The organism is Kitasatospora sp. NPDC059408 (assembly GCF_042751525.1).
Taxonomy (GTDB): domain Bacteria; phylum Actinomycetota; class Actinomycetes; order Streptomycetales; family Streptomycetaceae; genus Kitasatospora.
Genome location: NZ_JBHYWI010000070.1, coordinates 1 through 48,572, shown reverse-complemented (window position 1 = coordinate 48,572; position 48,572 = coordinate 1). Strand labels below are relative to the sequence as shown.

The following is a 48,572-nucleotide window of genomic DNA, read 5'->3' as shown; positions in this document are numbered from 1 at the left end:
GGCTCCCAGTAGACGACTGGGTTGATAGGCCGGATATGGAAGCCCTGTAAGGGGTGGAGTTGACCGGTACTAATAGGCCGAGGGCTTGTCCTCAGTTGCTCGCGTCCACTGTGTTGTTCTGAAACAACGACCGCCTTGCCGGCGGGTCGACAGTTTCATAGTGTTTCGGTGGTCATAGCGTGAGGGAAACGCCCGGTTACATTCCGAACCCGGAAGCTAAGCCTCACAGCGCCGATGGTACTGCAGGGGGGACCCTGTGGGAGAGTAGGACGCCGCCGAACAATCATTCCAAGAAGACCCACTCCCGATCGGGAGTGGGTCTTTTTGCGTTACCCTCTGCGAATGCAGAACCTGACCCTGACCTGGCAGTCCGCCGGGGGCACCGCCGTCGTTCTATACGGCGGCGCGTACGTCGCCGCGAGGGTCCGGAAGCCGTCCTTGTCGGCGCTCCTGCGTGAGGCCGGCACCCTGCTCGCCCTGTTCGCGCTGTGGCAGCTGGTGGGGCACCTGTCGGTGATGAGCGCGGACCACGCGCTGGACCGGGCGGAGTGGATCCACCGGACGGAGCTGGCGGTCGGGCTGCCGGACGAGGCGTCGTGGCAGGCCGCGATCACGCCGTACCCGGTGCTGGTGCGGCTGGCGAACTACTACTACGCGGTCATGCACTTCGGCGTCATGCTGGTGGTGCTGCTCTGGGTGTTCCTGCGGCACCGCGAGCGGTACGCGTGGGTGCGGAACACCGTGGTGATCACGACGGCGGTCTGCCTCCTGGTCCAGTTCATCCCGGTGGCGCCGCCGCGGATGCTGCCGGAGAACGGCTTCGTCGACGTGGCCGCGCAGTACGGGCAGTCCGTGTACGGGGGCGCGGTCGGCGGCGTGGTGGTGGCGGACCAGCTGTCCGCGATGCCGTCGGTGCACGTGGCGTGGTGCGTGCTGGCGGCGGTGGCGGTGATCCGGGTGGCGCGGAGTCCGTTGCGCTGGCTGGTGGTGCTGCACCCCGTCCTGACGGTCGCCGTGGTCGTCGTGACCGCCAACCACTTCTGGGCGGACGGCATCGTCGCCGTGACGATCCTGCTCTTCGCGTACGCCGTCCTGGCGCTGACGGCACGCCGGCGGGGCCGGCCCTCCGTCGACGAGACGGAGGACCGGCCCCGCAGCGGGTCCGGTTCGCGGACCGGGCAGGTCACTTGAGCGGCAGCGCGATCCGACCCCACTTGCCGTTGCTCAGCCTGGCCGTGGCCCCGTACCAGGCGATGAGCCCGGAGAGCGCCGCGACCCAGCCCGCGAGCTTGGTGAGGCTGCCGTGGCCGCCGAACGCGCCGATGGCGGCGACCAGCAGGGACAGCGTCAGCAGGCCGTAGACGGCCCGGCTGTACAGGCCCGCGCCCCAGCTCGCCGCGGTGAGGGTGAGGGCGAGCAGGGCCCACAGCAGCAGGAACAGCCCGGCGGCGTTCTTGCTCGCGCCGCCGGCCACCGACCAGGTCGCCCAGAAGGCGCCGAGGCTGGTGAACGCGGTGCCGGTGAAGCCCTCGCCGCCGCGGAGCTGCCAGAGGCCCGCGACGAACAGGGTGATGCCGCCGACGACGTGGGCGAGGTGGGCCGCGTCCCCGGCGCCGGTGCCCTTGAGGATTCCGGTCGAGAGCAGGCCGTAGGCGAGAAGTGTGAGGCCGAGTGCGAGGTAGCCGAGGTTACCCGCGTCGGCTCCGGTGGGACGGGCGTTCGTTGCCCCGGAGGCGTCGTTGCTCACCGGAGGCTCCTTTCACTCTGGGCGCGCGCAGGGCGCAGTCAACGCAGTGGAGTGGTCCGAAGGAGTGGTTGCGAGAAGGTGCGCGCGACCGCGCCGAGGGCGCACGGCAGGAGCGTGCGCGGGCTGCGGTCAGAGGTGGTGGGCCGAGGGCCGAATGTTCCGGGCCGAGGGGTGGGGGAAGTCCCCGCTGAGGTCGGTGTACCCGGGCCGACCAGGCTTGTACCCTTGTGAATCGCACAATTTGTGGCGCCGTCAGCTGTGGAACGCTCACGATCGGCCGCCGGCCGGGTCCGGCCGTGGCAGTTCTGCTCAGTGGCGGCGGTCCGGCGGGTCCGCTCCGGCGCCGACCCGGTCGGCACGGGTGCGTCGCGCTCAGCTCGTGCGCTGGGCGGGCACCCGCAGCGTCAGGATCGCCATGTCGTCGGACGGCGGCTCCGGGGCGAAGCGCTCGACCGCGCGCTGCACGCGCATGGCGACGGCCCCGGCGGTGAGGCCGGTGCAGCCGGTGAGGACCTCGGCGAGGCCGTCGTCGCCCAGCATCCGGCGGCCCTCGCGGCGTTCGGTGACGCCGTCGGTGACGCAGAGCAGGACCTCGCCCGGGGCGAGCACGAGGTGCTCGGCGGTGAGGTCGAGGTCGTCCATGACGCCGAGCAGGGGCTGCGGGGTGGCGGCGCGGTCGACCTGGCCGTCGGTGCGCAGCCGCAGCGGCAGCGGGTGGCCGGCGCAGACCAGGGACAGTTCGGTGCTGCCGTCCGGTCGGGGCGTCAGTTCGCCGTAGAGCAGGGTGAGGAAGCGGCTGCGCGAACCCTCGTCCAGGATGGCGGCGTTGAGCCGGGTGAGGACCTGCGGGGCGTCCAGGCCCTCGCGGGCGAGCAGGCGCAGCGAGTGGCGGGCCAGGCCGGTGACGGAGGCGGCCTCGGGGCCGGTGCCGCAGACGTCGCCGATGGCGAAGCCGTACGTGCCCTCGCGGATGGTGAACAGGTCGTAGAAGTCGCCGCCGACCTCGTTGCCCTCGCCGGCGGCCTGGTAGTACACGTCCACCTCGACGCCGGGGATCTCGGGCAGGTCGGGCGGCAGGAGGCTGCGCTGGAGGGCCTGGCTGGTCGCGGTGCGCTCGGAGTAGAGGCGGGAGTTGTCGAGGGCGAGGGCGGCCCGGCGGGAGAGGTCCTCGGCGAGTTCGAGGATCTCCTGGCGGAAGCGGACGCCGGCCGGGGTGCCGAGGGCGAGCAGGCCGATGACGCGGTTGCGGGCGGTGAGCGGCAGGACGACGGTCTCGCCGAGCACGCCGGCGAGTTCGGGGCTGTCGGTGAGTCCGCCGGCGGCGGCGGTCTCGGTGGGTGCGGGCCAGAACCGTGCGCTGTGGGCGGGACCGGGGTCGGGCGCGGGGGTCTTGTCGAGCAGGCCGCGCAACGCGTCGATGCGGTCCTCGTCCTCGTGCAGGACGAAGGCGAGGTTGGGCGCGGCGCCGTGGTCGCCCTTGGTGTAGACGGCGCACCAGGAGGCGAGGGTGGGGACGGCCATCTGGGCCATCAGGGCGAGGGTCTGCTCGTGTTCGAGGGTGCCGGCGAGCAGGTCGGAGGCTTCGACGAGGAAGGAGAGCGAGCCGCGGCGCAGTCGTTCGAGCTCGGTGAGGCGGGTGCTCTCGACGGCGAGGGCGACCCGGTCGGCGGCGAACTGCAGGCGCAGCGCGTCCTCGTTGTCGTAGCGGCCGGGGGCGGCGGTGGCGATGCCGAGGGAGCCGATCAGCCGGCCCTCGACCTTGAGCGGGACGGTGACCAGGGAACGCATGCCGCTGCCGTCGAGGAGGGCCGGTCCGGCCGGACGGGCGATCAGGTCGTCGTGGACGGTGGGCAGCCGGGCGGAGTCGTAGCGGTTGCCGTGTCCGACCGGGAAGCGGGTGTGGCGGCGGTGTCCGGTGGTGAGGCCGGTGGCGGCGCGGACCTCGAACTCGGTCTCGTCCTCGGTGGTGAGGAGCAGGTAGGCGGCGTCGGCGTCGAGCAGGTCGCGGGCGCGTTCGACGGTGCGCTGGAGCAGGGTGTCGAGGTCGTCGGTGGCGACCGGGCCGGCCAGCAGGTCGAGCCGGGGGCCGGCCGGGTCGGTGCGGTCGCCGGGCAGGGCGCGGGCGGGGGAGCGCAGGACGGCGCGGTCGGGTTCGAGGACGAGCAGGCAGAGTGTGGAGGGGACGCCCTCGGTGTCGCGGACGCGGACCTGGACGCCGTACACCTCCTCGGTGCGGCCGTCGGCGCGGCGGACGGCGAAGCCGCCCTCCCAGCGCGCGAGGCGCAGGGTCTCGGCGAGGCCGAGGCCGCGGGCGGGGGTGTCGGGCCAGACGGCGAGGTCGGCCCACGGGCGGCCGAGGACGCTGTCGGCGGGGTGCCGGAAGAGGGCTTCGGCGTCCGGGTTCCAGGCGAGGACGCGGCCGTCGTCGTCGAGCTGGACGACGGCGACGTGCACCGGGCCGGGGCCGCTGGGCAGGTCGCTGCCGGGGGTGGCGGGGACGGCGTAGCGGGTGCCGGCGACGGGGACCGGCAGGGCGAGGCGGAACCAGACGGTCTTGCGGCCGGCCGCGTACTCGACGCCCCAGCGTTCGGCGAGGGCGGAGCACATCAGCAGGCCGCGGCCGCCCTCGCCGTCGGGGTCGGCGTAGCGGTCGGAGGAGGTGACGGGGCCGTCGGTGAAGGCGGGCAGGCCGCGTTCCGGGTGGTGGTCGGTGACCTCGATCCGGACGGTGCCCTCCTCGCGCAGGCAGCCGACCTCGGCGGCGGTGCCGGCGTGCACGACGGCGTTGGTGACGAGTTCGCTGACCAGGACGACGGCGTCGTCGACGACCTCCGGCAGCCCCCAGCCGAGCAGCGCGTCCCGGACGAAGCCCCGGGCGGCGGCCGCGGACCTGCCGTCGGGGTCGAAGGTGGCGGCTGCGCGCGCGGTGACCACGTTGCCACTTCTCCTCTGCTGCTCTTGCCCTGGCTGTCCGGGTGCGGCGCCGTCTCCCGGTACGCGCCGGCGGGTGGGCGGCGGCGCTGGGACGGGTCGTGGCCCGGTGCAGCGCTCCACCCTACTTTCCGCTTGGTTCCCCGTGGGGGCGGGGCGTCGAAACGGGCACCAGAGGGTGATTCTGCCCACGCGTTTCGGGAGAGGCGGTAACAACCGTGTGCAACCGGCCGTATACCCGGGGCCGGTGCTGCCAGACTGGGGGGTCCGCGACGGTCGGTCGGGACAGTACGGTCGACGCGGGTGCCGGTGCGTCGTGAGGTGCGGCCGGTGCGCAGCCCAAGCCGGGGCGGTGCCCGGGCCCCGGTCCGCCGGGGCGCGGAGGGCCACCGGACAGTTCACGACGTGGGAGGGGCCCGTTGAGTTCGGCCACCAAGGACGCAACCGGTACGACGCAGGCCGCCCAGCGCGGTGCTCGCCCCGGGGCCGCGCCGCGGAGCGCGGCCGGCCGGCGAGCGAACCACGGCCGGGGCGCGGAACCGGCGGAGCTGCGCAAGCTGCTGTCGGCGCTGACGGCGATGCGCGACGGCAACTTCCGGCGCCGGCTGACGGTGCCGGGGGACGGGCCGCTGGCGGAGATCGCCGCGGTGTTCAACGAGGTGGCCGAGCGCAACCAGCACCTGACCGGTGAACTGGCCCGGGTGCGGCGGGCGGTGGGCCGCGAGGGCCGGCTGAACGAGCGGCTGGAGACCGGTGCGGGCGAGGGCGCCTGGATGGCGGCGGTCGACAACTGCAACGCGCTGATCGACGACCTGGCCCGTCCGATGGCCGAGGTGGGCCGGGTGCTGACCTCGATCGCCGAGGGTGACCTGGACCAGAAGATGGAGCTGCGCTCGCTGCACAGCAACGGGGTGAGCCACCCGCTGCGCGGCGAGTACCTGAAGATCGGGCGGACGGTCAACGGACTGGTGGACCAGCTCTCGGAGTTCACCGACGAGGTGACCCGGGTGGCCCGCGAGGTCGGTACCGAGGGCAAGCTGGGCGGTCAGGCCAAGGTCCGCAGCGTGTCGGGCAGTTGGAAGGACCTGGCGGACTCGGTCAACACGATGGCCGGGCGGCTGACGGCCCAGGTGCGCAACATCGCCCAGGTGACGACGGCGGTGGCCAAGGGCGACCTGTCCCGCAAGGTCACCGTCGAGGTGGCCGGCGAGATGCTGGAGCTGAAGAACACCGTCAACACGATGGTGGACCAGCTCAACGGCTTCGCGGCCCAGGTGACGAGGGTCGCCCGGGACGTCGGGACCGAGGGCCGCCTCGGCGGTCAGGCGCAGGTGCCGGGCGTGGCCGGGGTCTGGCGGGACCTGACCGACTCGGTGAACTTCATGGCCGACAACCTGACCGGCCAGGTGCGGAACATCGCCCAGGTGACGACGGCGGTGGCGCGCGGGGACCTCTCGCAGAAGATCGAGGTGGACGCGCGCGGCGAGATGCTGGAGCTGAAGAACACCATCAACACGATGGTGGACCAGCTGTCCGGGTTCGCCGAGCAGGTGACCAGGGTGGCCCGCCAGGTGGGCACCGAGGGCCGCCTCGGCGGCCAGGCGCAGGTGCCGGGCGCGGCGGGCGTGTGGCGCGACCTGACCGACAACGTCAACTTCATGGCGAACAACCTCACCGATCAGGTGCGCAACATCGCCCAGGTGACGACCGCGGTCGCCAAGGGCGACCTGTCGCAGAAGATCCAGGTGGACGCGCGCGGCGAGATCCTGGAGCTGAAGAACACCATCAACACGATGGTGGACCAGCTGTCGGCGTTCGCGGACGAGGTGACCCGGGTGGCCCGGGACGTCGGCACCGAGGGCATCCTCGGCGGCCAGGCGAGCGTGCCGGGGGTGTCCGGGACCTGGAAGGACCTGACCAACTCCGTCAACCTGATGGCCAACAACCTGACCAGCCAGGTCCGCAACATCGCCGAGGTGACCACGGCGGTCGCGCGCGGCGACGTCTCGAAGAAGATCACCGTCGACGCCCGGGGCGAGATCCTGGAGCTGGTGACGACCGTCAACACGATGGTCGACCAGCTGTCGGCGTTCGCCGACGAGGTGACCCGCGTCGCCCGCGAGGTGGGCACCGAGGGGATCCTGGGCGGCCAGGCCCGGGTGCGGGGGGTGTCGGGCATCTGGAAGGACCTGACCGACAACGTCAACTTCATGGCGTCCAACCTGACCGGGCAGGTCCGCAACATCGCCGAGGTCGCCTCGGCGGTGGCCCGCGGCGACCTCTCGAAGAAGATCACCATCGACGCGCAGGGCGAGATCGCGACGCTCGCCGGGACGCTGAACACGATGGTCGACCAGCTCTCGTCCTTCGCCGTCGAGGTGACCAGGGTCGCCCGCGAGGTCGGCACCGACGGCACCCTGGGCGGCCAGGCGAGCGTGCCCGGCGTGGCCGGCATCTGGAAGGACCTGACCGACAACGTCAACCTGATGGCCAACAACCTCACCGGCCAGGTCCGCAACATCGCGCTGGTGATCACGGCGGTGGCCCGCGGCGACCTGTCGCAGAAGATCGACGTCGACGCGCGCGGCGAGATCCTCCAGCTCAAGACCAGCATCAACACGATGGTCGACCAGCTGTCCGCGTTCGCCGACGAGGTCACCCGCGTCGCCCGCGAGGTGGGCACCGACGGCCGCCTGGGCGGCCAGGCCCGGGTGCCCGGGGTGGACGGGACCTGGCAGGACCTCACCGAGTCGGTGAACGAGCTGGCCAACAACCTGACCCGGCAGGTGCGCGCGATCGCGCAGGTCGCCACCGCCGTGACCAGGGGCGACCTGAGCCTGCGGATCGACGTCGACGCCGCGGGGGAGCTCGACGAGCTCAAGGACAACATCAACCAGATGATCGCCAACCTGCGCGAGACCACCCGCACCAACCAGGAGCAGGACTGGCTCAAGACCAACCTGGCCCGGATCTCCGGCCTGCTCCAGGGTCGCCGGGACCTGGAGGCGGTCGCCTCGCTGATCATGACCGAGCTCACCCCGGTGGTCTCCGCCCAGCACGGCGCGTTCTTCCTCGCCCAGCCGGCCGGCCGCACCGCCGAGCTGATCACCGAGGACGACGACGAGAACGACACCGTGCTGCGCCTGATCGGCAGCTACGGCTACCAGCGGCGCGCGATGCCGACCACCTTCCGCCCCGGCGAGTCGCTGATCGGCCAGGCCGCGGTGGAGAAGCGGGCGATCATCCTCAAGGAGGCGCCGCCCGGGTACCTCAAGATCGCCTCGGGCCTCGGCGAGGCCTCGCCGGCCCACATCGTGGTGCTGCCGGTGCTGTTCGAGGGCCGGCTGCTCGGCGTGATCGAACTCGCCACCTTCAGCTCGTTCACGACCGTCGCCCTCGACTTCCTCAACCAGATCGCCGACCTGATCGGCGTCACCGTCAACACCATCAGCGTCAACACCAAGACCGAGGGCCTGCTGCTGGAGTCCCAGCGGCTCACCGCGGAACTCTCCATGCGTTCAGCCGAGTTGGAGGCCCGCCAGGAGGAACTGGAGCGCACCAACGAGGAGTTGCAGGAGAAGGCCGAGCAACTCGCCCAGCAGAACCGCGACATCGAGATCAAGAACAGCGAGATCGAGGAGGCCCGCCAGGTCCTGGAGGAGCGCGCCGAACAGCTCGCCCTGGCCTCCCGCTACAAGAGCGAGTTCCTCGCCAACATGTCGCACGAGCTGCGCACCCCGCTCAACTCGCTGCTGATCCTGGCCAAGCTGCTCTCCGACAACAACGAGGGCAACCTCTCGCCCAAGCAGGTCGAGTTCGCCGACACCATCCACGGCGCCGGCTCCGACCTGCTCCAGCTGATCAACGACATCCTCGACCTGTCCAAGGTCGAGGCCGGCAAGATGGACGTCCGCCCGAGCCGGATCGCCCTGGTCCAGCTGGTCGACTACGTCGAGGCCACCTTCCAGCCGGTCGCGCTGGACAAGAACCTGGACTTCGCCGTCCGGGTCTCGCCCGCGCTGCCGGTCACCCTGCACACCGACGAGCAGCGGCTCCAACAGGTGCTGCGCAACCTGATCTCCAACGCGGTCAAGTTCACCGACGCGGGCGCCGTCGACTTCTCGATCAGCCCGGCCGGGCCGGACGTGCCCCAGCACGTCCGCGAGCAGCTGCTGGAGTCCGGCTCGATCAAGGACCCGGACGACCCGCTGATCGCCTTCGCCGTCTCCGACACCGGCATCGGCATCCCCGGCAACAAGCTGCGGGAGATCTTCGAGGCCTTCAAGCAGGCCGACGGCGGCATCAGCCGCAAGTACGCCGGAACGGGCCTGGGCCTCTCGATCAGCCGGGAGATCGCCCGGCTGCTCGGCGGTGAGATCCACGTCGAGAGCGAGCTCGGCAGGGGCTCGACCTTCACGCTCTACCTGCCGCTGCGCACCGAGTCCTCGGACACCCCGCCCACCGAGCGCGCCGCCGTGGCGGCCGTGCCCAACACCCCGGTGCTGCGCGCCACCGTCGGCGTGACCCCGGTGGGCGTTCCCGTCCCGGTGGGCGAGAACCCGGCCGACCACTGGGCCCAGGAGGTCCGCGAACTCGCCGAGGAGCGCCGCCGCGGCGCCGTGGAGCGCCGTCGCACCGCCGCCCTGGACCGCCCCGCCGGGGGCCGCCCGGTGGAGCCGGTCCCGCTGCGCCCCGGCCGCACCGACGCGCGCTTCGGCGGCCAGCAGGTGCTGATCGTCGACGACGACGTCCGCAACGTGTTCGCCCTCACCAGCGTCCTGGAACAGCACGGCCTGACCGTCCTGTACGCCGAGAACGGGCGCGAGGGCATCGAGATGCTGGAGCAGCACGAGCACGTCGCGCTGGTCCTGATGGACATCATGATGCCGGAGATGGACGGCTACGCGACCACCGAGGCGATCCGCCGGATGCCCCAGTTCGCCGGCCTGCCGATCATCGCGCTGACCGCCAAGGCGATGAAGGGCGACCGCGAGAAGTCCCTCGCGGCGGGCGCCACCGACCACATCACCAAGCCGGTGGAGACCGACCACCTGCTGGCGGTGATGCACGAGTGGCTGCGGCCCGACCGGCCCTGAGCGCGTACCCCAGGTCCCGTTTCCCAAGCGGGACTTGGGCGACGGGCCGCCGGCGGGGCGCGCACCGGGAGGCGGACTCCGGGGCGTACGCCGGGCCGGAGATCGGTTTGCTGGCGGGGAGGGCCGGGAACCCGGTAGGGTCACCGATCGTTGCGAACAGTGACCGGACGGCGACACACTGCTGAGCGTGCGCCGGAGCACCGGCCGTGCACCGGTCCCGATCGGGTCCGACGCAGCCGGGTCGCGACGGAGCGATGTGCCGGGCGAGGGGGTGCGGCTAGCATGACCGGGGTAGCGGTGGGCAGTACGCGAGTGCCCTCACCGGGCAGGCAGGCGACAGGAGGGCGGGCCCTGATGCAGAAGGCGAAGATCCTCCTGGTCGACGACCGGCCGGAGAACCTGCTGGCACTGGAGGCGATCCTGTCGGCGCTCGACCAGACGCTGGTGCGCGCGGCGTCCGGCGAGGAGGCGCTCAAGGCGCTGCTGACCGACGACTTCGCCGTGATCCTGCTGGACGTCCAGATGCCGGGCATGGACGGCTTCGAGACCGCCGCCCACATCAAGCGCCGCGAGCGCACCCGGGACATCCCGATCATCTTCCTCACCGCGATCAACCACGGCCCGCACCACACCTTCCGCGGCTACGCGGCCGGCGCGGTCGACTACATCTCCAAGCCGTTCGACCCGTGGGTGCTGCGCGCCAAGGTCTCCGTCTTCGTCGACCTGTACGTGAAGAACTGCCAGCTGAAGGAGCAGGCCGCGCTGCTGCGGCTGGAGCTGGAGGCGGGCGGCGGAGAGCCGGCCCTCGGCGGGGCGCTGCTCGGCGAGCTGTCCGCGCGGCTGGCGGCGGTCGAGGAGCAGGCGGAGGCGCTGGGCAAGCAGCTGGACGGCAGCGCCGACGCGGGGGTGGCCGCCACCGCGGCGCACCTGGAGCGGAAGCTGGCCGGGCTGCGCCGGGCCCTGGACGCGCTGCGCCCGGGCAGCTCGTAGGGGTACGCAGGAGCCGCGCCGGCCGGCCCGACCGGGTGGAGCGCGCGGGCGTCCGGGTGAATTCCGGTCAGCGTGACGGAGTGTCTGCGACACGTCGGGGCGCCCCGGCTCGCCACATGTGCACCGGTGGCCCGCACCGGTAGGCTGCTGACCCATGGCCACTCGTACGCCCGGAAACGCAGCACGTAAGACGAGTCCGGGACCGTCCAAGAAGGCCGCGGCGAGGACTCCGGGCAAACCGCCGGCGAAGAAGGCGGCGCCCCGCAAGGCACCCGCGAAGAAGACGGCGGCCAGGTCGGCCCCGCCACCGCCGCCGAACAGGTCGATACTCCTGCGCGCCCTCAACGGGCTCGCGAGCCCGATCGCCGCGATCTTCCGGGGCGTCGGCGACGGTGCCAAGAACCTCCACCCGGCCCACCGCAAGGACGGGCTGGGCCTCGTGCTGTTCGCGCTCGGCCTGGTGACGGCCGCGGGGACCTGGTTCAGCCCGCAGGGCTGGCTCGGCGAGGCGGCCACCGCCGTGGTGTCCGGGCTGTTCGGGCGGCTCGACGTGCTGGTGCCGTTCCTGCTGGTCGGGATCGCGATCCGGCTCTGGCGCCACCCGGAGCTGCCGGAGGCCAACGGGCGGATCGTGATCGGCCTGAGCGCGCTGGTGGTCGGCGTCCTCGGCCTGGTCCACATCGGCTGCGGCGCGCCCACGATGGGCAGCGGCGCGTCCCGGATAAGGGCGGCGGGCGGCATCATCGGCTGGGCCGCGTCGACGCCCATGATGGCCGCCGCGGGCCCGGCGCTCGCCGTGCCGCTGCTCCTGCTGCTGGCCTTCTTCGGCCTGCTGGTGGTCACCGCCACCCCGGTCAACCGCATCCCCGAGCGGTTGCGCTCCGCCGGCGTGCGGCTCGGCGTGGTCGAGCCGGGGCCGGAGGACGAGTACGGCGAGGGGCGTACGCCGGAGCGCGAACTGTCCACGGATCCGCCGGAGGACGCCGACCCGTCGGCGCTGCCGTTCACCGTCGACTCCGAGGGCACGGTCGACGAGGTGGCCGCCCGTCGGCGCCGCCGCCGGCGCAAGCCGCAGTCCGAGGAGCCCGAGGGCGCGGAGGCGGGCCCCGAGCCCGTCTCGTTCGACAAGGACGTCGACGACCCGTTCACCACCCGCAACCTCGCCGCGGGCGCCGCCGCCGACCTGGACGGCGCGCTGGTCTACGGCGTGCCCGCCTCCTCCGCGGTGGCGGACATGATGCACCAGGTGCAGGACCGCACCGCCCCGCCCGAGGAGGCCCTCGTCCCGGCGGCCCGCGGCGCCGGCCCGGGCGCGCCCGAGGAGCACGGCCGCGCCCCGGTACGGATGGAGCAGCTCCAGCTCTCCGGCGACATCACCTACAGCCTGCCCCCGCTCGACCTGCTGGAGCGCGGCGGCCCGGCCAAGCCCCGCAGCGCCCTCAACGACGAGGTGGTGGCCCAGCTCACGAGCACGTTCGCCGAGTTCAAGGTGGACGCCAAGGTCACCGGATTCACCCGGGGGCCGACGGTCACCCGCTACGAGGTCGAGCTCGGCCCGGCCGTCAAGGTGGAGCGGATCACCGCGCTCGCCAAGAACATCGCGTACGCGGTGGCCAGCGCGGACGTGCGGATCATCAGCCCGATCCCGGGCAAGTCCGCGGTCGGCATCGAGATCCCCAACCGGGACCGGGAGATGGTCAACCTCGGCGACCTGCTGCGCTCGCGCACGGCCGCCGAGGACACCCACCCGATGGTCGTCGGCATGGGCAAGGACGTCGAGGGCCACACCGTGATGGCCAACCTCGCGAAGATGCCGCACATCCTGGTGGCCGGGGCGACCGGCGCGGGCAAGTCCTCCTGCATCAACTGCCTGATCACCTCGATCCTCGCCCGGGCCACCCCGGACGAGGTGCGGATGGTGCTGGTCGACCCCAAGCGGGTCGAGCTGACCGCCTACGAGGGCATCCCGCACCTGATCACACCGATCATCACCAACCCCAAGAAGGCCGCCGAGGCCCTCCAGTGGGTGGTGCGCGAGATGGACATGCGCTACGACGACCTCGCGGCGTTCGGCTTCCGGCACGTCGACGACTTCAACGCGGCGGTGCGCGCCGGGAAGGTCACCCCGCCGCTCGGCAGCGAGCGCGAGCTGACGCCGTACCCGTACCTGCTGGTGATCGTCGACGAGCTGGCCGACCTGATGATGGTCGCCCCGCGCGACGTCGAGGACTCGGTGGTCCGGATCACCCAGCTGGCCCGCGCGGCCGGCATCCACCTGGTGCTCGCCACCCAGCGGCCCTCGGTGGACGTCGTGACCGGTCTGATCAAGGCCAACGTGCCGTCCCGGCTGGCCTTCGCGACCTCCGCGATGGCCGACTCCCGGGTCATCCTGGACCAGCCCGGCGCCGAGAAGCTGATCGGCAAGGGCGACGCGCTCTTCCTGCCGATGGGCGCCGGCAAGCCGATCCGCATGCAGGGCGCGTTCGTCACCGAGGCCGAGATCGCCGCGGTGGTGCAGCACTGCAAGGACCAGTTGGCCGCCCGCTACCGGGACGACGTCACGGTCGGCGGCGGGCCGAAGAAGGAGATCGACGAGGAGATCGGCGACGACCTCGACCTGCTGATCCAGGCCGCGGAGCTGGTGGTCTCCACCCAGTTCGGCTCGACCTCGATGCTCCAGCGCAAGCTCCGGGTCGGCTTCGCCAAGGCGGGCCGGCTGATGGACCTGATGGAGTCGCGCGGGATCGTCGGCCCGAGCGAGGGCTCCAAGGCGCGCGACGTGCTGGTGAAGCCGGACGAGCTCGACGGGGTGCTGGTGACCCTGCGCGGCTGACGGACCGGGCGCGGGAGGCGGGTGTCCCGGACGAGGTGTCACTCCTTCGGAGGAGGGTAGGCGCCAGGGCGGGAACCGAACGTCCGCGCACCGCGTCACTGGCCGGAAAGCGATCACCGTGCTCCCCCTGCGTGACCCCGCCGACCGGCCGTCCGCGGGGCCCCGCCCCGATCGGGGCGGGTGCGCGCATTCGGGCCTGTTCCGCTTGAGAATCGATCCGTCCACGCCCCTAGACTGTTCCCCAGCAGGTGGCCATCCGCTCGAAAGGCGTGCCCCGTGACCATCGGCAAGTCCCCCGACCGCGAGAACGCCCCGTCGTCCGCAGAGCCGAGCGACGCGGTCCAGGCGGCCGATGCCCCGAGCATCGGCCGGGTGCTGTCCGCCGCCCGGCTGGAGGCCGGACTCACGGTGGATCAGGTGAGTACGGCGACCCGCGTCCGGGTGCCGATCGTGCATGCCATCGAGGAGGACGATTTCGGCCGCTGCGGCGGCGACTTCTACGCCCGCGGGCACATCCGCGCGATCGCCCGCGAGGTCGGCGTGGACGGCGAGGCCCTGGTGGCCCGCTACGACGCCGCGCACGGCGGCTCGCCGGCCTCCAAGCGGCCCACCCAGCTGATCGAGAGCGGCCCGATCAAGGTGCCCTCCCGCGGCCGGCCGAACTGGACCGCCGCCATGGTCGCCGCGATCGTCGCGGTGGTCGCCCTGATCGGCTTCAACCTGGTGAGCGGCAAGGGCGGCCACACCGGCACCGGCTCGGCCAGCGCGCCGCTGCCCAGCGGCACCGGCACCGGCTCGATCGCCCCCGCGCCCTCGCCCTCCGTGCAGCCCCCGGCCCCCGCGCCGAGCGCCGCGGCGATCGCGGCCGTCCCGGCCGACAAGGTCACCGTGAAGCTGGTCGCCGAGGGCACCAGCTGGGTCTCGGCCATAGACGGGAACGGCAAGTCGCTGTTCCAGAACAACATCAGCGACGGCCAGGACCAGACCTTCACCGACCCCAAGCAGATCAAGCTGGTGCTCGGCAACGGCGGGGCCGTGCACGCGTACGTCAACGGCAAGGACCTCGGTCTGCTCGGAAAGGACGGGCAGGTGGTGCACGTCACGTACACCCCCGGAGACCCGCAGGCGGGCTGACCACCGGCACCGGGCGGGGCCCGCAGAAGATCGTGTTATCGAGGCGCGCGGCCTCCGGGGCGAACGGCACCGGGAGCCGCGCGTTAATCTTGGGCCTATGCCTGAACGCCGTACTGTCGCCCTTGTCACGCTCGGATGCGCCCGCAACGAGGTGGACTCCGAGGAACTCGCCGGGCGACTGGAGGCCGACGGCTGGTCGCTGGTCGACGACGCCGCCGAAGCCGACGTGGCCGTCGTCAACACCTGCGGCTTCGTCGAGGCCGCCAAGAAGGACTCCGTCGACGCCCTGCTGGAGGCCAACGACCTCAAGGGGCACGGCCGCACCCAGGCCGTCGTCGCGGTCGGCTGCATGGCCGAGCGCTACGGCAAGGAGCTCGCCGACGCGCTGCCCGAGGCCGACGGGGTCCTCGGCTTCGACGACTACGCCGACATCTCCGACCGCCTCCAGACCATCCTCTCCGGCGGCCACCACGCCCCGCACCTGCCGCGCGACCGCCGCAAGCTGCTGCCGATCAGCCCGGCGGAGCGGCAGTCCGCCGCCGAGACCGTCGCGCTGCCCGGCCACGGGCCCGCCGAGACCCCGGCCGAGCCGATCGACGACCTGCCCGAGGGCCTCGCGCCCGCCTCCGGCCCGCGCACCCTGCGCAAGCGGCTGGACGACAGTCCGGTCGCCTCGGTCAAGCTCGCCTCCGGCTGCGACCGCCGCTGCTCCTTCTGTGCCATCCCGGCCTTCCGCGGCTCGTTCATCTCCCGCCGCCCCTCCGACGTCCTGAACGAGGCCAAGTGGCTGGCCGAGCAAGGCGTCCGCGAGGTCGTCCTGGTCAGCGAGAACAACACCTCGTACGGCAAGGACCTCGGCGACATCCGCCTGCTGGAGACGCTGCTCGGCGAGATCGCGGAGATCGACGGCGTCGAGCGCGTCCGGGTGTCCTACCTGCAGCCCGCCGAGATGCGCCCCGGCCTGATCGACGCGATGACCGGCACCGCCGACGTCCTGCCCTACTTCGACCTGTCCTTCCAGCACTCGGCGCCGGCGGTCCTGCGCCGGATGCGCCGCTTCGGCTCCACCGACCAGTTCCTGGAGCTGCTGAAGACCATCCGGGACAAGGCCCCGCAGGCCGGCGCCCGCTCCAACTTCATCGTCGGCTTCCCCGGTGAGACCGAGGAGGACTTCGCCGAGCTGGAGCGCTTCGTCACGCACGCCGGGCTCGACGCGATCGGCGTCTTCGGCTACTCGGACGAGGACGGCACCGAGGCCGCGACCTACGACGGCAAGCTCGCCGAGGACGTGATCGCCGACCGGCTGGACCGGCTCAGCCGGCTCGCCGAGGAGATGACCGCGCAGCGCGCCGAGCAGCGGATCGGTACCGAGGTCGAGGTCCTGATCGAGTCGGTCGAGGAGGACGTGGTCGAGGGCCGCGCCGCCCACCAGGCCCCCGAGACGGACGGCCTGACCACCCTCACCGGCGTCGAGGACCCGCGGGTCGGCCAGTTCTGGCGGGCCAGGGTGGTGGCCAGCGAGGGCGTCGACCTGATCGCCGAGGCCCTGGAGCCGGTGCGGGTCCGGCAGGCCCCGGGAGCCGGGGAATGACCAAGGGGCCCGGCGCCCCGGCCGCGGCCCATCCGGACAGACCGGCCGCCGCGCTGCCGCCGGTGCCGGCCGTCTGGAACATCGCCAACATGCTCACGATGCTCCGGCTGCTGCTGGTGCCGGTCTTCGTGGCGCTGCTGTTCGCCGACGGCGGGCACGACCCCAAGTGGCGCTCGGTGGCCTGGGCCTCCTTCGCCATCGCGATGATCACCGACCTGTTCGACGGCGAGATCGCCCGGCGCAAGGGCCTGGTCACCGACTTCGGCAAGATCGCCGACCCGATCGCCGACAAGGCGATCATGGGCTCGGCGCTGATCGGCCTGTCGGTCCTCGGCGACCTGCCCTGGTGGGTCACCGCGGTGATCCTCGCCCGCGAGCTCGGCATCACGCTGATGCGCTTCTGGGTGATCCGCTACGGCGTCATCCCGGCCAGCCGGGGCGGCAAGCTCAAGACCCTGACCCAGGGCATCGCGGTCGGCATGTACGTGCTGGAGCTGACCGGCTGGCTCGCCACCGCGCGGGCCGTGCTGATGGGCCTGGCGGTGCTGCTGACCGTCGGCACCGCACTGGACTACATCGGGCAGGCGCTGCGCCTGCGCCGCGAGGGAATGGCCGCGGAGCGCGCGGACCGGTGAACGAGGGGGGCCTGGTGACGGACCACGGGACTGCGGAGCACACGACCGCGGACTACGCGCTGGCCGAGCGGGTGCACGCGGCGCTGCGCGGCGGGGGCAGCACGGTGGCCGTCGCCGAGTCGCTGACCGGCGGGCTGCTGGCGGCCGCGCTGGTCGACGTCCCCGGGGCGTCCGCGACCTTCCGGGGATCGGTGACGGCGTACGCGACCGAGCTGAAGGCCTCGGTGCTCGGGGTGGACGAGGGCCTGCTCGACGTCCACGGGCCGGTGCACCCGGTGGTGGCCCGGCAGATGGCCGAGGGCGTCCGGCGGCTGCTGGGGGCGACGTACGGGCTCGCGACGACCGGGGTGGCCGGGCCGGAGCCGCAGGACGGGCAGCCGGTGGGCACCGTACACCTGGCGCTCGCCGGTCCGGGGGGAACTCTGGTCAGTTCGCCCCGGCTGTCCGGGGGGCGTGCCACAATCCGTCACGGGGCCGTGACCGCCGCGCTGGAGCTGCTCGCCGGTCGGCTGCCGGCCTGAGCCGAAGGCACGGCCCAGGACCCCGTCCGTCCCGATCCCTGCCGACCGGGATCCGCCCGAAGTCGCGTGCGGGGACGGTGGAGCCGCAGGATCGTGTTACATCCGACAGCCTGGTTGGGCAGAAACCAGGTGGAGAACGAGTTGCGTGACGGTGGCCGGGCGGCCCGCGAGGGGTACCACGAGGGGCCCGCGGACCCGGGTACGACACCGGAACGAGGAGGGGGACAGCCTTGCAGCCCAGAGTGAACACGACCAGGGTCCCCGCACGCGAAGCGGGCAAGGCGGTACGGTGGGGGCGTGACATCTCGATCCGCAGTCCGAGGAGGGAGGCACCGATGATCCTGCTCCGTCGCCTACTGGGCGATGTACTGCGTCGGCAGCGCCAGCGCCAGGGCCGCACACTCCGCGAGGTGTCGGCGGCCGCCAGGGTTTCGCTCGGTTACCTCTCCGAGGTCGAGCGGGGACAGAAGGAGGCCTCGTCCGAGCTGCTCTCCGCCATCTGCGACGCGCTCGACGTCCGGATGTCCGAGGTCATGCGCGAGGTCAGCGACGAACTGTCGCTCGCCGAACTTGCGGCGATGGCCACCCTCTCCGAAGGTGATCTGCTGAGGCCGGTGCTCGAACCGGTACCGCTGCCCGCCCCCGGCGCCGACCGGGCGACCATGTCGCCCAAGGCCGCCGCGATGGACGTGGTCGCCGCCTGATCCGGCCTCGACTCCCGGCACGCCTGCTCGACGCAGGGCAGGGCCCGGGGCGAGTGAAGGAGGGCGGTCGTGCGGAGAGACGCGACGGCGCACGCGGTGGCCCGAATACGGCCGTTGCTGCGGCGCCTGGTGCCGTGGCCGGCCCGCTGGGTCCTGGTGGTCCTGTCGGCCGGGCTGGTCTGGTGGCTCCTGGTGGTCCGGGGCCAGCTGGCCGACGGCGCGGTGCTCGGCCTGCTCGCGGCCGGCGGCTGGGGGCTCGGTCTGATCCCGGTCCACGCCGACCGGAGCGCGACCGGACCGGTCCGCCGCGGGGCCCGCGGGGCCGTGGGCCGAACGGAGGCGCCGACGCCCCCGATCGGGTGAGAAGTGTGCGGGAAGGCCGCGGGGTCGTTGACTCCGCGGCCTTCTGCGTACCCGGGCACCGGTCCTGCGGGGTTCACGGACGCAGGCGCAGCCCGCGCGGAGTGGCGTGGAAGCCCGCCTCCTCCAGGGCCGCGCCGAGCTCCGAGCCGAGGGCGGGCTCGCCGTTGGCCCGTTCGACCGTGACGCTGCCGAGCGCGCCCTCCCGGACGGCACCGGCCAGGGCGGCGGCCGCCGACGCCCGGGTGGCCCCGTCCTCCGGCCAGGCCAGCAGGGACTTGCCGCCGCGCTCGACGTACAGGGCGAGCTCGCCGTCCACCAGCACCACCAGGGCGCCCGCCTTGCGGCCGGGCCGGTGCGCCCCGGCCTCCTTGGCGCCGGGGGCGGCCGGGGGCTCGGGCCAGGGCAGCGCGGCGCCGTAGGCGTTCGCCGGGTCGGCGGCGGCGAGCACCAGGACCTGCGGCGGCTCGGCGGCGGGGCCGGCCGGCCACTCGGCGGCCCGGGTGCGTTCCAGCCGGCCGTTGACCGACCGCAGCCGGTCGGCCGCGCCCTCCATCGCGAACTGGGCGCCGCCGAGGCCCTCGACGAAGTAGCCGCGGCGGGTGCGCCCGCGCTCCTCCATCGCGGCGAGCACCCGGTACACCCCGGCGAAGCCGCCCGGGACCCGCTCGGCCGCCACCGTGCCCCGGGTCAGCAGGCCGTGGCGGTCCAGCAGGGCCTGGGCCTGGGCGGTGGCCCGGACCGTGGGGTCGGCGGCCGGGGCGGGCAGCAGCGACCAGCGGCCGGCCACCGTCGGCGGGCCGCTGCGCAGGGCGCCGCCGGCCCGGCCGAAGGCGCGGCCGGCCCCGCCGTAGCGGCCGCGCGGGGTGGCCCTGGGGGCGCGGTGGGCGGTGGCGCCCGCCGTCCGGCCGGAGCCGAGCAGGGCGCGCAGCGGGGCGAGGGTGTCGTTGCTGACGTAGCCGGCCCAGACGAGGTCCCACAGGGCCTCGACGACCTCTGCTTCGGGGGTCTCGTCGCCGTCGGCGCGGAGCCGCTCGACCAGCTGGCGGAAGAACAGGCCGTAGCCGCCGGTGAGGGCGGTCATCAGGGCGCCGTGCAGCGGGGTGACGGCGGGCGGGACGGGCTCGGGGCGCAGCAGGTGGGCGTTCTCGGCCAGGTGGAGGCTGATCCAGCCGTCCTTGCCGGGCAGGGCGCCGGCGCCGCACCAGCCGAGCTCGCCGGCCGCCATCAGTTCGTCCAGCAGGCCGGGGGAGTAGTCGGCGAGGCGGGCCGGGAGGATCAGCTTCTCCAGGGCGGAGGCGGGCAGGGCGGTGCCCTGGAGCTGTTCGACCACCCGGAGCAGACCGTCCGGCCCGCGCAACCGGTGGCCGGCGAGGTGCTGCCACTGGGGGAGGAAGGCGGCCAGGGCGCGCGGCGGGACGGGCTCGACCTCCTGGCGCAGGGCGGCCAGGGAACGGCGGCGCAGGCGGCGCAGGACCTCGGCGTCGCACCACTCGACGGTGGCGGTGTGGCCCTCGACGGGCCTGAATTCGCCCTGGACGAGGCGGCCGGTGGCGGTGAGGCGGTGCAGGACGCCGGTGACGACGGCGGTGCCGAGGCCGAGGCGGGCGGCGGCCTCGGCGGCGGTGAACGGGCCGTGGGTGCGGGCGTGCCGGGCGAGGAGGTCGCCCAGGGGGTCCTTGACCGGTTCGGTGAAGGCTTCGGGGACGCCGACGGGCAGGGGGGTGCCGAGGGCGTCGCGCAGCCGTCCGGCGTCCTCGACGGCGGCCCAGCGCTGCTCGCCGGCGATCCGGACCTGGATGACCCGGCGGGCGGCCTCCAGCTCCAGGGCCCAGAGCGGCTCGGCGCCGCGGGCGGCGAGCTCCGCCTCGGCGAGCGGGCCGAGCAGGCGCAGCGCGTCGGCGACGCCCTCGGCGTCCTTGATCCGGCGCTCGGGGGTGAGGCGCTGGAGCTCGGCCTCCAGTTCGGCGAGCACCTGCGGGTCGAGCAGTTCGCGCAGTTCGGCCTGGCCGAGGAGTTCGGACAGCAGCCGGGAGTCGAGCGACAGGGCGGCGGCGCGGCGCTCGGCGAGCGGGGAGTCGCCCTCGTAGAGGAACTGGGCGACGTAGCCGAAGAGCAGGGAGCGGGCGAAGGGGGAGGGCTCGGGGGTGGTGACCTCGACCAGGCGGACGGCGCGGGATTCGAGGTCGCCCATCAGCTCGACCAGGCCGGGCACGTCGAAGACGTCCTGGAGGCACTCGCGGACGGCCTCCAGGACGATCGGGAACGAGCCGTACTCGGAGGCGACTTCGAGGAGCTGGGCGGCGCGCTGGCGCTGCTGCCAGAGCGGAGTGCGGCGGCCGGGGTTGCGCCGGGGGAGCAGCAGGGCGCGGCCGGCGCACTCGCGGAAGCGGGAGGCGAACAGGGCGGAGCCGCCGACCTGGTCGGTGACGAGCCGCTCGATCTCACCGGGGTCGAAGAGGGCGGCGTCGGCGCCGACCGGGGCCTCGTCCGGGGCGCTGTCCGGGGCGGACCGCTGCGACGGGCCGGCGAAGTCGAAGTCGGGGGCGAGCAGGTCGGCGTCGGGCAGGCGGAGCACGATGCCGTCGTCGGCGTGCATGACCTGCGGGTCGAGGCCGTGCTTCTCGCGCAGCCGGGCGCCGAGGGCGAGGGCCCAGGGGGCGTGCACCTGGGCGCCGAAGGGGGAGTGGATGACGATCCGCCAGTCGCCGAGTTCGTCGCGGAAGCGCTCGACGACGATCGTGCGGTCGTCCGGGAGGTGGCCGCAGGCGGTGCGCTGTTGGGCGAGGTAGTCGAGCAGGTTCCCGGCGGCCCAGTCGTCGAGGCCGGCCCGCTTGAGGCGCTCGGTGGCGTCGGCGGGGGCGAGTGCGCCCAGCTCGCGGGTGAACGCGCCGAGGGCGCGGCCGAGTTCGAGCGGGCGGCCGAGGGTGTCGCCCTTCCAGAACGGGAGCCGGCCGGGGATTCCGGGGGCGGGAGTGACGAGGACCTTGTCGTGGGTGATGTCCTCGATCCGCCAGGACGTGGTGCCGAGGGTGAAGACGTCGCCCACGCGGGACTCGTAGACCATCTCCTCGTCCAGCTCTCCGACGCGGCCGCCGCCCTTCTTCGGGTCCGTCCCGGCGATGAAGACGCCGAACAGGCCGCGGTCGGGGATGGTGCCGCCGGAGGTGACGGCGAGGCGCTGGGCGCCGGGGCGGCCGGTGACGGTGCCGGCGACGCGGTCCCAGACCAGGCGGGGGCGCAGCTCGGCGAAGGCGTCCGAGGGGTAGCGGCCGGCGAGCATGTCGAGCACCGCGTCGAAGGCGGACTGCGGGAGGGTGGCGAACGGCGCGGCGCGGCGGACCACGGCGAGCAGGTCGTCCACCGGCCAGGTGTCCAGCGCCGTCATGGCGACGAGCTGCTGGGCGAGGACGTCCAGCGGGTTGCGCGGGACGCGCAGGGCCTCGATCCGGCCGGCCCGCATGCGTTCGGTGACCACGGCGGACTGGACGAGGTCCCCGCGGTACTTGGGGAAGAAGACGCCGGTGGAGACGGCGCCGACCTGGTGGCCGGCCCGGCCGACCCGCTGGAGGCCGGAGGCCACCGAGGGCGGGGACTCGACCTGGACGACCAGTTCGACGGCGCCCATGTCGATGCCCAGCTCCAGGCTGGAGGTGGCGACCACGGCGGGCAGCCGGCCGGCCTTCAGCTCCTCCTCGACCAGGGACCGCTGCTCCTTGGAGACCGAGCCGTGGTGGGCCCGGGCGAGGACCGGCGGGACGCCCCTGGCCGCGCCGGAGCCGCCCATCAGCTGGGCGGGGGCGTGCGCCTCGGGGGCGGCGGCGCCGGTGGCGCGCTCGTGGGCGATCTCGTTCAGCCGGTTGCACAGGCGCTCGGCGAGGCGGCGGGAGTTGGCGAAGACGATCGTCGAGCGGTGCGCCTGGACGAGGTCGACGATCCGCTCCTCGACGTGCGGCCAGATCGAGGACTGGCGCTGTGGATCGCTGTCGGAGGAGCCGCCGGTGGCGGGGGCCGCGGGCAGGTCGTCCAGGTCGGGGACGGGCACGACGACCGAGAGGTCGAACTCCTTGGCGGCGGCGGGCTGGACGACGGCGGCGCCGCGCTGCGGGCTGAGGAAGCGGGCCACCTCCTCCACCGGGCGCACGGTGGCGGACAGGCCGATCCGGCGGGCCGGGCGGTCCAGCAGCTCGTCCAGGCGCTCCAGGCTGAGCGCGAGGTGGGCGCCGCGCTTGGTGCCGGCGACCGCGTGGACCTCGTCGAGGATCACGGTGTCGATGCCGCGCAGCGCCTCCCGGGAGGCCGAGGTGAGCAGCAGGAAGAGCGACTCGGGGGTGGTGATCAGGATGTCGGGCGGGTGGGTCGCGAAGCGGCGGCGGTCGGCGGCGGGGGTGTCGCCGGAGCGGATGGCGACCTGGACGTCCGGTTCGGGCACGCCGAGCCGGACGGCGGCCTGGCGGAGCCCGGTCAGCGGGGCGCGGAGGTTGCGCTCGACGTCCACGGCGAGGGCCTTGAGCGGCGAGACGTACAGGACCCGGCAGCGGCGCTTGGTGTCGGCCGGGGGCGGGGTGCTGCTGAGCCGGTCCAGGGCGGAGAGGAACGCGGCGAGCGTCTTGCCGGAGCCGGTGGGGGCGACCACCAGGACGTCCGTCCCCCGTCCGATGGCGCGCCAGGCCTCGGCCTGGGCGGTGGTGGGCGCGGGGAAGGCGCCGGTGAACCAGGCCCGGGTGGCGGGGGCGAACCCGGCGAGCGGGTCGTCCTGCGGTTCGTCCGGCCGGTCGGCCGGCGGGGTCAGCTGCTGGGGCGCCATGCCCCCATGGTGCCGGGTGGGACCGACAACCGGGCGGGTGGCGGGGGAGCGCCGGGTGGGTGGGGCGGTGCGGTGGGGCGGTGCAGCGAAAGGAGGTGTAGTTAAAGGAGCAAAAAAGACAATCCGCTCATATGGTGATGATTCCAGCCCATGATCACCCGCGCGCCCGCGGGACCGACGAGCGGAGACCGTGCGATGGCGCAGGTGAACCCGTCCGGAACAGGTCCCGTCCGCGCCCCCCGCCGCGGGGCCCGCGGGCCCGTCCGGGTCCTGCTGGCGATGCTGCTCACCGCGCTCGTGGTCGGCGGCGCCGTGCCGTACGTGTCCGGCAGCGGCCGGGTCTACCTCAGCTACCTGGTGCTGGCCGGACGGGACGACGCCGCCGGCGCGGCCCTGGCCGGGGCCGAGGCCCGCGCGGCGGGCGGGCAGGTCGTCCAGGAGTACCCGCAGATCGGGGCCGTACTGGCGTACGCCCCCGGCGGCTTCGCGGACGAGGTGCGGGCCAGGCCCGGGATCGCCGCCGTCGGGGCCACCCGCACCGCGCCGGTGGTCGGCCCGCCGCGCCCGCTGGACGGCGCCGGGGACTTCGCGGCCGGCACCGAACGCGCCGGGCGCAGCAGCGCGGACCGGTCGGGCGGGGCGGAGCGCTCCGGCGGGACCGACACCGCGGAACTGTCCGAGCGGCAGGAGGACACCACCCTCACGGTGCCCGACCCCGCCGAGCACGACGGCTGGAACCTCACCATGCTCGGCGCCCCCGGCGCCGGGGGCGGCGACGCGACCGCCGCGCCGGCCGGGCCCGCCGGGCCGGCGCCGGAAGCACTGCACAAGGTGCTCGTCGCGGTGCTCGACTCCGGCGTCGACGACACCCACCCCGACCTCAGGACCGCCGTCGACCCCAAGGCCTCCGCCTCGTGCGCCGACGGGCGCCCCGACCCGCGCACCGGCTCCTGGCGGCCCGACCCCGGGGTCGGCGAGAGCGGGCACGGCACCCACGTCGCCGGGATCGTCGGCGCCGTCCGGGACGGCCGGGGCGTCACCGGGGTCGCGCCGGGCGTGCGGATCGCCGCCGTCCGGCTGCTCGGGCCGCTGGGCCAGTACTACGCGGAGAACATCGTCTGCGGCATGCTGTGGGCCGCCGACCACGGCGCCAGGGCGATCAACAACAGCTACTTCGCCGACCCGTGGAAGTACAACTGCCCGGAGGACCGCGACCAGGCCGCGCTGATCGCCGCCGTCGGCCGGGCCGCGGCCTACGCCCAGCGCAAGGGCGCCGTCGTCGTCGCCTCGGCGGGCAACGACGGGCAGGACCTCGGCGCGGCCAGGACGGACGAGCGCAGTCCGAACGACCGGGTCTCCGGCCCGGCGCAGTCCCGCCACCTGGGCACCGAGTGCATCAGGCTGCCCGGCGAGCTGCCCGGCGTCGTCACCGTCACCGCCGTCAACCGGGACGGCCGCCCCTCCGCGTACTCCAACTACGGGCGCGGCAGGGTCTCGCTGGCCGCGCCCGGCGGGGACCCGGACGGCGGGCCGCAGGGCGCGATCGTCTCCGACTGGCCCGGCGGGCAGTACGCGGCGCTGGCCGGCACCTCGATGGCGGCCGCGCACGTGACGGGCGCGGTCGCGGTGGCCGCCGCGCTCCACCCGGACTACGGCTCGGCCGGACTCGCCGCCCTGCTGGCCACCACGGCCGCGGCCGCCTGCCCGCCGGGGCCGTACGCGTGCGGGGACCGGCAGTACTTCGGCGCGGGGTTGCTGGCGCTGCCGCGGTAGCGCTCCTCCCGCGGACCGGGCGACGCCCGTCGCGGCCCGGAAAAGCGGGTGACGGACGAGCGCAGGCGGGCGAGGATCGGGGCATGACCGCATTCCTCGCCACCGAACGGCTCGTGCTGCGCCGCTTCACCGCCGCGGACACGGACCACCTGGTCGAGCTGGACGGCGATCCCGAGGTGATGCGCCACCTCACCGGAGGCCGGCCGACGCCGCGGGAGGTCGTGGAGGACGAGCTGCTGCCGCTCTACCTCGCGCACTACGAGCGCTACGGGGACCTGGGCTGGTGGGCCGCGGAGGAGCGGGCGGGCGGGGCCTTCCTGGGCTGGTTCGAGTTCCGGCCGACGGTGGCGGGCGAGCGCGGCGAGGTCGAGCTCGGGTACCGGCTGCGCCGGGCCGCTTGGGGGCGCGGGTACGCGACCGAGGGCGCGCGGGCGCTGGTCCGCCGCGGTTTCACCGGACTCGGCGTGGAGCGGGTGGTGGCGTACACGATGACGGTCAACGCGGGCTCCCGGCGGGTGATGGAGAAGAGCGGCCTCTCGTACGTCCGGACCTTCCACGAGGACCACCCGGAGGCCATCCCCGGCAGCGAGCACGGCGAGGTCGAGTACGCCCTGGAGCGGGCGCGGTGGCGGGGCTGACGCGCCCGGGGGCTCCGGCGGCCGGTCCGGGATACTGGACGGCATGAGGCTGACGGAGTTCTGGCGACGGATGTACGAGCACTTCGGGGAGACGTACGCGGAGTCCTTCGCCTCCGACCACGTGATGAGCGAGCTCGGCGGTCGGACGGTCCGGCAGGCGCTGGACGCGGGCTGGGAGGCCAAGGACGTCTGGCGGGCGGTCTGCGAGACCCAGGGGGTCTCCGCGCTGCTCCGCTGAGCGGCTCCGCCGTCCCCCGGACGACGGCCGGATGTCGCCGAACCGGCCTCCGCCGCCGGGCCGATGGGACAGACTGTCCCGGTGACAAGTGACACAGAACACCAGAATTCGGACAGGCCGGCCGAGACGTCGGCCAAGGCGGCGGACGGGGGCGGCGGGCTCTGGGGCGGCGGGATGCCGCGCTGGCTGCCCAGGGCGATGGTGCTCGCGTTCGTCCTGCTCGGCCTGTTCCAGCTCGCGGACTGGGCGTTCCGCCAGCTCATCGACCTCTTCGTGATGCTCCTGGTGGCCTTCTTCCTGTCGCTCGCGCTGGAGCCGGCCGTCGACCGGATGGCCGCCCGCGGGGTGCGTCGGGGCGTCGGGACGTTCCTGGTGTTCGTCGCGGTCGCGGTCGCCGTCCTCGGGTTCCTGGCGGCGCTCGGCACGCTGCTGGTGGACCAGGTCGCGAAGATCGCGGGGGACCTGCCGCACCTGGTCGACAACCTGATCACGTGGTTCAACGGGACGTTCCACCAGGACGTCTCGCTGGGCGAGTTGCAGAAGAAGCTGCTCAAGGACTCCGGCACGATCGAGGGTTACGCCCAGCAGGCCGCCGACAACGTCTGGGGCCTGTCCTCCACCGTGATCGGCGGCCTCTTCCAGGCCTTCACGGTCGGACTGTTCACCTTCTACTTCACCGCCGAGGGCCCGAGGGTCCGGCGGACGGTCTGCTCGCTGCTGCCGCCCGCCAAGCAGGGCGAGGTGCTGCGGGCCTGGGAGATCGCGCTCGCCAAGACCGGCGGGTACCTGTACTCGCGCGCGCTGCTCGCGGTGGTGTCGGCGGCCGGGCACTGGGTGATGTTCGCGCTGCTGGACCTGCCGTACGCGGCCGCGCTGGCGATCTGGGTCGGCGTCATGTCGCAGTTCGTGCCGACCATCGGGACGTACCTCGCGGGCGCGCTGCCGGTGCTGGTGGCGCTCACCGTGGAACCGGTGGACGCGCTGTGGGTGCTGGTGTTCACGGTGGTGTACCAGCAGGTCGAGAACTACCTGCTGCACCCGAGGATCACCGCGAGGACGGTGGACGTGCACCCGGCGGTGGCGTTCGGGGCGGTGATCGCGGGCGCGGCGTTGCTGGGGGCGGTCGGCGCGCTGATCGCCATCCCGGCGGCGGCCACGCTGCAGGGTTTCGTCGGGACGTACGTGCGGCGCTACGAGGTGGCGACCGACCCGCGGATCGACCGCGGCGAGCAGCGGCGGGCCCGGCGCGAGCTGCGCCGGGAGGCGGCGCGCCGGCTGCGGCGGATGGTCGGTGGCGGGTCGGACGAGGCGGGCTGAGCCGGACCGGCCCGCCCGGAGCCCCGTGGAATCGAACGGAATCGAATGGGGTCGAATCCGTTCCGGTCGCGCCGGGAGGGGGCGGGCGGGGTTCGGTGCGCGCCCCCGGTGGCGTGCGACGCTTGAATCGAACAGATGTTCTTTGTACTCTCCGGCGAGGAGTTTTCCACAGGCGGAGCCCGGTCGGGCTCGTTTGTCAGTGGGACGCGCTAGCGTCGAGGACGATGAAGCGCACAGCACAGAACCCGAAGGAAAAGGCCATGGCAGGTACGGACCGCGAGAAGGCCCTAGAGACCGCACTCGCCCAGATCGAGCGACAGTTCGGCAAGGGCTCGGTGATGCGCCTCGGCGAGAAGGCCAACGAGCCGATCGACGTGATCTCCACCGGGTCCACCGCCCTGGACGTCGCCCTCGGGGTCGGTGGCATCCCCCGGGGCCGGGTGGTCGAGATCTACGGCCCCGAGTCCTCCGGAAAGACCACCCTGACGCTGCACCTGGCGGCCAACGCCCAGCGGGCCGGCGGCACGGTCGCGTTCGTCGACGCGGAGCACGCGCTCGACCCGGATTACGCCAAGAAGCTCGGCGTGGACACCGACGCCCTGCTGGTCAGCCAGCCGGACACCGGTGAGCAGGCCCTGGAGATCACCGACATGCTGATCCGCTCCGGCGCGATCGACCTGGTGATCATCGACTCGGTCGCCGCGCTCGTCCCGCGCGCCGAGATCGAGGGCGAGATGGGCGACTCGCACGTCGGTCTGCAGGCCCGTCTGATGAGCCAGGCGCTGCGCAAGATCGCCGGTGCGCTGAACCAGTCGAACACCACCGCCGTGTTCATCAACCAGCTCCGCGAGAAGATCGGCGTCATGTTCGGCTCGCCGGAGACCACGACCGGTGGCCGCGCGCTGAAGTTCTACGCCTCCGTCCGCCTCGACATCCGCCGGATCGAGACCCTGAAGGACGGCACCGAGGCGGTGGGCAACCGCACCCGTGTCAAGGTAGTCAAGAACAAGGTCGCCGCGCCGTTCAAGCAGGCCGAGTTCGACATCCTCTACGGCGTCGGCATCAGCCGCGAGGGCGGCCTGATCGACATGGGCGTCGAGCACGGCTTCATCCGCAAGTCGGGCGCCTGGTACACCTACGAGGGCGACCAGCTCGGCCAGGGCAAGGAGAACGCCCGCAACTTCCTGCGGGACAACCCGCAGCTCGCCGACGAGATCGAGCGGAAGATCAAGGGCAAGCTCGGCATCGGCCCGAAGGTCGAGGAGCCCGCCGAGGGCGCGGCCGACACCGCCGCCGCGGACGGCGCCGCCAAGCCGATCACCGCGACCGCCGCCAAGACGGCCGCGGCGAAGAAGACGGCGGCGGCCGCCAAGGCCTGAGCCGTTGATGCAGCACGACGAGGTGGGCGGCGCTGGCCCGGCGTCGCCGGACGACGACCACGGGCCGCCGGACTGGTTCGCCGCCGTGGCGGAGGAGCCGGGTCCGGAGCCGTCGGCGACCGGCCCGGTCCGGCCGCGGCGCCGTCGGGAGCCGCGTTCGGCGGCGCGAGGGGCATCCGGCGCTGAGCCGGAGTTCGACCGGGCGCCGGTCCGGGCGGTGCGCGGCGCGGCGCCCGGACCGGGTCCGGCGGAGGGGCTGTCCGACGGGCTCGGGCTGGTCTCCGCCTCCGAGCTGCCCACCGGCCGTCGGCGCCGTCGCTCGGCGCTGGCCGAGGACACCGACGGGTACGGGGAGCCCGCAGACCGCGCGGAACCGGCGGACTACCGGGAGGCGGCCGGTCACGGGGGTGCGGCCGCCTCCGCCCCGCGGGGGCGGACGAGCGCACGGTCGGGTGGCCGGTCGGCTGGGCGCCGACGCACCGAGCCGGACGCCGAGCAGGCCCGGCCGCGCGAGCCGAAGCGGGCCCGGGCCGAGGAGCACGCCGATCCCGAGAGCCGCGCCCGCGACATCTGCCTGCGGCTGCTCACCGGCACCGCCAAGAGCCGCAAGCAGCTCGCCGACGCCCTGCGCAAGCGGGAGATCCCGGAGGACGTCGCCGACCAGGTGCTCACCCGGCTCGAAGAGGTCGGGCTGATCGACGACGCGGCCTTCGCCGCGGCCTGGGTGGAGTCCCGGCACGCCGTCCGGGGCCTGTCGCGGCGGGCGCTCGCCCAGGAGCTGCGGACCAAGGGCGTGGCCGCCGACCTGGTCGAGCAGGCCGTGGCCCAGCTCGACCATGACGACGAGACGGAGGCCGCCCGGGCCCTCGTCGACCGCAAGCTCCGCAGCACCCGCGGGCTGGAGCCGCAGGCCCGGATGCGGCGGCTGGTCGGCGTGCTGGCCCGGCGCGGCTACTCCGAGGGGCTGGCCTTCCGAGTGGTGCGCGCGGCCATCGAGGAAGAGGACGCGGAAGCCGACGACTGAGCTGCCGAGGCGGCCCGGCGCACCGCATCGAACCGGAGGACGCGCACCGGACGTGGTGACCGAGGGGGACGGGTGCCGGTGCAGCCGCGAGGAGATCGAGCAGGGCTGCGTGCGGGCCGGCGAGGACGTGCTGTCGGCCGTCCGGGGCGGCCTGAGCACCCCGAACTCGTGCGCACCCCGGGGGCGTTGCGCTACCGGGTCTCGTAGCGGCGGAACGTGCAAGCCGGGCGCGAGGTGCGCGTCATGGTGCGGCCGGAGGCGGTGGACGACCTCGGGGCCGGGCTGATCGCCCGGGAGGTCGCCCGGCGGGTGTCCCAGGAGCTGTCCCACCTGGGGCGGATCCGGGTGACGGTGGTCCGGGAGAGCCGGGTCACCGAGGTGGCGCGGCAGAGGGGTCGAGCCGCTCGGGGACGGCCTCCGGGGCCGGCTCGGGTTCGGGCTCGGCCGCGCCGGTGAGCGGTGCCGGGCCGCCCCGGGCCCGGTCGGCGAGCGCCAGCAGGTCCTCGGCGGCGGCGCCCTGGGTGACGCCGACGAGGTGCCCGTCCGGCCGGATCAGCAGCACGGTGTGCGGGCCGGCGTCCGGGTACTCCTCGGCGACGAGTACCTCGGCCGGGACGGGCAGGGCGTTCGCGACCTCGGCGAGCCGGGGCATCAGCCCAGCGCCCAGCCAGTGCTCGGCGGACCAGACGGCGGTGCCGGGGGCCACGAGCAGCAGCAGGAAGGTGGAGCCGAGCCGGGCGTGGAGGTGGTCGGGGCTGCCGTCGGCGGAGAGCACCGGGAGGTCGGGCACGAGCACGCCGGGGGCGGTGGCGGGCAGCAGCTCGCTGAGCGAGGTGGTGGTGCGCGCGCCGCGCTGGACCGGCACCCGGCCGGGGACGCCCGAGGGCGCCGCCGGGTAGGCGGGCGCGCCGCCGAAGCGGCCGGTGCCGAGCTGGCCGTCGGCGAGCAGCGGCGCGTGCTTGCGGAAGCCACCGACGAGCAGCGAGCGCCGGGTCTGCTGCCAGCCGCGCAGCGGGCGCAGCAGCGGCATGGACTGGTCGACGGCGCGCAGCCGGGCGCCGACGGCGCCGCGGCGCTCGGCCTCGTAGCCGTCCAGGAGGGAGCCGCCGGGCTGGGGGCCGCCGGAGTGGAGGTGCCAGGCGAGGGCGAGCCGCCAGGCGAGGTTGTCGGCGTCGCGCAGCCCGTCGGCGAGGTTCTGCATGCCGAGGGCGCCGTGCAGGTGGGCGGCGTCGCCGGCGAGGAAGCAGCGGCCGCTGCGGAAGCGGGCGGCGAGGCGCTGCTGGGCGGTGTGGTCGGCGGCGGCGAGCAGCTCGAAGCGGGGGAGTTCGCCGCACCAGCCGGTGAGGCTCGCGGTGACGCGGTTGAGCAGGGTGTCGCCGGTGACGACGCCGGGCCAGGTGGCGTGCGGGTCGACCTGCTCGGTGGCGGCCGGGCGGCCGGGCGGCAGGCGCCAGTCGAGCCGCCAGACGCCGTCCGGCAGGGGGCGGGCGGAGGCCTCGCGGTCGCCGCGCCACGGCGGCTCGCGGTGCAGCCGGGCGCCGTCGAAGGGCAGGTCGACCCGGACGGTGGCGATGGCGTTGCGGTCGACGGCCGGGCGGCCGGGGAAGCGGATCTTCAGGAGCTTGCGGATCGTGGAGCGCGCGCCGTCGCAGCCGACCAGGTGGCTGCCGCGCCACCAGGTGCTGGAGCCGTCCTGGGTGCCGTGGGTGCGGACGCTGACGCCGTCGCGGTCCTGGACGAGCTCGGTGACGCGGCTGAGCGGGACGAGTCTGACCAGCGGGGTGCCGGTGAGGGCGTCGCGCAGGCCGCGCTGGAGGCGGTGCTGCGGCAGGTGGAAGGCGGGCGAGTCGGTGAGGTCGATCCGCAGCACCTCCTGACGGCGCCGCCAGATGGCGAAGGAGTCCCAGAGGGCGGAGTCGGAGACGGCCCGGGGGTAGCCGATCCGGGTGAGGAAGGCGGTGGAGTCGGCCCCGAGGACGACGCTGCGCGGGCCCTCGGGGCAGAGCCCGGAGCCCTCGTCCAGGACGACGGTCGGCACCTCGTGCCGGGCGAGCGCGAGGGCCAGGGCCAGACCGACCGGTCCGGCCCCGACCACGATCACCGGGTCCATGCCGGGCCCTCCGGGCGGGGGTGGACCGTTCGGGCCCGGAAGGCCGGGCATGGGCAGGCCGTCAGGCTGGCGTCATATGCCGCGCGGAAGCTCCCGGGAGGTGTCACGAAGAGCAATGCAACAGTTCACCTGCGTGTCCGTCAAGCAGCAGCCGAAGTGCGCCGGTTCGCGCCGCGACGGCCGCGTGCTTCGATCCACCGGGCGAGCGCGGTGAGCAACAGGCACATCGCGACGTAGATCGGACCGATCACCAGGACCACCGGGATGTAGGGGAAGCCCGCGGCGTTCATCGGCTGGCTCGCGATCGCCTTACCGACGAACAGCAGCTCGTGGTAGGTGATGACGAAGCCGAGCGAGGTGTCCTTCAGGGTGACGACCAGCTGGCCGATCATCGTCGGCAGCATCGAGCGGACCGCCTGCGGCACCAGGATGCCGGCCATCACCTGGGTCTTGCGCATCCCGAGGGCGTACGCCGCCTCGGACTGGCCCCGGGGGACGGCGTTGACGCCGCTGCGGATGATCTCGGCCTGGACCGCGCCGTTGTAGAGGGTGAGGCCGAGCACCAGCGCCCACATCGGGTCCTTGGCGAAGAACGCGTAGTAGAGCGCGACGATGAGGATCAGCAGCGGCATCGCCCGGAAGAACTGGACGATCGCGGTGCACACCCAGCGCACCGGCTTGTGGTCGGACAGCCGCCCGGCGGCGAGCAGCGAGCCGAGGGTGAGCGAGAACAGCGCCGCCAGGCCGAAGGCCTCCAGGGTGGAGAGCAGGCCGTCCAGGATCCGCTGCTGGATGGTGTTGTACTGGAAGACGTCCCAGAGCCCGGCGTCGAACTGGCCGCTGTCGGACAGCGCCGTGACGGCGTACCAGAGCAGGCCGGCGATCGCGACGAACGCCAGCACGCCGAACAGCCGGTACCGCGTGCGGGCCTTCGGACCGGGGGCGTCGTACAGGACGCTGGCGGTCGAGCCGCGGGTGAAGGGGCTGTTCATCGGGCCACCGCCAGTCGGGACTCCAGGATGCGGAACAGGGTGGCGATCACGGCGCTGATCACCAGGTAGGCGCAGGCCACCCAGAAGAAGATCGAGAAGATCGAGTAGCCGCGCTCGGAGAAGGTCTGCTGCGCGCTGTACAGCTCGCCGACGCTGAACGCGCCGGCGATCGCCGAGTTCCTCGGCAGGGCGATGAACACGCTGCTCATCGGGGCCAGCACGGTCCGGGCGGCCTGCGGCAGGACGACCAGGGTGAGCGTCTGGCCGAAGGTCATGCCGAGGCTGCGGGCGGCCTCGGCCTGGCCGAGCGGCACGGTGTTGATGCCCGAGCGCAGCACCTCGCAGACGAACGAGGCGGTGTACCCGCCGAGCGCCAGCGTCGCGAAGGTGAGGTGCTCGAAGTGCACGTCGAGCGCGGGCAGTCCGAACTCGACGGCGAAGAACAGCAGGGTCAGCGGGGTGTTGCGGAAGATCGTCACCCAGCCGGTGCCGAAGGCGCGCAGCACCGGGACCGGGGAGACCCGGAAGGCCGCCAGCAGGGTGCCCAGCAGCAGGGCGAGCAGCGCGCTGAGGGCGCTCAGCTCGATCGTCTGCAGGAAGCCGTCGCGGAACAGCGTGAAGTTGCCGTCCTCGAACAGGAAACCCATCCGGCGGCCCTCCTCTCAGGAGCGGTAAGGAATCGGGCGGGTGGGTCAGTAGCGCTCGAGCGCCGGCGGGGTGGGCGCCGCGGAGCCGGAGAGGCCGAGGGTCGCGTCGTACGCCTTCTTCCAGTCGCCGTTGTCCTGGTGCGCCTTGATGGAGTCGTTGATGGCGTTGCGCAGGGCCGCGTCGTCCTTGTTGAGGCCGACGCCGTACTTCTCCTGGGTGAACGGCTGGCCGACCACCTTGAGCTTGGGGCTGTACTTGGAGGCGTAGCCCTTGAGGATCGCGTCGTCGGTGGTGACGGCGTCGACCTCGCCGGACAGCAGCTTCTCGACGCAGGCCGAGTAGGTGTCGAACTGCGTGATCTTCGGGTTGTACTGCTGGATGTTCTTGATGGACGTCGAGCCGGTGGCGGTGCAGACGTTCTTGCCCGTGACCGCGTCCTTGCCGGTGATGTCCTTGTTGTCGGCCTTCACCAGCAGGTCCTGGCCGGCGATGTAGTACGGGCCGGCGAAGGAGACCGACTTCTTGCGCTCGTCGTTGATGCTGTAGGTGCCGACGTAGAAGTCGATCTGGCCCTTGGCGATGGCGGGCTCGCGCTGCGAGGAGACGAGGGTCTGCCACTTGATCTGCTGCGGGGTGAAGCCGAGGTCGGCGGCGACCATCTTGGCGATCTCGATGTCGAAGCCGCTGCGGTCGCCGCTGGCGACGTCCTCCCAGCCGAGGAACGGCTGGTCGGCCTTGGCGCCGATGATCAGCTGGCCGCGCTTGTGGGCCTCGGCGAGCACCGCCGAGTCGATCTTGACGTCGGTCTTGACCGTGTAGGTCGGCAGCGCGGGGGCGCCGCTGGGGGTGGCGGCGGCGTCGGGCGAGCCGTCCTTGCCGCACGCGGCGGTGGCGGTGAGCGCGACGGCACAGAGCGCGACGGCGAGGGTGCGACGAGTCCTCATGAGGGTTGTTCTCCTGGGGGCTGGGCCACGGGGTCAACCGGGCTCTGGCGTCTGGAAGTTGTGCGCAGGGGCGGGCCGGCCGGCGCCGTTGGCGGGCCGGCCTTCCGGGGGAGGCTGAGCGTCAGTGGTGCAGGATCTTGGAGAGGAAGTCCTTGGCGCGCTCGGAGCGCGGCGCGGTGAAGAAGGCGTCCGGCGTGTTCTGCTCGACGATCTTGCCGTCGGCCATGAACAGCACCCGGTTCGCGGCGGAGCGGGCGAAGCCCATCTCGTGGGTGACCACGACCATCGTCATGCCGTCGGCGGCCAGCTGGCGCATGACCTCCAGCACCTCGTTGACCATCTCCGGGTCGAGGGCCGAGGTGGGCTCGTCGAAGAGCATCACCTTCGGCTTCATGGCCAGCGCGCGGGCGATCGCCACGCGCTGCTGCTGGCCGCCGGACAGCTGGGCCGGGTACTTGTCCGCCTGCGCGCCGACGCCGACGCGCTCCAGCAGCTCCCGGGCCGTCTTCTCGGCCTGCGGGCGCGCCACCTTGCGCACCTTGACCTGGCCCATGACCACGTTCTCCAGCACGGTCTTGTGGGCGAACAGGTTGAAGCTCTGGAACACCATGCCGACCTCGGCGCGCAGCCGGGCCAGCTCCTTGCCCTCGGCGGGCAGCGGGCGGCCGTCGATGGTGATGGTGCCGGAGTCGATGGTCTCCAGCCGGTTGATCGTCCGGCAGAGCGTGGACTTGCCCGATCCGGAGGGCCCGATCAGCACCACGACCTCGCCCTGGGTGATCCGCAGGTCGATGCCCTGGAGCACGTGGAGGGCGCCGTAGTGCTTGTTCACGCCGTCCAGCACGACCAGCGGAGCGGCTGCGGACTTCGAGTCCATGATCGGATTCCCGGTCATCGCGCCTGCTCTCTCGTTCGGCCCGCGCGAAGTCTGAACTCCCTTGGGCTGCAATGGTGGTACGAAATCCGGGGGCCGCAGCCGGCGGAGCCGCAGCCCCCGGTGGGCCGACCATAGGAGCCGTGACGATGCCTCGTCAGCCGATCTGAGCGGAACTTGAGCATCACGAAACGGCCACACGGCGCTCGCAAGCTGTTCGTCCGGCCGCGATCGGGGCACGGTTGACGTGGACGGCGCCCGCGCGGTGCGTCCCGCGGGGCCCCGCCGCGCGGCCGAACCTGGCGTCCGGCGGCCCGCTGGCCCATACTGCGCAGGACCGGGACCGACCGAGCGGCCCCGGTGATCACCGCCCGGGGGAGTCCCCGGGGCCCCTGGAGACGTCGGGGAACGGGGAAGGAGGAGACATGCGACTACTGCTCGTCGAGGACGACGAACGCGTGGCCGCCGCGCTGGTCGCGGTGCTGGGACGGCACGGGTTCCAGGTCCGGCACGCCCGCAGCGGGCACGAGGCCCTGGACGCGCTGGTGCCGGACGGCAACGAGCCGTACCGGGTGGTGCTGCTCGACCTCGGGCTGCCCGACCGCGACGGCTTCGAGGTGTGCAGCCGGATCCGGGCCGGCAGCGGCGTCCCGGTGATCATGGTCACCGCCCGGGCCGACATCCGCTCCCGGATCCACGGCCTCAACCTCGGCGCCGACGACTACGTCACCAAGCCGTACGACATGGGCGAACTGCTCGCCCGCATCCACGCCGTCGCCCGCCGCGGCGCCGCGCCCTCCGCCGCCTCGCCGGCCGCGCCCGACGCCGTCCCGCAGCAGCGCGGTCCGCTGGAGTCCCGCGGCATACGGATCGACCGGGAGCGCCGCCGGGTCAGCGTGGACGGCCGCGACGTGCCGCTCACCCGCAAGGAGTTCGACCTGCTCGCGCTGCTCGCCCAGAGCCCCGGCGTGGTCTACCGCCGCGAGCAGATCTTCAGCGAGGTGTGGCGCAGCGGCTGGGAGGGCAACGGCCGCACGCTGGAGGTCCACATCGGCTCGCTGCGCAACAAGCTCGCGCTGCCCGGCCTGGTCGAGGCCGTGCGCGGCGTCGGCTACCGGCTGATCCCCGAGTGCCCGGCGGCCGCCCCGGACGCGCCCCCGGCCGGCGCGGAGCACTGACCGTACGTGCGCAATCGCCTGCTCGGCATCCTGCTCGCCCTGATGGTCTGCGTCCTGGCCGCCCTCGGGCTGCCGCTCGCGGCGGCGGTCGCGGCGGCCCAGCAGACCAAGGTGGTCGTCGACCGGCTCGACGACGCCGCCCGCTTCGCCCAGGACCTGCCCACCTCCGGCACCTCGGACGCGGCGCGCAAGGGCGACCCGGGGCCCGCCCCCGGCGACCTCAGCCGGCGCAACGCGATCGACGCCGAGGTCGCCCGCTACTACGACCTGTACGGCGTGCGCCTCGGCATCTTCCAGCGCGACGGCGTCCCGATCGCCGCCGCGCCGAAGAACTGGACGGTGCCCTCCGGCGGCTCCGGCGCCCAGGCCTTCCAGGAGGCGCTGGACGGGCGGCGCAGCCACAACCCGCCCCAGGTCTGGCCGTGGACCGGTGACCGCACGGTCATCGTCGCGGCCCCGGTGGTGCGCGACGGCGACGTCGTCGCCGTGGTGCTCAGCGAGTCGCCGACCGGGGCGCTGCGCACCCGGATCCTGCACAGCTGGCTGGTGATCGGGGCCGGCGAGGCCGCCGCGATGATCGTCGCCGTGCTGCTCGCCGTCCGGCTCACCGAGTGGGTGCTGCGCCCGGTGCGCACCCTGGACCGGGCCACCCACGACATCGCCACCGGCCGGATGAACGCCCGGGTCGCCCCCGGCGGCGGCCCGCCCGAACTGCAGCGGCTGGCGCACTCGTTCAACGAGATGGCCGACCACGTCGTGCTCGCCCTGGACCAGCAGAAGGCCTTCGTCGCGGACGCCTCCCACCAGCTGCGCAACCCGCTGGCCGCGCTGCTGCTGCGGGTCGAGGTGCTCGGCCTGGAACTGCCCGAGGGGCACGAGGAGGAGCTGGGCGTCGTCCGCGAGGAGGGCGCCCGGCTGGCCCGGGTGCTGGACGACCTGCTCGGCCTCGCCACCGCCGAGCACGCCCGCCCCGAACCCGAGCCGACCGACCTCGCCGCGCTCACCCTCGCCCGGGTCGACGCCTGGCGGACGGTGGCCGTGCAGCGCGGCATCGAGCTGCGCTGGGACGGCCCGGCGCTCGCGCTCGGCATGGCCGACCCGATCGGCTTCGGCTCGGCGTTGGACGCGGTCCTGGACAACGCGCTCAAGTTCTCCCCGGAGGGCAGCCGGGTGCGGCTGCGGGTCGCGGTGCGGCGCGACGAGGTCGCGGTGACGGTCAGCGACGCCGGGCCGGGCCTCACCGAGGAGGAGGTCTCCCGGGCGGGCGACCGGTTCTGGCGCAGCCCGCGGCACCAGAACGTGGACGGCTCCGGGCTCGGCCTGTCGATCGCCCGCACCCTGCTGCTGGCGGGCGGCGGTTCGCTCGGCTTCGCCCCGGTCAAGCCGACCGGGCTCGCGGTGACCCTGGCCGTGCCCCGCCCGGGGAAGCAGTAGTCGGGGAAGCAGTGGTCGCGGACGCGCCGGGTCAGGGCTTGACCGAGCGGTAGTAGCGCATCGCGCCCTCGTGGAGGGGGAGCGGGTCGGTGTACACGGCGGTGCGCAGGTCGACCAGCTGGGCGGCGTGGACCTGGGCGCCGATCTGGTCGCGGCTGTCGATCACCGCCTCGGTCATGCCCTGGACCAGGCCGGGGTCGACGTCATCCCGGGTGATCAGCAGGTTGGGCACCGCCACGGTGGCGACGGCGTCCTGCGGCTCGGCGTTCGGGTAGGTGCCCTTGGGCATGGTGGCCGCCCGGTAGGCGTCGGTGCCGCCGCCCTCGGCCTTGTGGAGCTGCTCGGACAGGTCGGCCAGCGGGACGATCCTGATCCGGACGTGGTCGGAGAGGTCGGTCAGCGCGCTGGTGGGCAGGCCGCCGGACCAGAAGAAGGCGTCCACCCTGCCCTCGCGCAGGTCGTCGGCGGCGTCGCCGACCCCGTCCGGCACGCCCTTGATGTCCCGGTCCGGGTCCAGGCCGGCGGCGGTCAGCAGCCGCCTGGTCACCAGGTTCACCCCGGACTGCGGCAGGCCCACGCCCACCCGCAGGCCCTTGAGGTCGGCGGTGCGCTGGACCGGCGAGGAGGCCGGGACGATCAGCTGGAGGTAGTCGTCGTAGAGCCGGGCGATCGCCCGCAGCCGGTCCTTGCCGGGCCCCTGGTAGTCGGCGACGGCGTCGGCCGTCGCTATGGCGAACTGGTCCCGGCCGTCGGCCACCCGCTTCAGGTTCTCGACCGAGCCGTCGGTGTTGTCCAGTGCCAGCCGCACCCCGGGCATCGACTTGGCGACGTGTGCCTGCAGCAGCTGCCCGTACCGGTCGTAGACCCCGCGCTGCACGCCCGTCGCGAAGTGCGTCTCCCCGCGCGGGTAGCCGGGCGAGCGGCCCGCCGAGAGCCACCACCCGCCGAGTCCCGCCAGCAGCAGGGCCAGTACCAGGACCGTCCGCCACAGCGGGCTTCGGGCGGCCGCGCGGAGCACGGCGCCCGGACGTGAGGGAACGGTGGGGGTCATGCAGGGATAGTGCCAGGCGCCCCGGCAGAACGGGAGGGGCCGCGGGGCCGCCGTCCGTGAAAAAGCCCTTCACGCGTGCCCGTACCCTGGTCTGGTGAGCGGTGAGAGCGGATTGAAGAGCTACAAGGTCGTCACGCACGGCTGTCAGATGAACGTCCACGACTCCGAGCGCCTGTCCGGGCTGCTGGAGGAGGCGGGCTACGTCAAGGCCGGGCCCGAGGGCGACCCGGACCTGGTGGTGTTCAACACCTGCGCGGTGCGCGAGAACGCCGACAACAAGCTGTACGGCAACCTCGGGCAGCTCGCGCCGGCCAAGGGCCGCAACCAGGGCATGCAGATCGCCGTCGGCGGCTGCCTGGCGCAGAAGGACCGCGACACCATCGTCCAGCGCGCCCCCTGGGTCGACGTGGTGTTCGGCACCCACAACATCGGCCACCTGCCGGCGCTCCTGGAGCGGGCCGCGGTCGAGAAGAAGGCCCAGGTCGAGATCCTGGAGTCGCTGGAGACCTTCCCCTCCACGCTGCCCACCCGCCGCGAGTCCGCCTACGCCGCCTGGGTCTCGATCTCGGTCGGCTGCAACAACACCTGCACCTTCTGCATCGTGCCCGCGCTGCGCGGCAAGGAGGAGGACCGCCGCCCCGGCGACGTCCTCGCCGAGATCGAGGCGCTGGTGGACGAGGGCGTCATCGAGGTGACCCTGCTCGGCCAGAACGTCAACGCCTACGGCTCCGACCTGGGCGACCGCGAGGCCTTCTCCAAGCTGCTGCGCGCCGCCGGCCAGGTCGAGGGCCTGGAGCGGATCCGCTTCACCTCCCCGCACCCGCGCGACTTCACCGACGACGTCATCGCCGCGATGGCCGAGACGCCGAACGTGATGCACCAGCTGCACATGCCGCTGCAGTCCGGCTCGGACCGCGTCCTCAAGGCGATGCGCCGCTCCTACCGGCAGGACCGTTTCCTCGGGATCATCCGCAAGGTCCGCGAGGCCATGCCGGACGCGGCCATCTCCACCGACATCATCGTGGGCTTCCCCGGCGAGACCGAGGAGGACTTCGAGGAGACGATGCACGTCGTCCGCGAGGCGCGCTTCACCAACGCGTTCACCTTCCAGTACTCCAAGCGCCCCGGCACCCCGGCCGCGGAGATGGCGGACCAGGTGCCGAAGGCCGTCGTGCAGGCCCGCTACGACCGGCTCATCGCGCTCCAGGAGGAGATCTCCTGGGACGAGAACAAGAAGCAGGTCGGCCGCACGCTGGAGATCCTGGTCGCCGAGGGCGAGGGCAAGAAGGACGGCAAGACCGACCGCCTCTCCGGACGCGCCCCCGACAACCGCCTCGTGCACTTCAACCCGAGGCTTCGAGGGTTGAACGACGAGCACAGCACGCGGCCCGCCGAGCCGGTGCGCCCGGGTGACGTGGTGACCGTCGAGATCACCTACGCCGCCCCGCACCACCTGCTGGCCGAGGGCCCGGCCCTCGCCGTGCGCCGCACCCGCGCGGGCGACGCGTGGGAGAAGCGCCAGGCCAAGCCCGCCGCCAAGCCGGCTGGCGTGATGCTCGGCCTGCCGAGCATCGGCGCCCCGGCGGCGCTGCCGCTCGCGGCCCCGGCGGGCGGCTGCTGCGGGGACTGACGCCCGCCCCGCCCGCCCCCGCGCAGGACGCTCCGGCGGCCCGGCAGGACCTTCGGGTCCCGCCGGGCCGCCGTGCTTCTCGGCTGGTGCCGTGGCCGGGCGTCGCAACACGGCGGACCTGTCCGGCCACGGCACTAGAGTGATCCACATGCTGGTAGCCGCCGCCGTGTGCCCCTGTCCGCCGCTGCTCGTCCCCGAGGTCGCCGCCGGGGCGGCGAGCGAACTGGACGCGCTGCGGGCCGCCTGCGACGAGGCACTGGCGGCGCTGGTCGCGGCCGGGCCGGAGCTGGTCGTGGTGGTCGGCGCCGGTCCCGGGGCCGAGGTGTGGACCGAGGGCGGGGCGGGCTCCTTCCGCCGCTACGGGGTGCCGCTGGTGGCCAAGCTGCCGGGCGGCCGGGTCGAGGGGCCGGAGCTCGCGCCCTCGCTGACCGTCGGGGCGTGGCTGCTGGAGCGCGCCGGGGTGACCCTGCCGACGCACGCCTGCGCCGTGCCCGAGGACGCCCCCGCCGACCGCATGCTCGGGCTGGGCCAGGGCCTGGCCGGGCTGGCCGACCGCGTCGCCCTGCTGGTGCTCGGCGGCGGCAGCGCCTGCCGCACGGTGAAGGCGCCCGGCTACCTGGACGAGCGCGCCGAGGGCTACGACGCGGCGCTGGCCGCCGCCCTGGGCTCGGCCGACCTCCCCGCCCTGGCCGCGCTGGACGCCGCCCTGGCCGCCGAACTGAAGGCCGACGGCCGGGCGCCCTGGCAGGTGCTGGCCGGCGCCGCCGAGGGCGCCGGCCTCACCGCGCGGCTCGGCTACCAGGACGCGCCGTACGGCGTCGGGTACTTCGTGGCGTCCTGGAGCTGATCACCGCCGCACCCGCGCTCAGGCGTGCGGCGCCCGGCCGTTGCCGCCGGTGCCCTCCTCGCCGGGCTCCGGCTTGTGGGCGAAGTCGTCGACCGCGCCCTTGGCCTTGCTGGCACCGTGCTCGATCTTGTCGCTGTACTTGCCCTTGGTCGCCTTGTCGATGGCGCCGCCGGCCTTGTCCACCATGCTGTCGATCTGGTCGTGGTGCTTGCCGGCGAGCTCGCTGGCGCGCTCCTTGAGCTCCTCGGCCTTGCCCTTGAGGTTGTCCATCAGGCCCATGGCGATCTCCTTCTCTCCCTGTTTCCTGCCCAACGTCCGGGAGGGGTAAAGCGTTCGCAAACCGGACCAGGGCCAGGAAACAGCCGGAAACAGTCATATCGTCGCGCAATCGGGGGCGGGAGGCAGCCCGGTGCCCGGTCCCGCGGCGGTTTTGCGAGACTGGAGCGGTGAGCAGCTCCCGCACCGTCCAGCCCCCCGTCGTGTCGATCGTCGGGGCGACCGCCGCCGGCAAGTCCGACCTCGCCGTGGCCGTCGCCCGCAGCCTCGGCGGCGAGATCATCAACACCGACTCGATGCAGCTCTACCGGGGCATGGACATCGGCACCGCCAAGCTCACGACGGACGAGCGGGGCGGGATCCCGCACCACCTGATGGACGTCTGGGACGTCACCGAGGCCGCCAGCGTCGCCGAGTACCAGCGGCTGGCCCGCGCCGAGATCGACCGGCTGCTCGCCGCCGGGCGGGCCGCGGTGCTGGTCGGCGGCTCCGGGCTGTACGTCCGGGCGGCGATCGACGAGATGGAGTTCCCCGGCACCGACCCGGCCGTCCGCGCCCGGCTGGAGGCGGAGCTCGCCGAGGCCGGCCCGTACGCGCTGCACCGGCGGCTGGCCGGGCTCGACCCGGCGGCGGCCGAGGCGATCCTGATCGGCAACGGGCGGCGGATCGTCCGCGCGCTGGAGGTCATCGAGATCACCGGGCAGCCGTTCACCGCCAACCTGCCGAGCAACACCGCCGTCTACGACGCCGTGCAGATCGGCGTCGCGGTGCCGCGCCCCGAGCTGGACGAGCGGATCGCCCTGCGCGTCGACCGGATGTGGGAGGCCGGGCTGCTCGACGAGGTGCGCGCGCTCGAACGGGCCGGGCTGCGGGAGGGCAGGACCGCCTCCCGGGCGCTCGGGTACCAGCAGGTGCTCGACCACTTCGCCGGCGATTGCACCGAGGACGAGGCGAAGGCCGAAACCGTGCGGGCCACCAGGCGCTTCGCCCGCCGCCAGGAGTCCTGGTTCCGCCGGGACGACCGGATCCACTGGCTCTCCCGCCCGGCCGGCACCGACCCGGTCGAGCTGCTGGAACGTTCCCTTGAGCTGATCGGGCGTCAGCGCGCATCGGCCGCGTAGGCGGGATCCGGCCACTTCGGCGGTGCAGCTGCGCGAGCACGTGGCCGTGCAGGACCAACCGGGGGTTACGGCCCGATCACGTGATGGCCACGGATCACCCGCCGACCCCGGAGAGGCCCGGAACGCACCTCTGGACATGCCATCATCGGTGTCATAAGGGTCGGCCCGGGCGGGCCGGCCGTACCGGCCGCGAGTCCGCTCGTGTCGAACTGTCAGGGGAGGCCGTGTGTCGACGGGTACCGGCCCCGAGTCAGGCCAGAGCGGGAGCGTCACCGCACCGGCCGACGAGTTCGACGAGTCGACGATGGGTGACCTCCCCGTGCTGACCGGCCTGGACGCGCCCACCTCCTACGCCGTCGCGCTGCCCACGCTGGACACCAGCGGCCCGGCCGGCGCGGTGCACGAGCGGGAGATCCGCCCGCGGCGCCGGCTGCGGTGGTGGCAGACGCTGCCGATCGCGCTGCTCGGCACCCTCGGCTCGCTGATGTTCAGCTTCCCGCTCGCCTTCGGCTCCGCCGGGGCGCGGGCGACCATGGTCGGGATGCTCGGCCTGCTGCTCACCGCGGCCTCGGTCGGCTGGGGTGCGATGGCCGCCCGGCACGCCGGGTACAAGTGGCCGGGCCTGCCGCGCCGGGGCTCCGGGAAGCGGGCCGGGTGGAAGGCGATCGTCGTCTACACCCTGATCGCGCTCGCCGCCTGCGCCCTCGCCGTCTGGCGGGTCGCCCACCTCCGCTAGGGCCGAGCACCAACCCGACGGGCTGCCCGCCCCGACCGGCTTCCCGCCCTCCTCAGTACCATCGGGAGGGTGAGCGCATCCTCTTCGCAGCCGGCCGGCATCCCCTTCCTCAAGGGGCACGGCACCCAGAACGACTTCGTCATCGTCCCCGACCCCGACGGCCGGCTGGCGATCGGCCCGCAGGCCGTCGCGGCGCTGTGCGACCGGCGGGCGGGCATCGGCGGCGACGGCCTGCTGCGCGTGGTGCGCTCCGCCGCCGAACCGGCCGCCGCGGACCTCGCCGACCGGGCCGAGTGGTTCATGGACTACCGCAACTCCGACGGCAGCATCGCCGAGATGTGCGGCAACGGCCTGCGGGTCTTCGCCCGCTACCTGGTCGAGGCCGGCCACGCCGAGCCCGGCGAGATCTCCGTGGCCACCCGGGCCGGGGTACTGACCGCGTGGGTCGCCGAGGACGCCGAGGACGGCACGGCCGGCGAGATCACCATCGACATGGGCCGCGCGAGGCTGCCCGGGCCGGACGGCATCGAGGTCGTCGTCGGCGAGCGGCGCTGGCCCGCGCTGAACGTCAACATGGGCAACCCGCACGCCGTCGCCTTCGTCGAGAGCCTCGACCACGCGGGCGACCTGCTGCGCCCGCCGCTCACCAGCCCCGAGGGCGCCTACCCCGAGGGCGTCAACGTCGAGTTCGTGGTGGGCCGCGGGCCGCGGCACGTCGCCATGCGGGTGCACGAGCGCGGCTCCGGCGAGACGCTGTCCTGCGGCACCGGCGCGTGCGCCGTCGCGGTGGCCTCGATCCGGCGCGACGGCCTCGACCCGGCGGTCACCGGCGAGGCGGCGACCTACGCGGTGGACCTGCCCGGCGGGCGGCTGACGATCACCGAGCACCCCGACGGCCTGGTGCAGATGACCGGCGCCGCGGTGATCGTGGCGGCCGGCGAGATCGACCCCCGGTGGTGGGCGGCACTGACCGGCTGAGGGCCCGGTTTGCCCATTTCGTACGGTGACGAATCCCCCCGATCGAGTGATACCGGTCGCAGAGGGGAAGCGAGGCATCGCGCAACGTGCTGTGCTCGGTAGCATGGATCACCGGGTCGGCGCCCCTCGTCGGGGCGGCCGCCGGTGACCGTCGCCGGAGGTGCCATGACCATCGAAGCCGGACAACCGCTCGGGCCGCCGACCAGCACGCGGCAGGCCGGGGTCCTGCGGCCCCTGGGCGGCCTCGGCCGGGCCGCGCTCGGCCGCGCCGGGCGGGCCGCCCTGCTGGCCACCGGCCGCCAGCCGGTGCCGGACGCGCTCGAACCGCTCGTCCGGGCCCACCGCGGGCACCATCCGCAGGCCGACCTCGGACTGCTCGCGCGCGCCTACCGGCTGGCCGAGGCCAGCCACCGCGGGCAGAAGCGCAAGAGCGGCGAGCCGTACATCACCCACCCGCTGGCCGTCACCATGATCCTGGCCCAACTCGGCGCCGGGACCACGACGTTGGTCGCCTCGCTGCTCCACGACACGGTGGAGGACACCGAGTTGACGCTGGATCAGGTCAGCGCCGGGTTCGGGCCCGAAGTCGCCTACCTGGTCGACGGGGTGACGAAACTGGAGAAGGTCGACTTCGGCGCCGCGGCCGAGGCCGAGACCTTCCGCAAGATGCTGGTCGCCACCGGGGACGACGTCCGGGTGATGGTGATCAAGCTCGCCGACCGGCTGCACAACATGCGCACCATCCGGCACATGAAGCCGGCCAGCCAGGTGCGGATCGCCAAGGTCACCCGGGACGTGCTGATCCCGCTGGCCGAGCGGCTCGGCATCCAGGTGCTCAAGGCGGAGCTGGAGGACATCGTCTTCGCCACCCTGCACCCCGAGGAGCACACCCGCACCCGCACCCTGATGGCCGGTCACGAGGGCGAGCCGGACACCCTGCTGGAGCCCTTCGCGCGGCTGCTGGCCCGGCAGCTGGCCGAGACCGGGGTCGCCGCCGAGGTCACCGTCCGGCCGCGGCACTGCGTCTCGCTGCACCGGGTGCTGCTCAAGCGGGCCGCCGCGCCCGGGGCGGACGGGCGGCCGCAGGGGCCGCAGCCGGCCGACTTCGGCCGGCTGCTGGTGGTCGTCGAGGAGAACGCCGACTGCTACGCCGTGCTCGGCGAGCTGCACACCTGCTGGACGCCGCTGCCCGGCGAGTTCAAGGACTTCGTCGCCGCCCCCAAGTTCAACCTGTACCAGTCGCTGCACACCGCGGTCGCGCTGGAGGGCGGCGCGGTGGTCGAGGTGCTGGTGCGCACGCGGCGGATGCACGAGGTGGCCGAGACCGGGGTGGTCGCCCTCGGCGACCCGGAGCCCGCCGCCGCCGTCCAGGACGCCGACGAGCTCGACCGCACCGACCCGGCCAGGCCCGGCTGGCTCAGCCGGCTGCTGGAGTGGCAGCAGGAGACGCCCGACCCGGACGCGTTCTGGTCGGCGCTCACCGCCGACCTGGCCGGCGACCGGGAGATCACGGTCGTGACGGAGTGCGGCGAAACGCTTCAGCTGCGGGCCGGCGCCACCTGCGTGGACGCCGCCTACCTGCTCGGCGAGGACACCGGGCACCGGTGCATCGGCGTGCGGGTCAACGGCCGGCTCACCGCGCTGTCCACCGTCCTCCAGGACGGCGACCTGCTCGCCGTGCTCACCGAGACCGTGCCCGCCGGGGCCGGGCCGCGCGCCGCCGAGCCCTCCGGGCCCGCGCCCGAGTGGCTCGCCCACGCCCGCACCCCGGCTGCCCGCCTCGCCATCGAGCGCTGGCTGGCCGACCACCCGGCCCGGCTGCCGGCGGTCCGCACCGGCCCCTCCGCCGGGCAGCCCGCCCCGCCCGCGCACCGCACCGCCGAGCGCCGGGCCGCCCCGGTCGCGGTGGCCGGGCGGCCGGGGGCGCCGGTACGGCTGGCCCGCTGCTGCACGCCGGTGCCGCCGGACGAGGTGACCGGCTACCCGATCCGCGGCGGTACCGTCGCCGTGCACCGCACCGGCTGTCCGGCGGGGGAGCGGATGCGGACCGCCGGACGCGGCACGCTGGAGGTCCGCTGGCGGGCCGACGGCACCCCGGCCGACGGCTACCGGGCCACCGTGCGGGCCGAGGCCCTGAACCGGCCCCGGCTGCTCGCCGACCTGACCGCGGCGATCTCCGCCGAGGACGTCGGCATCGTCTCGGCCGAGGTCGAGCCGCCCCAGGAGCTGCGGGTGCGGCACACCTACACCGTCGAGCTGCCCGCCCCGGCCGCCCTGCCCGGCCTGATGCGGGCCATGCTCCGGGTCTCCGGCGTGTACGACGTCAGCCGCCCGCACGCCCCCGAGGACGGCACGGCCGGAAGAAATGGGGGTGACCGGCCCGCGCCGGGCGTGGGAGCATCGAGGGGAATGCGCGGCAGGTCCACGGCGTTCACCGGGCAGAAGAGCTCCGGTACCGTCCACGGGCCGTCGCCGAAGCCACCCAGCGACCAAAGGACAGAATGACCTCCACGTTCGACACCCGCGACCACGCCGACGCCCCGCGCCGCCTCGACGGTCTGCGAGCGGAAGCCCTCATGGACGAGGACCTCGCGGCCATCGACGAGGACCTCGGCCGGCACTACGACGGAGACCAGTACGACCGCAGCGAGCGCGCCGCGCTGCGCCGCGTCGCCGGTCTCTCCACCGAGCTCCAGGACGTCACCGAGGTCGAGTACCGCCAGCTCCGCCTGGAGCGCGTGGTGCTCGTCGGTGTCTGGACGGACGGGACGCTGGAGGAGGCGGAGAACTCGATGGCCGAGCTCGCGGCCCTCGCCGAGACCGCCGGCTCCGAGGTCCTGGACGGTGTGATCCAGCGCCGTGACAAGCCCGACGCCGCGACCTACATCGGCTCCGGCAAGGCGAAGGAGCTGCGCGACATCGTCGCCTCCACCGGCGCCGACACCGTCGTCTGCGACGGTGAGCTCACCCCCGGCCAGCTGATCCAGCTGGAGGACGTGGTCAAGGTCAAGGTCGTCGACCGGACGGCCCTGATCCTCGACATCTTCGCCCAGCACGCCAAGTCCCGCGAGGGCAAGGCGCAGGTCTCGCTCGCGCAGATGCAGTACATGCTGCCGCGCCTGCGCGGCTGGGGCCAGTCGCTCTCCCGGCAGATGGGTGGTGGTGGCTCCGGCTCGTCCGGCGGCGGCATGGCCACCCGTGGCCCCGGTGAGACCAAGATCGAGACCGACCGGCGCCGGATCCGCGAGAAGATGGCGAAGCTCCGCAAGGAGATCGCCGACATGAAGAAGGGCCGCGACACCAAGCGCCAGGAGCGCAGGCGCAACCAGGTGCCGTCGGTGGCCATCGCCGGGTACACCAACGCCGGCAAGTCCTCCCTGCTCAACCGGCTCACCGGGGCGGGCGTCCTGGTGGAGAACTCGCTGTTCGCCACCCTGGACCCGACCGTGCGCCGGGCGCAGACGCCCAGCGGGCGGGTCTACACGCTGGCCGACACCGTCGGCTTCGTCCGGCACCTGCCGCACCACCTGGTCGAGGCGTTCCGCTCCACCATGGAGGAGGTCGCCGACGCGGACCTCATCCTGCACGTGGTGGACGGTTCGCACCCCGAGCCGGAGACGCAGCTGGCCGCCGTGCGCGAGGTCATCGTCTCGGTGGACGCGCAGAACGTCCCCGAGATCGTGGTGATCAACAAGGCGGACGCCGCCGACCCGCACGTGCTGCAGCGCCTGCTGCGCCGCGAGCCGCACGCCATCGTGGTGTCGGCCCGCAGCGGCGCGGGCATCGAGGAGCTGCTGAAGCTCATCGACGACGAGCTGCCGCGCCCGGCCGTCGAGGTGCGGGCCCTGGTGCCCTACACCCAGGGCGGTCTGGTCTCCCGGGTGCACGCGGAGGGCGAGCTGCTCTCCACCGAGCACACCGGCGAGGGCACGCTGCTGCACGCCAAGGTGCCGGTCGAGCTGGCCGCGGAGCTGGAGCGCTTCGCGGTGGCCCTGCGGGGCTGACCGGCCCCTCGTGACGTGCGAAGGCCCCCGG

At 73.8% G+C, this 48,572-nt stretch carries 35 protein-coding genes and 2 rRNA genes; 27 read left to right on the top strand and 10 right to left on the bottom strand.

The window, feature by feature from the left end; all coding sequences use genetic code 11:
• From ACFXDE_RS33780 to ACFXDE_RS33770, 3 genes are all read left to right on the top strand, one after another.
• Nucleotides 1–93: ribosomal RNA gene (locus tag ACFXDE_RS33780) — 23S ribosomal RNA — on the top strand; the annotation flags it as partial.
• A gap of 71 nt (nucleotides 94–164) precedes the next feature.
• A 5S ribosomal RNA gene (gene rrf / locus ACFXDE_RS33775) occupies nucleotides 165–281 on the top strand.
• A gap of 61 nt (nucleotides 282–342) precedes the next feature.
• A complete protein-coding gene (locus tag ACFXDE_RS33770) occupies nucleotides 343–1,191 on the top strand; it encodes a phosphatase PAP2 family protein (RefSeq protein WP_380498318.1) in 849 nt (282 codons plus the stop codon).
• Here the strand turns inward: ACFXDE_RS33770 and ACFXDE_RS33765 are convergent.
• Together ACFXDE_RS33765 and ACFXDE_RS33760 are read right to left on the bottom strand one after the other, a co-directional pair.
• On the bottom strand, nucleotides 1,184–1,747 hold the full coding sequence (locus ACFXDE_RS33765) for an acetate uptake transporter (RefSeq protein ID WP_380445382.1): 564 nt from the start codon (nucleotides 1,745–1,747) through the stop codon (nucleotides 1,184–1,186). The two genes, ACFXDE_RS33770 and ACFXDE_RS33765, sit on opposite strands and share 8 nt — an antisense overlap.
• 372 nt (nucleotides 1,748–2,119) lie before the next feature.
• Nucleotides 2,120–4,681, bottom strand: a complete 2,562-nt coding sequence (locus tag ACFXDE_RS33760; protein ID WP_380445383.1) for a SpoIIE family protein phosphatase — start codon at nucleotides 4,679–4,681, stop codon at nucleotides 2,120–2,122.
• Between the two features lie 575 nt (nucleotides 4,682–5,256).
• On the opposite strand from ACFXDE_RS33760, the gene ACFXDE_RS33755 reads away from it, so the two are divergent.
• The 9 genes from ACFXDE_RS33755 to ACFXDE_RS33715 all read left to right on the top strand — a co-directional run bounded on the left by ACFXDE_RS33755 (nucleotide 5,257) and on the right by ACFXDE_RS33715 (nucleotide 18,545).
• The gene (locus ACFXDE_RS33755) at nucleotides 5,257–9,774 is read left to right on the top strand and encodes a HAMP domain-containing protein (protein ID WP_380498320.1); all 4,518 of its coding nucleotides are present in this window, start codon (nucleotides 5,257–5,259) and stop codon (nucleotides 9,772–9,774) included.
• A gap of 351 nt (nucleotides 9,775–10,125) precedes the next feature.
• Nucleotides 10,126–10,764 carry a two-component system response regulator gene (locus ACFXDE_RS33750; RefSeq protein WP_380498319.1) on the top strand — a complete coding sequence of 213 codons (639 nt, stop codon included), beginning with the start codon at nucleotides 10,126–10,128 and terminating at the stop codon, nucleotides 10,762–10,764.
• A gap of 154 nt (nucleotides 10,765–10,918) precedes the next feature.
• Complete coding sequence (locus ACFXDE_RS33745; RefSeq protein ID WP_380498317.1) at nucleotides 10,919–13,597, top strand: DNA translocase FtsK; 2,679 nt, start codon at nucleotides 10,919–10,921, stop codon at nucleotides 13,595–13,597.
• Between the two features lie 276 nt (nucleotides 13,598–13,873).
• Nucleotides 13,874–14,731: a RodZ domain-containing protein gene (locus ACFXDE_RS33740; RefSeq protein WP_329924323.1), complete on the top strand. Its 858-nt coding sequence runs from the start codon at nucleotides 13,874–13,876 to the stop codon at nucleotides 14,729–14,731.
• A gap of 97 nt (nucleotides 14,732–14,828) precedes the next feature.
• Complete coding sequence (gene rimO, locus ACFXDE_RS33735) at nucleotides 14,829–16,322, top strand: 30S ribosomal protein S12 methylthiotransferase RimO (RefSeq protein ID WP_380445385.1); 1,494 nt, start codon at nucleotides 14,829–14,831, stop codon at nucleotides 16,320–16,322.
• On the top strand, nucleotides 16,319–16,957 hold the full coding sequence (gene pgsA, locus ACFXDE_RS33730; RefSeq protein ID WP_380498316.1) for a CDP-diacylglycerol--glycerol-3-phosphate 3-phosphatidyltransferase: 639 nt from the start codon (nucleotides 16,319–16,321) through the stop codon (nucleotides 16,955–16,957). Before rimO ends, pgsA begins: the two co-directional genes overlap by 4 nt.
• A 14-nt stretch (nucleotides 16,958–16,971) precedes the next feature.
• Nucleotides 16,972–17,478, top strand: coding sequence for a CinA family protein (locus ACFXDE_RS33725; RefSeq protein WP_380498315.1), 507 nt, complete (start codon nucleotides 16,972–16,974; stop codon nucleotides 17,476–17,478).
• 335 nt (nucleotides 17,479–17,813) lie between these two features.
• Nucleotides 17,814–18,182, top strand: a complete 369-nt coding sequence (locus ACFXDE_RS33720) for a helix-turn-helix transcriptional regulator (RefSeq protein ID WP_359964922.1) — start codon at nucleotides 17,814–17,816, stop codon at nucleotides 18,180–18,182.
• A 69-nt stretch (nucleotides 18,183–18,251) separates the two neighbouring features.
• Complete coding sequence (locus ACFXDE_RS33715; protein WP_380445388.1) at nucleotides 18,252–18,545, top strand: hypothetical protein; 294 nt, start codon at nucleotides 18,252–18,254, stop codon at nucleotides 18,543–18,545.
• A gap of 73 nt (nucleotides 18,546–18,618) precedes the next feature.
• Here the strand turns inward: ACFXDE_RS33715 and ACFXDE_RS33710 are convergent, their stop codons facing one another.
• The gene (locus ACFXDE_RS33710) at nucleotides 18,619–23,349 is read right to left on the bottom strand and encodes an ATP-dependent helicase (RefSeq protein ID WP_380498314.1); all 4,731 of its coding nucleotides are present in this window, start codon (nucleotides 23,347–23,349) and stop codon (nucleotides 18,619–18,621) included.
• Between the two features lie 195 nt (nucleotides 23,350–23,544).
• Here ACFXDE_RS33710 and ACFXDE_RS33705 point away from each other — a divergent pair, with 195 nt between their 5' ends.
• The 6 genes from ACFXDE_RS33705 to ACFXDE_RS33680 all read left to right on the top strand — a co-directional run bounded on the left by ACFXDE_RS33705 (nucleotide 23,545) and on the right by ACFXDE_RS33680 (nucleotide 29,718).
• Entirely contained in the window at nucleotides 23,545–25,122 is a 1,578-nt protein-coding gene (locus ACFXDE_RS33705) for a S8 family serine peptidase (RefSeq protein WP_380498313.1), read from the top strand.
• 83 nt (nucleotides 25,123–25,205) lie between these two features.
• Nucleotides 25,206–25,760 (top strand): GNAT family N-acetyltransferase, encoded by a 555-nt coding sequence (locus ACFXDE_RS33700; RefSeq protein ID WP_380498312.1) that lies wholly within the window; start codon nucleotides 25,206–25,208, stop codon nucleotides 25,758–25,760.
• Between the two features lie 43 nt (nucleotides 25,761–25,803).
• Nucleotides 25,804–25,998, top strand: coding sequence for a DUF3046 domain-containing protein (locus ACFXDE_RS33695; protein WP_359964912.1), 195 nt, complete (start codon nucleotides 25,804–25,806; stop codon nucleotides 25,996–25,998).
• Between the two features lie 81 nt (nucleotides 25,999–26,079).
• Nucleotides 26,080–27,315, top strand: a complete 1,236-nt coding sequence (locus ACFXDE_RS33690; protein WP_380498311.1) for an AI-2E family transporter — start codon at nucleotides 26,080–26,082, stop codon at nucleotides 27,313–27,315.
• Between the two features lie 260 nt (nucleotides 27,316–27,575).
• Nucleotides 27,576–28,694: a recombinase RecA gene (recA, locus tag ACFXDE_RS33685; protein WP_380498310.1), complete on the top strand. Its 1,119-nt coding sequence runs from the start codon at nucleotides 27,576–27,578 to the stop codon at nucleotides 28,692–28,694.
• A 7-nt stretch (nucleotides 28,695–28,701) separates the two neighbouring features.
• Nucleotides 28,702–29,718: a RecX family transcriptional regulator gene (locus ACFXDE_RS33680; RefSeq protein ID WP_380498309.1), complete on the top strand. Its 1,017-nt coding sequence runs from the start codon at nucleotides 28,702–28,704 to the stop codon at nucleotides 29,716–29,718.
• A gap of 370 nt (nucleotides 29,719–30,088) precedes the next feature.
• Here the strand turns inward: ACFXDE_RS33680 and ACFXDE_RS33675 are convergent, their stop codons facing one another.
• From ACFXDE_RS33675 to ACFXDE_RS33655, 5 genes are all read right to left on the bottom strand, one after another.
• The gene (locus tag ACFXDE_RS33675; RefSeq protein ID WP_380498308.1) at nucleotides 30,089–31,828 is read right to left on the bottom strand and encodes an FAD-dependent monooxygenase; all 1,740 of its coding nucleotides are present in this window, start codon (nucleotides 31,826–31,828) and stop codon (nucleotides 30,089–30,091) included.
• A gap of 140 nt (nucleotides 31,829–31,968) precedes the next feature.
• A complete protein-coding gene (locus tag ACFXDE_RS33670) occupies nucleotides 31,969–32,820 on the bottom strand; it encodes an amino acid ABC transporter permease (protein ID WP_380445396.1) in 852 nt (283 codons plus the stop codon).
• Complete coding sequence (locus ACFXDE_RS33665; RefSeq protein ID WP_380445397.1) at nucleotides 32,817–33,467, bottom strand: amino acid ABC transporter permease; 651 nt, start codon at nucleotides 33,465–33,467, stop codon at nucleotides 32,817–32,819. The genes ACFXDE_RS33670 and ACFXDE_RS33665 overlap by 4 nt, the downstream gene beginning before the upstream one ends.
• A 45-nt stretch (nucleotides 33,468–33,512) precedes the next feature.
• Complete coding sequence (locus ACFXDE_RS33660; RefSeq protein WP_380498307.1) at nucleotides 33,513–34,412, bottom strand: glutamate ABC transporter substrate-binding protein; 900 nt, start codon at nucleotides 34,410–34,412, stop codon at nucleotides 33,513–33,515.
• A 121-nt stretch (nucleotides 34,413–34,533) separates the two neighbouring features.
• The gene (locus ACFXDE_RS33655) at nucleotides 34,534–35,289 is read right to left on the bottom strand and encodes an amino acid ABC transporter ATP-binding protein (RefSeq protein WP_380445399.1); all 756 of its coding nucleotides are present in this window, start codon (nucleotides 35,287–35,289) and stop codon (nucleotides 34,534–34,536) included.
• Nucleotides 35,290–35,711: 422 nt separating this feature from the next.
• On the opposite strand from ACFXDE_RS33655, the gene ACFXDE_RS33650 reads away from it, so the two are divergent.
• The gene (locus ACFXDE_RS33650) at nucleotides 35,712–36,464 is read left to right on the top strand and encodes a response regulator transcription factor (RefSeq protein ID WP_380445400.1); all 753 of its coding nucleotides are present in this window, start codon (nucleotides 35,712–35,714) and stop codon (nucleotides 36,462–36,464) included.
• Nucleotides 36,465–36,470: 6 nt separating this feature from the next.
• The gene (locus tag ACFXDE_RS33645; RefSeq protein WP_380445401.1) at nucleotides 36,471–37,898 is read left to right on the top strand and encodes a sensor histidine kinase; all 1,428 of its coding nucleotides are present in this window, start codon (nucleotides 36,471–36,473) and stop codon (nucleotides 37,896–37,898) included.
• A 31-nt stretch (nucleotides 37,899–37,929) separates the two neighbouring features.
• On the opposite strand, the gene ACFXDE_RS33640 is transcribed toward ACFXDE_RS33645, so the two are convergent.
• Nucleotides 37,930–38,949, bottom strand: coding sequence for a TAXI family TRAP transporter solute-binding subunit (locus ACFXDE_RS33640; protein WP_380445402.1), 1,020 nt, complete (start codon nucleotides 38,947–38,949; stop codon nucleotides 37,930–37,932).
• A 94-nt stretch (nucleotides 38,950–39,043) separates the two neighbouring features.
• Here ACFXDE_RS33640 and miaB point away from each other — a divergent pair, with 94 nt between their 5' ends.
• On the top strand, nucleotides 39,044–40,579 hold the full coding sequence (miaB, locus tag ACFXDE_RS33635; protein WP_380498306.1) for a tRNA (N6-isopentenyl adenosine(37)-C2)-methylthiotransferase MiaB: 1,536 nt from the start codon (nucleotides 39,044–39,046) through the stop codon (nucleotides 40,577–40,579).
• A 148-nt stretch (nucleotides 40,580–40,727) separates the two neighbouring features.
• Nucleotides 40,728–41,426, top strand: a complete 699-nt coding sequence (locus ACFXDE_RS33630; protein WP_380448749.1) for a hypothetical protein — start codon at nucleotides 40,728–40,730, stop codon at nucleotides 41,424–41,426.
• Nucleotides 41,427–41,444: 18 nt separating this feature from the next.
• Here the strand turns inward: ACFXDE_RS33630 and ACFXDE_RS33625 are convergent, their stop codons facing one another.
• A complete protein-coding gene (locus tag ACFXDE_RS33625) occupies nucleotides 41,445–41,705 on the bottom strand; it encodes an antitoxin (protein WP_380448751.1) in 261 nt (86 codons plus the stop codon).
• Nucleotides 41,706–41,872: 167 nt separating this feature from the next.
• Here ACFXDE_RS33625 and miaA point away from each other — a divergent pair, with 167 nt between their 5' ends.
• The 5 genes from miaA (at nucleotide 41,873) to hflX (ending at nucleotide 48,541) form a co-directional block, all read left to right on the top strand.
• Nucleotides 41,873–42,823: a tRNA (adenosine(37)-N6)-dimethylallyltransferase MiaA gene (gene miaA, locus ACFXDE_RS33620; RefSeq protein WP_380498305.1), complete on the top strand. Its 951-nt coding sequence runs from the start codon at nucleotides 41,873–41,875 to the stop codon at nucleotides 42,821–42,823.
• Nucleotides 42,824–43,049: 226 nt separating this feature from the next.
• Nucleotides 43,050–43,559 (top strand): hypothetical protein, encoded by a 510-nt coding sequence (locus ACFXDE_RS33615; RefSeq protein WP_359964880.1) that lies wholly within the window; start codon nucleotides 43,050–43,052, stop codon nucleotides 43,557–43,559.
• 69 nt (nucleotides 43,560–43,628) lie between these two features.
• On the top strand, nucleotides 43,629–44,537 hold the full coding sequence (gene dapF, locus ACFXDE_RS33610) for a diaminopimelate epimerase (RefSeq protein ID WP_380498304.1): 909 nt from the start codon (nucleotides 43,629–43,631) through the stop codon (nucleotides 44,535–44,537).
• Nucleotides 44,538–44,702: 165 nt separating this feature from the next.
• A complete protein-coding gene (locus ACFXDE_RS33605; protein WP_380498303.1) occupies nucleotides 44,703–47,042 on the top strand; it encodes a RelA/SpoT family protein in 2,340 nt (779 codons plus the stop codon).
• Nucleotides 47,039–48,541, top strand: coding sequence for a GTPase HflX (hflX, locus tag ACFXDE_RS33600; RefSeq protein WP_380498302.1), 1,503 nt, complete (start codon nucleotides 47,039–47,041; stop codon nucleotides 48,539–48,541). The genes ACFXDE_RS33605 and hflX overlap by 4 nt, the downstream gene beginning before the upstream one ends.
• The last annotated feature ends 31 nt before the right edge of the window (nucleotides 48,542–48,572 follow it).

Excerpts from the sequence above, each read along its gene's own strand:
- ACFXDE_RS33770 (WP_380498318.1), top strand. The coding sequence starts at position 343 with ATGCAGAACCTGACCCTGACCTGGCAGTCCGCCGGGGGCACCGCCGTC.
- ACFXDE_RS33755 (WP_380498320.1), top strand. The coding sequence starts at position 5,257 with ATGCGCGACGGCAACTTCCGGCGCCGGCTGACGGTGCCGGGGGACGGG.
- ACFXDE_RS33745 (WP_380498317.1), top strand. The coding sequence starts at position 10,919 with ATGGCCACTCGTACGCCCGGAAACGCAGCACGTAAGACGAGTCCGGGA.
- rimO (WP_380445385.1), top strand. The coding sequence starts at position 14,829 with ATGCCTGAACGCCGTACTGTCGCCCTTGTCACGCTCGGATGCGCCCGC.
- pgsA (WP_380498316.1), top strand. The coding sequence starts at position 16,319 with ATGACCAAGGGGCCCGGCGCCCCGGCCGCGGCCCATCCGGACAGACCG.
- ACFXDE_RS33720 (WP_359964922.1), top strand. The coding sequence starts at position 17,814 with ATGATCCTGCTCCGTCGCCTACTGGGCGATGTACTGCGTCGGCAGCGC.
- ACFXDE_RS33710 (WP_380498314.1), bottom strand. The coding sequence starts at position 23,349 with ATGGCGCCCCAGCAGCTGACCCCGCCGGCCGACCGGCCGGACGAACCG.
- ACFXDE_RS33705 (WP_380498313.1), top strand. The coding sequence starts at position 23,545 with ATGGCGCAGGTGAACCCGTCCGGAACAGGTCCCGTCCGCGCCCCCCGC.
- ACFXDE_RS33700 (WP_380498312.1), top strand. The coding sequence starts at position 25,206 with ATGACCGCATTCCTCGCCACCGAACGGCTCGTGCTGCGCCGCTTCACC.
- ACFXDE_RS33695 (WP_359964912.1), top strand. The coding sequence starts at position 25,804 with ATGAGGCTGACGGAGTTCTGGCGACGGATGTACGAGCACTTCGGGGAG.
- recA (WP_380498310.1), top strand. The coding sequence starts at position 27,576 with ATGGCAGGTACGGACCGCGAGAAGGCCCTAGAGACCGCACTCGCCCAG.
- ACFXDE_RS33680 (WP_380498309.1), top strand. The coding sequence starts at position 28,702 with ATGCAGCACGACGAGGTGGGCGGCGCTGGCCCGGCGTCGCCGGACGAC.
- ACFXDE_RS33675 (WP_380498308.1), bottom strand. The coding sequence starts at position 31,828 with ATGGACCCGGTGATCGTGGTCGGGGCCGGACCGGTCGGTCTGGCCCTG.
- ACFXDE_RS33670 (WP_380445396.1), bottom strand. The coding sequence starts at position 32,820 with ATGAACAGCCCCTTCACCCGCGGCTCGACCGCCAGCGTCCTGTACGAC.
- ACFXDE_RS33665 (WP_380445397.1), bottom strand. The coding sequence starts at position 33,467 with ATGGGTTTCCTGTTCGAGGACGGCAACTTCACGCTGTTCCGCGACGGC.
- ACFXDE_RS33660 (WP_380498307.1), bottom strand. The coding sequence starts at position 34,412 with ATGAGGACTCGTCGCACCCTCGCCGTCGCGCTCTGTGCCGTCGCGCTC.
- ACFXDE_RS33655 (WP_380445399.1), bottom strand. The coding sequence starts at position 35,289 with ATGGACTCGAAGTCCGCAGCCGCTCCGCTGGTCGTGCTGGACGGCGTG.
- ACFXDE_RS33650 (WP_380445400.1), top strand. The coding sequence starts at position 35,712 with ATGCGACTACTGCTCGTCGAGGACGACGAACGCGTGGCCGCCGCGCTG.
- ACFXDE_RS33640 (WP_380445402.1), bottom strand. The coding sequence starts at position 38,949 with ATGACCCCCACCGTTCCCTCACGTCCGGGCGCCGTGCTCCGCGCGGCC.
- ACFXDE_RS33630 (WP_380448749.1), top strand. The coding sequence starts at position 40,728 with ATGCTGGTAGCCGCCGCCGTGTGCCCCTGTCCGCCGCTGCTCGTCCCC.
- ACFXDE_RS33625 (WP_380448751.1), bottom strand. The coding sequence starts at position 41,705 with ATGGGCCTGATGGACAACCTCAAGGGCAAGGCCGAGGAGCTCAAGGAG.
- ACFXDE_RS33605 (WP_380498303.1), top strand. The coding sequence starts at position 44,703 with ATGACCATCGAAGCCGGACAACCGCTCGGGCCGCCGACCAGCACGCGG.
- hflX (WP_380498302.1), top strand. The coding sequence starts at position 47,039 with ATGACCTCCACGTTCGACACCCGCGACCACGCCGACGCCCCGCGCCGC.